This window comes from Capnocytophaga sp. oral taxon 878, assembly GCF_002999135.1.
Taxonomy (GTDB): domain Bacteria; phylum Bacteroidota; class Bacteroidia; order Flavobacteriales; family Flavobacteriaceae; genus Capnocytophaga.
In genome coordinates this window covers 1,605,244-1,662,914 of the sequence record NZ_CP027229.1, presented here as the reverse complement: position 1 = coordinate 1,662,914, position 57,671 = coordinate 1,605,244, and the positions used below count along the sequence as shown (strand labels likewise).

The following is a 57,671-nucleotide window of genomic DNA, read 5'->3' as shown; positions in this document are numbered from 1 at the left end:
CAAAAGGCTCTACTTTAGTAAAGAAGATTTTTCCATATTGTTCATCAATAGTAATACCAGGTAGATAATCAAAAAAACCATCACCTCCTGGTTGTGGGTCGTTATATTTATTAAGGCGGTCAAAATTAAAGAGGTTGAGCAGAATGCGATCTTCCAACCCTGAAGGCCATCCTGTATTATCTACCTTTTCAATGTAATTAATAGGAGAGGGGTTAGAATAGTAGATATTCATACGGAAATCATCTGCTGAAAGGCGTGCAGAGCCTACTGAATAAACGTTTTTCATCATTAAGTCCCAAATAGGATCATTTACATTCAGACGGTTACTTTTAAGCATTTTCAACACCAAAAGGTTGTTAGTTATAGCATTGTTACCTCCATAAAAACTATTATTGTAGGTAGTAGCCGAGATACCATCATTAGCAAACTCTCCTACTTGATAGACTTGGCTACCATAGGTATATTGATAAGCTACAGCTAATACTTCATCAGCACTTAGGGCCGTATTTAGTGAGATAAAACCGAGCTTGGTGTCTACTTTATAATCAACACCTTCTTCTAATTTTCGAGCATTCTCAATAACAGCATAGTCATACCCCTGACTCACGTATGAACTATTAGTACCAAAACCTTGTTGTACAGTGGCTACATCACGAATTGCCGAAGTAAGTACTGTGTTAGTAGTACCAGATGAGGTGGTTCCTACCCCTGTAGGATCGTATTTATTAGCTCGGTTAGAAGGCATATTATTGGTAGTGCCATTGAAAAATCCTGCCCCGGCTTTATCACTCAAGCGAGTGTTTTCCATTCGAGGCTCCCCTAAATCTTGTAAAGCTAAAATATTACGAATGTTCCCCATACGGCTATTACGATTGGTAACCCAAACCTCTAAGCGGGTAATTTGTACTTTACTATTGATAAATGGGTAATTTTCTAAAGCGCGATCATAGTTGTCTCGGAAGAATTGAGCTAAAAAGAAGTTGCGGTTTTCGTCGTAATCAAGGGCTGAAAATTCAAATTCAGTAATAGTACCACCTCCTTGAGCACTTACAGTTTTCCGCTCCGATTTTTGTTCAGAAAATACTCCTGTGATAGTAGTACGTCCAAACTTAAGTTCTGTTTTTACACCAAAAAGGCTTTGTGAGCCTGTAATAAGTGAATTAGAAATAGGCATTGAGATGTTTCCTAATTCTATTTTTTGTACTATATCATCTTCATCAGGAGCATATTCTAACTTGAATACATTTTGAAAATCAAAGGAAGCTTGAGTGTCATACTGAGCATTAAGGTTTACTCGAGTACCTATCTTACCGGTAAGTCCTAAGCTAATTCGTTGTTCAAAATCTAACCCCAATGAACTACGGTAACGAGGACTTACAACAGGGTTATCATTACGGCTGTAACGCAATCCCAAATCAACTCCTACACTTCCAGTGGGAGTAAACTCTATATTGCGTCCTCCAAAAATACTCTCGAAGAAATCAGAATTTACATATAGGTCAGGTAGTAGATCCCGACGTGCCTTTTTCTTTTCAGTAGTATCACTTTGAGTGTCACCAAGAGCATCAAGTTTATCTTTATAGTAAGCTTTTGAACGATCACGCAACACTAGTTTCTCATATTCTTCAACAGTCAGAAATAGAGGTGTAGCAAGATCGTATTTACCTAATTTCTCGGTATATACGTACCTGTCTAAGGTAGGGTTATAAGTGTACTTATGAACTATTGATTCAGGTTGTGCCAACCCTATCTGTCCAATACCATTACGTACAATAGTTTCTGTTTGAGTACTTTGAATGGTAGGAGTTACTTGAGCTTGAGTAGTTAAAATACTAGAAAAGAGTAGTATAAGAAGGGGTAAGTATTGCCTCATATTAATAAGTATGATACATTATAGGTAATGTAATAATTTGGTGCAAAGTTACAAATATTTTTTAAATTACAGTAAACATACAAAATTACTTACAAAAAGAGAGTAATTGAAGAATGTATAGTTAAAATTTTTTGTTAATGATATAAAAACAAAAAAAATTAGGTGTTTTTTTAGATACTATGCCTTACATACTTAAGTTGAGTCAGCTTGAATACTTTCTTACTTAGCGTCCAATATCTTCCTCCAAGATAAGTATAATAAAAATTTTAGATATATTTGACCTGAGTATTTCAATTCATAAATTTTTTTTAAGTCATCATTTTAAGGGCTTGTTTGATGAGTTCTTCTACAGGAAACTCTGTAGAAGTAGTTTTAATAATTTTGTCAATTATTTTTTCAGCTTGCTTCCGAACAAAGCCAAGTACTTCTAAGGCGGCAAGAGCTTCCTCTTTATGACTACTCATTATACTGATAGGTTCATCAACAAAGTCTTGTAGTTTCATCATCTTGTCTTTCAGGTCAAGCACAATTCTTTGAGATGTTTTAGTTCCAATACCCTTTACAGCCTGGATGATAGCTACTTCACTATTTATAATAGCACTACGTATTTGAGTTGCGGTAAGTGCTGAGAGCATAGTACGTGCTGTATTTGCTCCCACACCTGAAACAGAAAGTAATAAGACAAATACCTCACGTTCAGCTTTACTAATAAAGCCATATAATGTATGAGCATCTTCTTTAATTTGCAAATAAGTATAGAGTTTGATAGTTTCTTCCTCCGGCAAAGCAGAATAGGTATTCAGACTAATATTAACAAAATACCCTACACCTTGGCAGTCAATCACTACATAAGTAGGTTTTTTCTCTACTAGTTTTCCTTGTAAATGAGTAATCATAATAATTCTTTTATTTTACATATAAAAATCCTTTTTTTACTTGCAGTTGTCCGTTACTATAGTAAGTAACTATATAAAAATACGTTCCCACCAATCGTTTGTTATGATTTATGAAGCCTTTTACATTTGCAAACCCTCTAAAATAGTCGTTTTTATCACCATAAAGGTTGTTTTCATATACTTTAAGTCCCATTTCGTCAAATACAAGTAAGCTAATAGGTTTGCCTTCATCAGTATTTTCTACCTTGAAATAGTTGTCAGAGCCATTTTCAGTAGAAATAGCATTGTAAATTATTACTTCTTTTTTTGTAGGATTAGTAGGAGGTGCTATTGTTTTTGGTGTAATGATAATGGTTTGGGTATGAACCCTTTCATTTCCACATATATCACGAGCTACCCAAAAGTAGGTAATTTTAGATAACTTACCTTCAATAGTATATTCTTTTTTATCAGATCGAGTAACTTTAGGTTGTCCCTCACAAGTGTCTTCCACAGTAATACTTATTTGCAAAGGAATAGCTTTTCCCTCTTCAATTGTAATATCTTGTGGTAAGCTACCTACAAAAGTAGGAGGTGTTTTATCTTCCACTTTAATATTTTGTGAATGAGTCAAAGTTGTACATCCGTCAGAAGCAATGAAAGTACGTTCCAAAGTAAAGTTATTAAGGCATACTTCATTTACTTTCTTTTCATTATAAGTTATCACAATAGTAGCGCATCCACCTTGAGTGCTAGGACTTACCACTGCAGGTATATCCTTAGTACAATCTATAGTTATATTAGTAGGTAAAGTTGACCAAGAAAGAGGAGAAAAAATAGGTTTAGGGTGAATGTTAATAGTTTGTGTATATATAGAGCTATTTCCACAATTATCTGTAGCTACCCATTTATAAATTAGCTTACTTACCTTACCATTGTTTTTTACCTCCTGAGTTGAAGAGCTAACACTTGCTATCCCACAGTTATCAGTAGCAGTAAGTACCAGTAGGGTAGGTGTAGGAGTACCTTCTTCAATTGTAATATCTTGTGGTAAGCTACCTACAAAAGTAGGAGGCATTTTATCTTCCACTTTAATGTTTTGTGTATGAGTCAAAGTAGTACATCCGTCAGAAGCAATAAAAGTACGCTCTAAAGTAAAGTTATTAAGGCATACTTCATTTACTTTCTTTTCATTATAAGTAATCATAACTGTAGCACAGCCACCTTGTGTAGAAGGGTTTACTACTGTAGGTATATCCTTAGCACAATCTATAGTTATATTACTAGGCAAAGTTGCCCAAGAAAGAGGGGGCAAAATAGGTTTAGGGTGGATGTTAATAGTTTGTATATGTATAGAGTTATTTCCACAACTATCAGTAGCTACCCATTTATAAATTAGCTTACTTACCTTACCATTGTTTTTTACCTCCTGAGTTGAAGAGCTAACACTTATCACCCCGCAGTTATCAGCAGCTGTAAGAACCGATAGGGTAGGAGTAGGTGTACCTTCCTCAATTGTAATATCTTGCGGTAAGTTACCTACAAAAGTAGGAGGAGTTTTATCTTCTACCTTAATAATTTGAGTATGAGTAAGAGTAGTACATCCGTCAGAAGCAATAAAAGTACGCTCCAAAGTAAAGTTATTAAGGCATACCTCATTCACTTTCTTCTCATCATAAGTAATCATAACAGTAGCGCACCCTCCTTTAGTTGTAGGACTTACTATTGCTGGTATAGCCTTAGCACACTCCACAGTAAGGTTTTGAGGAAGAGTTACCCATACTAATGGTTCAGATGGCAAAGAGTTATCTTTTTCGATAGTAAAACCTCCATTTTTAGGGTGATAATTAGTAAGAGCAAACGCTACCCCTTCTATTACCTCTACTTTTAGCACTGCCTTTGAAGTATTGATATTAGGCAAAGTAATCTCTTCAGCACCATCATTAGCCGTTTCTGCTAAAACAATATGCTTAAACGTTTTCCCTAAATCATCTGACAGCAACACACGCACCTTTGTACCTGCAAAAATAGCAGCATCAACATTCCATTGCAGCGAGATTTTCTCACCACCTTTGTATTTGTTTTTAGGGGTAGTGGTAATTTCAAAAGGAGTCCCCTCTTTTACAGTAACCTTTGTTTCTACCAAATCATATTGCACTATATAATCGGCAGCTTGCTGAGGTTGTGCATCACTTACCCCCAACCAAAAGGTAAAAGTACCTATAGTCTGATGAGCTAAACCGCTATTAGCTACTGTATTTCCAGAATTTTCGTGATACTCTGTTTTAATAGTAACAGGGTTGGCAATAGCAGGCTTATAAATAGCATATTGTGTTATAGGAGTCTCTGCCCCCAGTCGTACATCGTGCTGATTTACAGTATATAGTAAGACGTTGCTATCTGGGTCAGTAGCAGGGATATAAAACTGAAAAAAAGTACCTTTCGGAATCGTATAATGACTTTTCAGCTTGCTCCGGTCTATACGTGGAGCTTGAGTAGCAAAAGTCTTATCTTGGGTTTTTGCGGGTACTTGTGTCAATCGTTTGCGTATGCGCTCTATGCTCGATAACGAGAAAAAATCACGAGGATTACCATAGCTCATCACCGAAGTACCGCTACCAAGTTCTGTTTTTTCACTATCATAGGCAGTCGAGCCTTTATGACTACCAAAAGTGTGCCTACCTCCGAATAAGTGTCCTATCTCGTGGGCTATCACCTGCTTAGTAAGTACAGCTACTGCATCTCCTTTGGTATTAGATTGGTAAACCCCTTCAAGATAAGCCAATCCCCTGATGCCACTTTTTTGAGAAGAAGTAAATACGAGAGAGATACCCACATCATAGCTGTTCTCTCCTATAAGTTTATTAATAACGATAGTAGAATTATCTTTTACATAACTAGCATTACGAGTGCTTGCAAAGGTTTCTTGGTTTTCATCTTTAATAATAAGACGTTCATCATTCACTACCTCAAAACGCACTCCCAAATCGCGCAAATACATTTCGTTAAGGAAGACTTCAGTATCCGCCCAAAAGGTTCTTACTTTTTCTATCTTATTACCAAAATGCTCTTTACTAAATGTGCTGTAAGGAATATGCATAGCCAATCTGTACACCCTTAGTAGTTGGGTATTAGCAATTTCTGGTTGGATTTCTTCAGCAGCTAAAACCGGTCTTGCGTGATTGCTATGCTTATGAGGTTCTTTATCTTGATTGCCACATACACCTTCTTCATTTTTAATAAAAACTAATTCACCTTTATTATCTGTAACTTCATAAGAGACATCTTGGTAATTAAAATGTCCTGAAACAGTTTTTCCTACGGAAAGGGAAGCTACAAACTTCCCTTTGTAATAACCTACAAAACTCTTAACACCCTCTTTTGTCAACGAAGTAGGGCGCTCTTGCCATTCAATAGTAATCCCTTGTTGTTCCGATACTGCTTTTAGCCATTTGTCTGCTTCGTTCTGTGCTTTCCCAAACAAAAAACAGCCTATTAACAATCCTATTGTAATGATATTCTTCATAAACTTAATTTTCCTTTTCATCCACTATATTTATTTTATTAGTGGGTTATAATAACGTACTACATAACAAAAATTCTCTATATTATTTACTCTATATAGCACTCTTTTCTTCTTCTGAATATATTGTTATTTTTTTTTCTCGAAAAAAACTCTTTTTTTATTGTTGTAGGTTTTATCAGTCTGCCTGATATCTCTTATTTTTCTAATTCACTATTCATCATTTCATTGTTATACAATATTTCAAGAGTTTCTACTTTGCTCCCAGTAGCAATAAGAGCATCATGATGATTGATACCAATAAGCCATTCATACTTTTTTGAGATAAAGTAAAATTCATCATAATGATATAACTCCCCTATCAAAGGAAGTACAGGGGTTATTTTCCCTTCATAAAACCAAAACTTACAATTTTCAGACTCTGCAAAAATGAAAAATATTTCTTCTTGGTTATCTATTAATTTGTCGAGATAGTATTCTGGATTATGATGAGGCATCCTATAGGCAACAGCTTCTTCTGAAAAATCCTCCCAAAGCCAATAACGCCTATATTTTTGATTTTTGCAGAAGGTTTTATAGATATGTGTCTCTACTGCTTTCCATTCTTCTAACCCCAGCGGACGAAAATCTTCTTTAGAAATTTGTAATTGCACCATCAATTGTGCTATTTCTTTTCTAAGACTTGTCCAAGTATTCTCCTTTTTAATCATTTACCATTCATCTCTATAATAAAACTTGTCTTCCCTCCTATTTCCAAAGTATCTCCTAAAACAATCTCTTTCCCCGATACTACATCTTTACCCCTCAAAAATCCCGCCAAACTCTCAGCAAAGCGGTTCAGCTGAAGCGTTTGCGGCTTTTCACTGTTGTTAAGCACAACCATTACTGTCTCAGTATCGTTGTAGCGAAAATAAACATACATTTCGTTTTCTGGTAGATATTGCTTAGTCTTACCATAGTGAATCACAGCCTTATCCTTACGCCAGTTAAAAAGCTTAGATGTGAAATCGTAATAATCTTTTTGTACACTGGTACGCCCAGTAGCAGTGAAAGCGTTTCGCGTATCACCTTGCCACCCACCAGGGAAATCCTGCCGTATATCACCATCACCTTTACTCTTGTCGCCTGCCATTGCTATCTCGCTCCCGTAGTATAGCTGCGGAATACCCCGCGCTGTAGCTAAAAGAGTAATAATAAGCTTATAATCTTCCATCTTAGGATATATGTGATTAAGGCGCGATGTATCGTGATTCTCAGCAAAAATAAGTAAGTTATTAATGTCTTTATACAGAAAATCATTAGCAAAACTATCATATAGCTGCATCATTCCCTTATCCCATGAAGGAGTTATCCTAAAAGCTTCTCCTATCGCATTAAAAAGAGGAAAATCCATCACAGTAGGCAGATAAGTATTATAGCTCTGTATCGCACTTATAGGGCTGTCCTTTTGCCAGTATGATACCTGTGCACTCTGGTTCATCCATACCTCTCCCATAATGTTAAAGTGCGGATACTCATCCGTAATCGCTTTCGTCCATTTAGCGATGCCTTCTTTATCGTTATATGAATACGTATCTACACGTAGCCCATCAAGGTCTGCGTACTCTATCCACCAGATAGCATTTTGGGTAAGATAATTCAGTACCAATGGGTTTGCCTGATTAAGGTCAGGCATCGAGCGCGCAAACCACCCTTTCTCACAATACTTCTTATCCCATTCCGAAGCATTGCTATCCATCTGGGTGCTCATCCTAAAAGTACTTTGCCCATACCCAGGGAACTGATGCAACCAGTCATAACAAGGCAAGTCTTTTACTATCCAATGTTGGCTGCCCCAGTGGTTAGTCACATAGTCTTTGATGAGCTTCATACCCCGCTTATGCAAAGCCTTGGACAGCTGCACATATTCCTCATTGGTACCATAACGAGGGTCTATCTTGTACACGTCGGTTTGGGCATATGTATGATACGAATGCTGCGGTTCATTATCCTCACATAAAGGCGTACTCCATATAGCCGTAGCCCCTAATGATTGTATATAGTCCAAATGGTTAATAATCCCTTGTATATCCCCACCGTGTCTACCGTCCGCGGCCTCTCTGTTCAACTTGTCAGTAAGAGTACTAAAAGCATCATTGTCTTTCTTGCCATTAGCAAAGCGGTCAGGCATAATCAGGTATACCACATCACTACTATCAAAACTTTTACGGTAGGCCGAGCCTTCTCTTCGTGTTTTCAATTCATAACGTATATTCCCCACCTTTTTACTTTTGTCCAACAGAGAAATATGGTAATTCCCCGCTTTTTTGTCCTTTGTTTCAATAGTCACAAACAAATAATTAGGGTTTTCTGTTTTCAGTACATTAGTTATAGGCAAGTCGCTTTCTACCTTATACTTGCTGATATTCTTCCCATATAGCAACACCTGTATTTGTGAGTGTTGCATACCTTCCCACCAAAAAGGCGGCTCTACACGCTCTATTTGTGCGTGTACATTTAAAAAGCTAAATAATCCCATAAGGGTAATGATATATTTCATAATATTAATCTGTCAATTACTTAATTTTTATCCTGATATACATTTGTTCGCGGCTAAGTCCATCTTTTTTCCAAATAGGCTTCTCCTCTCTATTGCAGCCCTTTAAAAAGCTCACAACAAGTAAATAATAAAGCCCCCAAAAAGTATTACAAAAAGCCTTACTTCATTTTTATATTCTGCAAAGTTAAGAATTTATTTGCTAACGAACAAATCTAAATTCTCTTCCTGCTCACCCCTAATTCCTCCCACTCTCCCAATATCTCCCCCAAAACTACCCTCCAATTATCTTCCACCCTGAACGAACGAATAACGAAGGATAAACGAAGGATAAACGAAGGATAGTTGCCACTTCTTAAAAAACACCTTTCACCATCTTCTAGCTCCATCTAACGCCCAGTATCTCACAAAGCATACCCCTTGCCAATTACAAATAGTTTTGTACCTTTGCCCCATTAATTATTTCACACTATGAAAATCATCCTATCCCCTGCCAAAACCATTAATGAAACCAGCCCTATCCCCACCACCACCCACACCCTACCTATTTTTTCTGCCGAAATAGAAAAGGTAGCCACAGTCCTTCAGCAGCTCAACCCCACCCAGCTCTCCTCCCTTATGAGCATATCCCCCAAGCTCGCCAATCTCAACTGGCAGCGCCACCAGCAGCTGCACACTCCCCTTACCCCAGCACAGGCACGCCCAGCACTCTTCGCCTATAATGGCGATGTATATGAAGGACTCGATGCCTACACCCTTACCATACCACAAATCAATAAGTTACAACAGTCCCTACGCATCCTCTCAGGGCTGTACGGACTCCTAAAACCCTTAGATCTTATCCTCCCTTACCGCCTCGAAATGAGCATCAAGCTCCCCGTAGGCAGCGCCACCAATCTCTATACTTTTTGGCAAAACAAAATAACCCAAGCCCTTAATGATGAGCTTCAAGAAGGCGAACTCTTTATCAACCTCGCAAGTGATGAGTATTTCAAGGCTATCAATACCACCCAACTCAAAGTGCCCATCATTACTCCCGTATTCAAAGATTACAAAGGCGATACCCTCAAAGTCATTAGTTTCTACGCCAAAAAAGCACGCGGACGTATGGTGCGTTACATCGCCCAAAATAACATTCAATCCATCAATGATCTCAAAGGCTTCAATGCCGATGGCTATTCTTTTTCAGAACAACACTCCAGCGCCAATACCCTCGTCTTCATAAGGTAAAAACAAAACAATAAAAAAAACTTTGTCAAAGTCTCCCAACTCTGGCAAAGTTTTTCTTTTCCTAATAGCCAACTATCAATTCTTAATACCTAATGGCTAATTGTTAATTGAATAACAAGTCCCTCATTACCCCTCACATTGAATACAGTATTATCTTCAAACAGAAGATATTGCCCCTTAATACCCATCAGCCTACCTTTGTATGAAGGCGTTTGCAATAGCTGTAAGCTCCGCACCTGCGTAGGATACCTTTCTACCGGAAAATGAATACACAAAGGCTTAAAATCCTCCGTAACATAAGGCTGCACCTCTTCAGGTATAAAGTCCCGTACCTCCAATTTCACACGTAACAAATCCACCGCAGTAATCTGGTTAGTAAGCATCTTGCGCCAGTTAGTTTTATCAGCCAAATGCGCCTTCAAAGCCACTTCAGCCACCCCCGCCAAATAACGGTTAGGCACTTCAGCCACTATCAGCGCTTCGTGAGCCCCTTGGTCAATCCATCTGGTAGGCGCCTGTGATTTACGAGTAACCCCCACCTTCACATCGCTCGAGTTAGCCAAATACACATAATGAGGCTGCAACTGCACCTGCTGCTCATATCCCAAATCACGCTCCTCAATGTTAAGATGCGCCTTGCTCAGCTCCGGATGCATTACCCAATCAGCCGTTTGTGGCACCTCAAAAAAACACTCCTTGCAATACCCCTGCCTAAAAATAGGCTTGTTCTGCCCACAGTTCATACAGCAGTAACCCACAAAATCCAACCCTATATTTCTGCCTATAAGGCTGTTCATCAGCACAAAATCACCCTCCATAGGTAAGTAATACCGTATAGGGTCAGCCCATTCAGTGTACATTTTTTGTAAAACACCCTGAAACATATCCTCAATTTTTTTAAATAAATAGGGCACAAAAGTACAAAAAAAAGTTCACCATTCATTGCCAATTAAGAAAACTTTTGTACCTTTGCGCATTATGAAGATAAAATTATTTCAATTACAAAAAAACAAACGGTTCAACTATACCCCCCGCTATTATGAAGGGAAAGAAGAAGGTAACACCTTCGAGATGGGCTCACGCATACGCCGTGATCGCGAAACCGTTAGTAACCACTTTACCGAGCAGTGGCGCGCCATACGTACCGATAGCCGAAACAAAAAAAACGCAGGCACTAACCGAACCTTTTGGATAGTACTCGCCATACTAGCCCTAATAAGCCTGTATTTCCTTGATTTCGACTTTTCTATATTTAAAAAGAAATGAAAAAACCTATCGTAATAGTCCTCTCAGCACTGCTCCTACTCAGTAGCATAACTTATTACATCATAACACAACACCAAAAACAACAAGCCCAAGAGGTTTATAAATTAGTACACCAAAACCTCCTTATGCTTTCAAAAGAATACAACAAAGGCGTACAGAAAATGTACTACCTCAAAAAGTTTGATGAAGCTAAAAACAAAATAGTAAAGAAACCAAATTAACATCCATTATGAAGATAAAATTATTACTTTTGCCAGCCCTGCTGGTCTCAATGTCTCTGTTTGGGCAAAACTCCTTTGAGAAACTTGAAGCTAATAAAGAAATAGCCAGTACCATAGTATCCCAAAAGATGTTTCAAATGCTCTCCAAAATCGATAGCAAAGACGCCGAAGCCAAAGAGTTTATGGAAATAGCCAACAAACTCAAAGGAATGAAAGTCTTTACTACCGAAAACCCAGCTGCTGCGTCTCTAATAAAAGCAGAAGCCCTGCAGTATGTTAAAACAGCCGCCCTTACCGAGCTGATGCGTGTCAAAGATAATGCTCAAAATGTCAAATTCTACACCAAAGGCGGCTCCAATAACTCCGATAATGTACAAGAACTCCTGATGATTGCCGAACCATCCGAGAGCTCAAAACAAACAGTACTACTATCTCTCACCGGCGACATTAGCCTCAGCAAATTAGGCATTTTAACTAAAAATATGAACCTCCCTCAAGAAGTGAAGGATATAAAGTAAAAAGAAATGGCAAGATACGAATTAAAATTGCCCGCTATGGGCGAAAGTGTAGCCGAAGCTACCATTACCAACTGGCTCAAAAATATTGGCGACCATATCGAAGCCGAAGAAACTATCGTTGAAGTAGCTACCGATAAAGTCGATTCCGAAGTGCCTTGCGAAGTATCAGGCACAGTAGCCGAAATATTATTTAAAGTAGATGACGTCGTGAAAATAGGACAAGTAATGGCTATCATCGAAACCGAACAAACAGCCTCTGTACCTACCGAAACAACAAAATCAGTACAACAATCGGCCGAGATCCTAACACAAAATATAACTCAAATTAAAGAAACCACCCTTAGTACCCCCAAAACCGACTTTACAGGCTCCGATAGGTTCTACTCACCACTTGTTAAAAATATCGCCCAAAAAGAAGGTATTAGCCTAAATGAACTTAATAATATCAAAGGCACAGGGCTTAATGATAGAGTAACTAAAGACGATATACTTAGCTATCTTAGCCAGCGCAGCCAGCAGCCTACCCAGGCAGCACCTACAGTTACTACCCCAGTAGCAACTCCTACAGCTGCTCCACAACGCACTTATACAAAACACGCCGATCAGCGTATCGAAATGAGCCGTATGGGCAAAATAATAGCCGAACACATGTCTCATAGTAAGCATACATCACCTCACGTACAAAGCTTTAGCGAAGTCGATGTAACACGTATATGGCAATGGCGTAATAAAGTTAAAAAAGAGTTTGAAGCACGTGAAGGTGAGAAGTTTACCTTTACTCCTATCTTTATGGAAGCAGTAGCCAAAGCTCTTATCGATTTCCCAATGATGAACATTTCAGTAGAGGGAACTACTATTATTAAAAAGAAGAATATTAATATTGGTATGGCAACAGCCCTCCCCGATGGCAATCTCATCGTGCCAGTTATCAAAAACGCCGATGAACTTAGCCTACGCGGTATGTCCAAAATAGTAAATGATTTAGCTCGCCGTGCCCGTGCCAACGCCCTCAAACCCGACGAGGTAAAAGATGGCACTTATACAGTTACCAATATAGGTTCCTTTGGTAATGTTTTTGGTACACCTATTATCAATCAGCCTCAAGTAGGTATATTAGCCATAGGCGCTATCCGCAAAGTACCAGCAGTCATCGAAACCCCCGAAGGCGATGTAATAGGCATTCGTTACAAAATGATGCTCTCACACAGTTATGACCATCGTGTAGTGAACGGAGCCCTAGGAGGTATGTTTGTACAGCGTGTCGCCGATTATCTTGAAAAATGGGATATGAACCGAACACTTTAAAGCTTATTACACCTAAAATGAATACAAAAAAATCGGGAGGAAAGCATAACGCTTTCCTCCCGATTTTTTTATTAGTATGAAAGAGATTTCTTAGTCTACATTCTCGTGTAAGAACGAGTTATTACGTCTTATTTGTATCTCCCCCGATGAGTCTTTCCCTATTGAGGTACGTGATTGGTTAGCTCCAAACTTGTAGTTATAATCCTTCAAGCTGTTAGAACGTTTGTTCATCACATCCGATATTTTAGCATCTATAGGGTTAAGCTTTACTTCTACAGCCTCTTCATCCTCAAACATACGCATCTGTACAGGAGCAGTATTAGGCATAGCTGGTTGCTTAACAGATTCTTCCTTTCTGTAGAATACAAATTCATTATTCTTATTAGCCACTTTATCTTCTACAAAAGTAGTAGGTTTAGCATCCCGAAAAGTTCTTTCTAGCTCAGTATAATCTTCTAAAGTATAACGAATTTCTCCTTCTTCATTTATAGTAGGAGGTGTTTTGTAATGAGAAGTAACTCCTCTATTAGGCACATACTCTTCTTCCTCTCTCAACTGATGAATAATAGGAGCATTTTCTTTAGCGTATACAGGCTGAGCTACTTCTATTACCTCTTGCTTAGTTTGTACTTGTGGTTCCCATTTAGGAATAGTTTTGTCCACAATTACAAAAGTATCATCAGCGGTTACTACTTCGCAGTCTGTCCATATATTGAACAAATCAGCCAATGAAGGTTCTTTTTTAATTGCAGAAACAGTAGGTACAGGGTACTCTTCTTTACTACTTGTTGTTGTAGTATTTACTACAGCACCTCTTTTTTCAGTTAAATCACGAGTAACAGTCTGATTTTCTTCTAATACATGAATTACACGGCGTGGTTCAGCATTTACAATCTCTTTTTGCTGTTCTACATCAAAACCAGTAGCAATTACTACTACCGAAATACCTTCCCCTAAAGTCTCATCTGCACCAATACCATAGATAAGGTCTGCCATATTATCACCAGCCTGTTCTTGTATATAGGTGTTAATCTCAGTTACTTCACGTTGGGTGGCTTCTTTAGTACCATAAGTAATTAGCAAAAGAGCGTTTTTAGCACCTGTAATTTTGTTGTCGTTTAAGAGTGGTGAGTTCAAAGCCCCTGATACTGCTTCAAGAGCACGGTTTTCACCCTCTGCTATTGCCGATCCCATTATAGAAGTACCCCCATTTTCAAGTACTGTACGTGCATCACGTAAGTCTATATTTACAAGGTAGTGCTTACTAATCACCTCTGCCATACCTTTAGCTGCCTTTAGTAAGATTTCATTAGCCTTACCAAAACTTTCACTAATTGTTAGTTCACCGTATATTTCACTAATTTTGTTATTGTTAATAACAATAAGCGAATCTACACATTCACGCAGTTTCTTTATACCAGCTTGTGCTTGCCTACTGCGTTTCAGTCCCTCATAATTAAAAGGAGTTGTTACAATAGCTACGGTAAGTATACCCATATCCTTAGCTTGTTTAGCAATAACAGGTACAGCACCTGTACCAGTACCACCTCCCATTCCCGCAGTAATGAAAGCCATTTGGGTATTACCCTCAAGTACACGCTGAATATCATCAATATTTTCAAGAGCAGCTTTTTCTCCCACATCTGGGTTGTTGCCTGCTCCTAGTCCTTCAGTAAGAGTAACTCCTAATTGAATTTTAATTGGTATTGGACTTTTTTCAAGGGCTTGGGCATCGGTGTTACACACCACATAATCCACTCCTTTGATACCTTCATCATACATAAAGTTAACAGCGTTACAGCCTCCGCCTCCTACACCAATAACTTTAATGTAGTTACTGTTATTCTTTGGAAAATTGAATTGGACATCTTGTTGCTCCATATCTAAATCATAATTATTTGTTCTATGCTTCTTCTGTATCAGAATTTAAAAAATCTCCTATTCTCACTCTCCACTTATCCCAAAAGTTTTTACTATTTTTAGGTTTGTCATAGTCCTCTTCATCCTCATCCTCATCATCTTCTACTTTTTTCTGGGTAGGCAGAGAGGTCTCATCAATAATAGTGATAGGTTGTTTTATAGTCTCAACAGGTACTTGCTCGGTTATTTCTATTACTTTGTTTTCCTGCTCTTTAATCTCTTCCAAGCGTTTTTTAAACTGCTCTTCAGCCTCATTCTCTATGGCACTCATTACAAGTCCAATGGCAGTAGAATAAATAGGTGAAGTGAGTTTAGGATCTGAATTTCCTGCCAAATGCTCATCTGGCAAGCCTATACGAGTACTCATTCCTGTAATATACTCTACTAACTGACTTATATGTTGCAGTTGGCTTCCTCCTCCAGTAAGTACTATACCTGCAAAAAGTTTTTTCTTAGGTTCTTCGTGTCCATAACTTTTAATTACATTGAACACTAAGTTAATAATCTCACTTACTCTAGCGTGGATAATTTTTGAAAGATTCTTAAGTGTGATTTCTTTAGGCTCTTTCCCTTTAATGCCTGGTATTGATACTATTTCATTATCGCGATTCTCACCAGGCCATGCCGATCCATATTGTACTTTCAGCATCTCTGCCTGCCTTGCCAATATACCACAACCTTCCTTAATATCATCAGTTATTACATTGCCTCCTAAAGGTACAACTGCAGTATGGCGTATAATACCATCTTTAAAGATAGCAACATCAGTAGTACCACCTCCTATGTCTACAAGTACTACTCCAGCATCTTTTTCTTCTTCCGATAATACAGCATCTGCCGATGCAATAGGCTCAAGAGTTAGTCCTATAGGCTTTAAATTAGCCATTTCTATACAGCGTGAAATCCCCTTTATAGCATTTATCTGTCCTATAACCAAGTGGAAAGTAGCATCTAAGCGGGTACCCATCATTCCTATGGGTTCTTTAATATCACCTGCATTATCTACTTTATAGTCTTGTGGTAGTGCATGTATAATCTTCTGTCCTGGTGCTAGTGCTATTGAAAATACTTGTTCCTTTAGTCGCTCTAAATCTTCAAAATCTATCAGCTTTTCAGGGTCATTACGAGTAATGTAATCACTATGTGAGCGGCTCATAATATTTTGCCCTGCAATACCTGCTACTACGTTCTCTATATCAAGTCCTGTTTTCTCTTTGGCATCCTGAATGGCATCCATAATCGATTGGGTGGCTTGTGCTATGTTATTCACAACCCCCTTATTGATGCCTTCACTCTTGGCCTGCCCATACCCTAAAATTTGTATCTTACCGTATTCGTTTTTCGTCCCTACCATAGCTACAATCTTGGTAGTACCGATATCTAACCCTACGTAATATTTTTTATATTTCATTTTTTCACACTTAAGAATTATATCAACTCTTTAGTTAATATTTTTAGTTCACATTTTTTCTATTCTTCTATAGAATTAGTCCCTTGTATTTGTTATGCACGTTTTACCACGTTACTTTACGTATGCAAAGATATGAAAAAAAGAAATTCTACAGCATATTTTTATCAAGAAGTTATCAACAAATTTATAAACTGTTGATAATCAATCTTAAATAAAATGTTAAAACCTTATCATTTACTCTAAGTTTAGATTAAAACACCTCTAAAGCTTGTCGCTTGCGTGCTTCTTTTAAGTCTTCTGGTGTGTCAATTCCAATTGTGGATATATTTGTCACAGATAAGCGTATTTTTAATCCATTCTCTAAGTATCTAAGTTGTTCTAGCTTTTCTGTCTCTTCCAAAACTGATGCTGGTAACAAAGTGAATTCTTCTAAAGCTCGTTTCCTATAAGCGTAAATACCTATATGTTTATAATAAGGAGCTTCTACAGCAGCACGTTCAAAAGGTATTACTGATCGTGAAAAGTATAGTGCTTCATTATTTTTGTTCACCACAACCTTCACATTATTAGGGTTAGCAATAACTTCAGTATCGGTAATAATTTCCATTAGTGAAGCAACATCTACCTTTTCTTCCTTATCTTCTTCAAAAATGCGAATAAGTTCCTCCAAGTTCTCCTTAGCTGTAAAAGGCTCATCCCCTTGTACATTTACTATCACATCAGCTACTAAGTCTTTAGCAGCTTCGGCTAGTCTATCGCTACCACTATGATGTTCTTTTAGGCTTCTAATTACCTTACCTCCAGCTTCTTGTATAACCTTTTCAATACGGTCATCATCAGTAACTACATACACTTCGCTAAAAAGTCCTGTACGCACTACTGCCTCATAAGTCCGTACTATCACAGGCTTACCGCAAAGGTCTTGCATTAGTTTTGCAGGAAAGCGTGTCGCAGCATATCGTGCCGGAATCATCGCTATATATTTCATATCTCTACTTTTTTGCTGCAAAGGTAATAAACATTTACATATAATAGTATTTTTTAACACTAAAAAAGAGCTGAATAATTTCTTATCCAGCTCTAATGTATTAATTAATAAGTATTTAAGATTTCTATTCTTGCGGCTTTATTTGAAAGTCTTCCATAAATTTAGTAGTATAATTACCCGCTAAGTAGTCAGGATTATCCATTAGCTGCAAGTGGAATGGTATTGTCGTCTTCACTCCTTCTACTACAAACTCATCAAGAGCCCTACGCATCTTTGCTATGGCCTCCTCACGTGTTTGTGCTGTAGTGATAAGTTTAGCTATCATCGAGTCGTAGTTAGGCGGAATCACATAACCACTATACACATGGGTATCCAAGCGTACTCCATGCCCTCCAGGAGCATGCAAAGTAGTTATTTTACCTGGTGAAGGACGAAAATCATTATAAGGGTCTTCAGCATTAATACGGCACTCTATAGCGTGCAGTTTAGGAGTATAGTTCTTGCCCGAAATAGGCACTCCTGCAGCTACCAATATCTGTTCCCTAATAAGATCATAATCAATAACTTGCTCAGTAATAGGATGCTCTACCTGTATACGGGTATTCATCTCCATAAAGTAGAAATTCCGATCTTTATCTACCAAAAATTCTACTGTACCAGCACCTTCGTATTTTATAAATTCTGCTGCTTTCACAGCTGCCTCTCCCATACGCTTACGCAAATCCTCTGTCATAAAAGGCGAAGGTGTTTCTTCCGTAAGTTTTTGGTGTCGGCGTTGTATTGAGCAGTCCCTTTCCGATAAGTGACATGCCTTACCGTATTGGTCTCCTACTACCTGTATTTCAATATGCCTAGGGTCTACAATAAGCTTCTCCATATACATAGCGTCATTACCAAAAGCTGCTCCAGCTTCCTGCATGGCACTATTTAGCGCTTTCTCAAGATCTTCTTCTTTCCATACATCGCGCATCCCACGTCCCCCACCTCCGGCAGTAGCCTTCAGCATCACAGGGTAACCAATCTCTTTGGCTATCTTCTTAGCGTGTTCAAGCGATTCAACAAGACCATCCGAACCCGGTACTGTAGGCACTCCTGCCGCCTTCATAGTAGCCTTAGCCGAAGCCTTATCACCCATCCTTTCAATCATCTCTGGTGATGCCCCTATGAACTTAATACCATGCTCAGCACAAATCTTAGAAAATTTCGCATTTTCTGATAAAAAACCATACCCAGGGTGTATCGCATCAGCATTAGTAATCTCTGCCGCTGCTATAATGTTAGGTATTTTTAAGTACGAATCTTTGCTTGGTGGAGGTCCTATACACACAGCCTCGTCAGCAAAACGAACATGCAAACTATCAGCATCAGCAGTCGAGTATACCGCTACCGATTTGATACCCATTTCCCTGCACGTACGTATCACCCGCAAAGCTATCTCTCCACGGTTAGCTATCAATATTTTTTTAAACATAGCTCCTTAATTTATGAAGGGTCAACTAAATATAAAGGTTGGTCAAACTCTACTGGTGATGAGTCATCTACCAATATCTTAACTATCTTTCCTGATACTTCCGATTCTATCTCATTGAAAAGCTTCATCGCCTCTATAATGCAAATCACACTTCCTTTTGAGATGGTAGAGCCTACTTCTACAAACAATGGTTTGTCCGGACCAGGTCTCCTGTAAAAAGTACCAATCATAGGCGATTTGATAGTAATATATTTACCCTCATCCTCCGATGGCTTATTCTCTTTACTAGGCTCTGGCGTAGGCACTGGCAAGCTTTGTGCAGGTAGCTGCTGCATAGGCAACTGCGGTAGTTGCTGTGCTACAGGTAATTGCTGTACATACACCTGCTGCTCTCTGCCGCTCTCATCAGGATTAGTCTTAATGGTGATTTTTACATCCTCCATCTCCAACTTTACTTCGCTTGCACCCGACTTGGCAACAAACTTAATTAAATTCTGAATCTCTCTTAAATCCATAGTCTATATGTTTTTCTTAATCTAATCTTTTATTCTGCTCACAAATTGCGTGATTCTTTAAGCACCATTATAAGCCCATTTCAGGTAAATAGCCCCCCACGTGAAACCTCCTCCAAAAGATGTCAATATAATATTATCACCCTTCTTCAGCTGTGCCTCATAATCGTTTAAAGCCAATATAATAGTCCCCGATGTAGTGTTACCATATTTGTGAATATTTAGCATCACCTTCTCATCTGGTAATCCCATACGCTGTGCCGTAGCATCAATAATACGCTTGTTTGCCTGATGCGGCGTAAGCCATTGCACATCTTCATTGGTAAGTCCATTGCGCCTCAAAATCTCCTCAGCCACATCAGCCATACCCGTTACAGCATATTTAAATACAGTTTTACCATCCTGAAATACAAAATGATCCTTGTTCTTCGCCGTTTCTACAGTAGTAGGACATAAGGAACCTCCTGCCTTAATATACAAGAAATTCCTGCCAATACCATCACTCTTCAGTAGCTCATCTTGCACTCCCAAGCCTTCAGTATTAGGCTCAAATAAAGCAGCCCCTGCACCATCTCCAAAAATAATGCAAGTAGCCCTATCAGTGTAATCAATGATAGACGACATCTTGTCCGCCCCCACAAGTAGTACCTTCTTGTAACGCCCCGATTCAATATATTTCGCAGCTACCGATACTCCAAACAAAAAACTGCTACATGCAGCCTGCAAATCAAAAGAAAAAGCATTTACAGCCCCTATTTCCGATGCCACATAAGGCCCCGTAAGCGCTACTGGCATATCTGGCGTAGCCGATGCCAATATCAGCAAATCTATCTCTTTAGGGTCAATACCACTTTTCTTTATAAGGTCTTTAGCAGCTTCTATCGCAAGGAACGAAGTGCCTTTATTAGGGTCTTTTAGTATACGTCTCTCTTTGATGCCTGTACGAGTGTATATCCACTCGTCATTGGTATCTACCATCTGTTCTAACATAGCGTTAGTAAGCACATCTTCAGGAACATAGCCCCCGATAGCTGTAATGGCAGCCGTTATCTTTTCCATTGTATTTATCTTAATTATTAAAGCAATGCTATTACCAAATTTGGGGCAAAAGTACAAAATAATTTTAAATCTACAATTATTAATAACTAATTTTTTAGGACGAAATAACAAAATCCTCAGCACACACCCCTCATCAAGCTATCTCTCCTACCGCTCGCTCCTCCCCAAAGCCTATATCTTATCTCTCATCTCCTGCCCAAAAATGAAAAATTCTCAATCTTTTCTCATTTTCATTGCCAATAATTTAAAAATATCCTTTCTCTACACTACCTCCTCCTTCTAACTCCTATTTCCTGATAATCAACCCTTTCCTCCTTCATCATTACCCCAGTCATCTTATAACTATCCCTTAGGTTGAACGAACCTATAACGAAGGATAAACGAACTATAAACGAAGGATAAACATTACTTCCCTGATAATCAGGTTGCCTGTACCTAAACTTTCTCTTTGCCAAATTCACAACAAAATCCCCAAAATATTACATTATTCTCATTTTCTCCCTTTCCTCTTCTCTCTTCTTTCTTATCTTTAAACTAACAAATCCTCAAAATGCTCCATAAGCTCATTAATAAAGCGTTTTTCGCCAACAATATCTTCAAAAAGCTCCGTCTTTGCCGCCTGTAATCTAATAATCTTCTCCTCAATAGTATCCTTACTCACAAAGCGCACTACATTCACCTTGTGTTCCTGCCCCAGCCTATGCGCACGCCCTATAGCTTGCCGTTCCGAAAACGGATTCCACCAAGGGTCTAATAATAACACGTACGAAGCCTCCGTAAGGTTCAATCCCACCTCTCCTGCCTTTAACGAAATAAAAAAGAAACTCACATCCTTCCCTTGCCTAAACTTCTCCACCTCTGTTTTCCGGTGTTCAGTAGGCGTGCTTCCCGTCAGTTTAGCATACTTCACCCCCCTGTCTCGGCACCACGCCTCATACAAAGCCAAATGCGATACAAAACTACTGAAAACAAGCCCCTTATGCCCCGATTGCACCAGTTCTTCCATATAATTCACCACCTCCTCATATTTCCCCGATGCTATCTCACTATCCTTATCCACCAATTTCGGGTGATTGCTTATTTGCCTTAGCTTCGTAAGCATATTCAGCGCATTGAACTCCGTTAGCCTACCGTCAATATGTAGCAGCTGGTTTCTCACCATCGATTTTTCTCGCTCATACCACCGCGCCTGCTCTTCACTCATCTCACAATAAGCTATTTGCGCTTCCATTTCTGGCAAATCATCAAGCACCTGCTCCTTGGTACGTCGTAACAAAAACGGACTAATAATCGTCTTTAATTCCTCCAAAGCCACCATATTCTTCTTCTTGCTTATTTCCACCTCATAGTTCTTGTGAAAAGAAGCATAACTTTTCAGTATATTAGGGTTGATAAACTGCATTTGCGACCACAAATCTCCCAATGAGTTCTCAATAGGCGTACCACTAAGGGCTATCCTATGTGGCGTATTTAGGCCGTTAATAGCCTTAAAGGTTTTTGAGTTCTTATTCTTTATACGCTGACTCTCATCCAATATAATATACCTAAAATCAAGTTGTTGTAGCTCCTTGCTATCCCGCTCCACTATCGGGTAACTCGTCAGTACAAGGTCGTAATTAGTCAGCCGTCTCACCTTGCGCTTGCGTTCCTCTCCAGTCCCCACATATTGGGTACATTTCAGTTGGGGGGCGAAGCGTTTAACCTCATCATACCAGTTAAATATCAACGATGAAGGTAGAATAACCAGCACTTTAAGCGCTTCTTTCTGCCGTTCCATTGCCGAGAATAAGTCCTTATACGGCAAAGATTTTTCAGGCAAACTATCGTGTATATGCACCAGCAGCGCAAGGATTTGTAGGGTTTTCCCTAGCCCCATATCATCAGCAAGGCAAGCCCCCACACCATTGTAATAGTGTTGCAGCAGCCATTCCACCCCCTCCACTTGGTAAGGTCTCAAAGTAGCTTTTAGGTGTTCCGAAGGGGTATAATTTACCTTTTCCACCAAGGTAGCAGGTTTTATTTCAGGCACAGCCTCTAGCAGGGCATAGTGTGTTTTTGCCAACTGTAATTTCTCTCCTTGCACTTTTGCATATTTTGCAATACTTTGAAATCTACTAAACCATTCTTGCGGAATAACAAACACTTCTCCTTCTCCCAGTTCATAAATAGGATTATTTTCTCTAATATTTCTGATTAATTCTTTAAAATGGAACGAAGTATTCCCTTGTTTTACCCTAATCGATAAGTCAAACCAGTCATTTACAGTTTCGGTATTGTCCAAAATGAGTTCAGCAGCACACATATTCACCTTTTTCCCATCTATACTGAAGTTTTTTAACCCCAAACCAGCTGCTTCTATCGCTTCTTTATGTCTTAGCAACGCAAAATAAGAGGCAAAGGGGTCATCACTTTTTATAAAAAGACAACCACCATCATTACTAAATCCCACCGAAGTTAAAACAGCAATTTTTTTACTTTCAGCCTCCTCATTTCGTTTATAGTTATAAATAACAATATGATTATCTTCTCCAATTTTTAGTTCTGCTCTGTTTTTCTTCCCTTGCATACTGCTAAAAACGCATCCATCATAGTCAAAAAGCACACATACCTTGTAATGATTGCTAAAAAAGTCGTGTATAATCTCTATTTCTGCCGAAATAGGAGTGTTTTTCTCTATAATATCAAACCCAATAGCCCTTACATTAGCATTTCGAAGCACCTTTTTCAGGAATTTATCAAAGTATTCCCCAAAACTTCTTTCAGGTATGAAAGTAGTTTCTTTGTTCAGAAAGGGTTTTAAGTGCGTAGCTTTAATATGAGCTACACGCACCAGTTCTCCTTTCAGTACCACCCACGTATGGGTGTTGTTTAGTAGTTCAATATGCCCCTCACAAGGTATATGCGTAATATCTCCCTCTTCCAGCAGAAGCCTATAAGTAATACCATCTTCAGTCTTCTCAAATTCCAATAGTGGTTCCAATACTTTAGTAGTAGTTTGCACCCGTTTTTTTACTAAGTCATCTTTATGAGTGTAGTTTGTAGTGATAAAAATGTTATTTTTCGCAATAATACTTAGTAATTCAGCTGTTTTATCTTCTATTTGTTCTACTATATGCTTTTTCTGAGCAGTATTTTGGTACGCCTTCTCAAAAGTCTCTCCTTTCTTTAAAAACTTCTGATATAACGCATTAGGCTGCAAACTATTAACAATAGTTAGCGCCTCTTTTTCAGCTGCTGTAAGTTGCCATTCAGGCAGGCTTTGTAACACTTCATCTGTAGCTTTCTTGAAGAATACAGCATATCCATTGCGCACCTCTCCTATGTAGGCATTAGGCAGCATCAACTCAATAGTAGGGTGAAAAGTAAAGTCTATAAAAAGAAACATTCTTAGGTATTAGTTTTTAGGCACTAAAAAAAGAGGCTCTCCAATCGGGAGCCTCTTTTTTCTTGAAATATTAATTCAAAATCTTTAATACTTATGAAAACAAACGTTCAAAGAAATTCTTACGTTTTTCATTCATCGAGTTATCTACTTGGTAGATATTGTCAGAAACAGTAACGTTATTGCTGTTATCAATACTATTCACAGTTTCTGCACTAAATGTAGTTTGTGATTCCGACATTACACTAATCACAAAGTCAATATAGTCTTTACCTTGTTTTGCTAAGTAGTTTTTAAAGAAGCGGCTACTAAGTTCTACTCCACCTATCTTTTCCATTTTCAATAATGAATCATAGAAAGGTGCTAAGTAATTGCTAATAGCATCATCAGGTACAGCTTTACGTCTACCAATGTAGTGAGTAATATTACCCATAGCATCACGACGCATTTCAAAGTCAGTTACTACCCAATAGTATTCACCTGTTTTAGCCAAGTTCTTAATTACACCCACAAAGTTGTTACCTACTTTAAGGTTGTCCCAAAGTAACTTAAATACTAATTTAGGCATATCAGGGTGACGAATAAGGTTGTGAGGTTGCCCAATAAGTTCGCCAGCCGAGTAGTGAGAAACAGCACAGAACACATCGTTCACATTGGTAATAGTACCAGCTACATCAGTCTCACTGATAAGTACTTTACTCTTATCCCATTGTACTTCACGTTCAATAGGGGTAGGACGTTGGATACTGGGTACAGGATTTATAAAATCTGCCATATAATTTACTTTTTAGTGTTTACAATATTTTGTTGTTTGATTATGAAAATAACCTACCAAAGAAGCTCTTGCGCTTTTCGTTCATAGCATCATTTACAGTAATAATATCATCCGATACTACTTTATTTGTATCAATGTTAGCCATTGGTATATCTTGGAAGGCTACATTCTCACGGTTTTCATTCATTACATCAATAATGAAGTCGATATAGTCTTTACCTTGTTTTTCCAAGTAGTTTTTGAAGAAACGAGCGCTAAGTTCCATACCTCCTACTTTTTCAAGTTTTACAAGAGTTTGGTATAGCGGAGTCACATAGTTATCTATCACTCCTTTAGGCACCGATTTACGGCGAGCAATATAGTGAGTGATATTACCCATAGCATCACGGCGCATTTCAAAGTCGGTAATTACCCAATAGTATTCCCCCGATTTTGCCAAGTTTTTTACTACTCCTGCAAAGTTATTACCTAATTTAAGGTTATCCCAAAGCAGTTTAAAAGTAATCTTAGGCATATCAGGGTGACGGATAATGCTGTGGGGTTGTCCAATCATTTCAGCTGCAGTATAGCCACATACAGTGCAGAATACATCATTTACAGCTGTAATACGACCATAGATATCAGTCTCGCTAATAATCACTTTGCTTTTGTCCCACACTACCTCTTTATCAATAGGGGTAGGGCGTTGAATTGTTAGTTCAATGTCTCTATAATCTCTAATCATCGTAAAAATTTATTTTAAATAACAACGCACAAAAGTACGATATTTATGTGAAATAACATACATTTTCAGCAAAAAACTTTTTATATTTATTCATTTATTCTGTTAAAATACTGATTATCAGTATGAAAAATTCATATCTAATCTTACTGAGGTTTTTTATAGGTTTAATCAAACACCAGTTTGTTCTGCATTCTCTCCATTCTTAGTCTCACTTTCTTCATTCTTAGTGAACTTGTAATAAAGGAATGAAGCCACTAATATCAGTAATCCTAATATCACAAACACTATTGTTATGCGCAAGGCATCTAAATGGATAATATCGTACACAAATAGCTTTAAAATACTAAAAGAGATAAGCGTCATACCTGCTGCACGTAAGTATTTTTTCTTTTGTAGTAGCCCCAATATGATCAGCAATATAGCATAGGCTCCCCATAAAATAGTAAGCCCTAATTTGTAGTTAGAAGTCGATTCGTACAGCTGTGTCCAGTGCAGTAGCTCGCTACTAGCAACCCATAATATTGCCAAGTGTAATAGTAGCTCTGTGCTTTTCCTGTTTTGTGCTGAAATATGTAAGCTTTGTTGTAGCTTGTAAATAGTATAACACAGTAATCCAAAAGCCCCAATACCCAAGTAACGTATATTTAAAAACCAAAGTGATAACGTATCACCATCATTAGCTGCCTCTATATAACGCCCGCGTAACTCGCTAAAGTAATACAACCCTAATAAAAGAAACATCCCAGAGAGTATAAATCCTAAGGATAATTGTATTTCAGTAAGAACTTTGTTCTTTAAGAATTTCATATTCAGTATGCTATAGCCTACCAAAAACGCCATGCTATAAATAATATATGCCGAATATTTGAATAATGATAAGTCTTGTATCAGTGCATAATTATCAAAAAAATCAGGTTGTTTCAAGGCATTCATATCCAGCATAACACCTATTTCTCTGAAAAAAGTATAGTATACTCCTCCTACAAAACATACATTTAAGAAGAAGGTTACAGTATTGCTATAGCTATCTTTCGCTTTGTATTTCTGATTTACAAATACCATCAATCCCATAGCAGAACAGTACAGTAATGCATTAACAAACAAGGTATTAGCAAAAGGAGCGATATAAAAAGAATTATCCTCAATCACATAAAGGCTATAAGCCCATTGCCCCCAATCTATAATCATACTACCAGTAGCCAAAGCCGTTACCGCATACCCAATACGCTCAAACACCGCCAAGCCTTTTACACGTCCTAAACTAAACAATAATGCTGCTTCTGCACTCCAAAACAAGGTAATCCATGATCCTTTAAACTGTATGGGTATCACTAAGGTCGCGAATGATAGTGCCAATACCAGCACCAAGTATTTCAGTGTGTTGTAATCTTCTTTACGCGTGTGGAAGTAATAAGCTACCCCAAAATGGAACAGAGCATTAGCAAGGGTAAAGCCAGCCAAAATCGTGTTATTAGCATATACCGAATGTATCAAACTGGAAATAATACCATAAAAAAGCAAACTATTCATCAGGAATACAGCTACATCTACAGTCGTAAGCGTTCGTACTTGCTGCACTTTTTGTGCGATAAATGAACTGTAAAAGGTTAAGAAGGTAACCACACCAAAACTCATAAAAGTCCAGAAAAGCTCCTTCTCGCGTTCAGGGTCTGTATCCATATACAGTGCCACCAGTAGTATCCACGTGAAAAAGAAAGCCGATACAAATAGCTGCATCCACTGCTTGTAAAACGACAGCACCAGCACCCCTATGTTAATAATAGCTGTATAGGTAAATAATATATCTATCCTCCCCGAGTTATTGCTCAGTAAGAACGGAATAGCATAACTACCCACCAATCCTATCAGCGCAATAGTTACTTGGTTATAACTCAACGATGCCAATACCGTGAAAGCAGTAAACACAAACATCAGTACAAAGGCAAGTGCTTGAGGGAAAAACTCAAATACCGAGTAAGCTACAAAAGTAACAAAATAAAAGGTAGCCATCGCCCCACTTACCAGTATTGCACTAAAATTTTCGTACTTCTTCTTCAGCATAGCACCTGTAACAAACAAGCCCGCACCTACCGCATATCCCAAAACCAAGCGCATCTCACGGCTTATAAGGTCACGGTCAATAGAGTATTTTACCCCAATGAACACCCCAATAAGCAAAATCGCAATACCTATCTTGCTCAATAAATTCTGACCAATAAAACGTTCCCAATCCCAACTTTTATGAGTATTAGTACTAAAAGCTGCTTCTCTAGCCTTATTATTCTCTCTTTCAGTCTTCAATCTTTCAGCAGCAATAGTAGTAGTTTCCTCCACTGTTGCAGCAGCTTCTTCTTTGGCAGAAGCCGGTTCAGCTACCAATGCAGCCATTTCTGTTGTAGGAGCCATTACCTCTTCCACTGGTGTAGCCGTTTCTACTACTTCCATAGCAACCGTTTCTGTTGTAGTAGCCATTACCTCTTCCACTGGTGTAGCCGCTTCTACTACTTCCATAGCAGCCGTTTCGGTTGTAGCAGCCACTACCTCTTCCACAGCCTCAGCCGTTTCTATCGCAGTAGGAGCCACAGTCTCCACTGGCGGAGCAGCTTCTGTTACAACAGCTTTTATTTCTTCACTAATACGATGCTCTTCCACAACCCCAAGCGGAGTATTAGTATGAGCCCTCATTTGCCATATCGTCTGCTTAATGTCCTTCATTTCTTTGATGAAGTCGTATTGTTTATCTACCACCTCATCTACTTTGTTCATTAAGTTTTCTAAGTCTTTATCTGTAACCATAGTATTAATTTGTCAAGAAGCAAATTCATTGTACAAAGGTACAAAATAAATTTTAATAAACAATATTCTCCAAATATTTTTTTACCCCCAATACTCCCAAAAAACATCCATTCCCCCCACTCACCCCCAGCTTCCCCCATCTACCTTCCACCTCAATTTAATAATAGCCCAATAGTAACTCTAATCCGAACGAACGAATAACGAAGGATAAACGAACTCTAAACGAAGGATAGTTGTTCAACTATTCCAGCTCACTACCTAATGTAAAATCAACATAACACACCCACCCCCCTCACCCCAAAACCTAAAAAAATACACCCAACTATTGAACATTTAAAAAATATTCGTACTTTTGCAGTGTCATATCAACCCTTAAAAAGAAAAACACTATGAAAGTAACTTATTTAGGCCACGCCTGCGTCAATATTAATATCGACGGAACTCATTTCCTTGTCGATCCCTTTATATCCGCCAACCCTCTCGCTCAGCATATCGATATCAATACCATTCCGGCCGATTATATCCTAATCACCCACGCCCATGCCGATCATATCTTAGATGTCGAAACCATAGCCAAACGAACAGGAGCACAGCTCATTACCAACCCCGAAATATTAGCGCATTATGAGGCTCTCGGGCTTACCGGTCACGCTATGAACCTCGGCGGCTCACACCGCTTTCTCGATGGCAAAGTCAAAATAAAAATGATTAAAGCCGAACACTCATCATCCTTCCCCGATGGCTCCTATGGCGGTAACCCAGCAGGCTTCCTTATCGATTGTAATGAAGAAACCATATATATATCTGGCGATACAGCCCTCCATTACGATATGAAAATCATACCCCACCAATACCGCGTCAATTTAGCCATATTCCCCATAGGCAATAACTATACTATGGGCATCCGCGATGCCCTCACCGCCGCACGCTTTGTCGAGGTAAATAACATACTCGGGGTACATTATGATACCTTCCCCGTAATCACTATCGATAAAGAAGCCGCCAAACACAAATTTAAAGACGACCACCGCCGCCTACACCTATTACCCATCGGCGAGTCTATCGAACTAAAAGACCTTAATATCAGTACCCTTTAAAAAATTATTATCACTAACTGAATGAAAAAAATCCTAACACTAATCACTTATATATTACCTTTTATCACTATAGCGCAGTCCTTTGCACCTGCCAACCCTCTCAATACACCTCCTCTGTTAGCCGGTAACTTTGCCGAGCTTCGCCCCAATCACTTTCACGGAGGTATCGATTTAAAAACCTTAGGCAAAGAAGGCCTACAAGTCCTAGCCGCCGCCGATGGCTATGTATCACGCATCAAAGTCAGCCCCTTCGGCTATGGCAAAATGCTATACATCACCCACGCCAACGGCTATGTAACCACGTATGCACACTTGCAAAAATACGCCCCACAAATCGAGGCTTATGTCAAGAAAAAACAATACGAAAAACAAACCTATGACATCGATATACTCCCCTCCGAAACCGACTTTGTAGTAAAACAAGGCGATTGGGTAGGAGTAAGCGGTAATACCGGTAGCAGCCAAGGACCTCACCTACACTTCGAAGTCCGCGATACCAGTAATAACGGCTATAACCCACTGCTTTTCGGCTTCAATGATGTCGATGATACCACCTCACCCGAGGTACAACAAGTCATCGCCTACCCATTAACCGACGAGTCCCAAGTCGATGACACTCAGCTATCACGCCAAATAGCCAAAAAAATACAACCCGATGGCTCCTTCCTTACCGATACACTTAACGTCTTCGGTACAATAGGCTTCGGCATCCAGTCCTTCGATAGGCAAGACGGCACTATGAACAAAAACGGCACTTATAAAGTAACCCTATTGCTCGATAAAGAACCACAACTACAAACCGTCTTTGATAAGGTTAATATGGACGAAAGCCGCTACCTCAATGCCCTTATCGATTATGAGCGCTATACCCAGAAAAAAGGCTTTATACAGCTGCTCTATAAGCTGCCTAATAACCTGCTGGAAAGCGTATATCCTGTCCTAAAAAGCAACAAAGGATACCTTACTTTTCAAGAAGGTAAAGACTATATGGTAACCATCATAGCCGAAGATTTTAAAGGAAATGCAACTACCATTCATATCCCCGTAAGAGGTAAAAAACTCGAACTGAAAACACCACGCTCTCAAGCCCTACAAGGCAAGCAACTCATAGCCTCTCGTGATAACTATTATCAGTTACAAAACGGAACCGTCTATTTCCCCGAAAATACTTTCTATAATGATGTACGCTTAGATATTGAAGACGAAGGTAAAAGCCTCATCATCGGCAATAGCAGCGTACCAGTACATAAGTACTTCACTGTAACAATGAAAAACAAAGAGTTTACCGAAGATGAAATACCACAAGTATTCATTGCCGCTTCTGGCGGATGGACAGCCCCTACCATATATAAGGACGGCGAGTTCACTACACGCGCCCGTAGCTTAGGTAGGTTCAGCCTCCGCAAAGATACTACCCCTCCTACACTAAAAACACTCAATTTTAAAGATAAAGGAGTTGTCAAAACAGAAGTGCTTAAGCTCACCGTAAGTGATAATCTTAGCGGTTTTGCTTCCTGTTCAGCTACCCTTAATGGCCAATGGATTCTTTTCGAGTACGAACCCAAAAACCACACCCTTACCTTCCGCTTTAGCGATATAGATACCTCTATAACTAATAGCTATGAGCTCGAAGTAAAAGCCTTTGATAAAGTCGGCAATGTAGGTACCCTAAAAGCTACCTTCACCCGCCCTAATACCTAAAAATAATCACCTAAACAGTAACTAAAAACTGATTATATGAAACAAGTAGTATTCACTGAAAATGCGCCTGCGCCTATTGGTCCCTACACCCAAGCTATCATTGCAGGCAACACACTTTACGTATCAGGTCAAATACCTGTAAACCCAGCTACTGGCGAAGTAGTAACCGGCATTCAAGCCGCTACCCAGCAAGTAATGGAAAACCTCAAAGCTATCTTGCACAAAGCTGGCGCTGATTTTAGTAACGTGGTTAAAACCACTATCTTCCTAGCCGATATGGGGCAGTTCGTACCTATGAATGAGGTATATGCTCGCTATTTCGATGAAAAAACAGCTCCTGCTCGCGAAACAGTACAAGTAGCCAAACTCCCCAAAGGGGTAGAGGTCGAAATCTCTTGTATAGCTGTACTTAAGTAGTATTAAAAAAGAGGGTATCCTGAAAAAACAGATACCCTCTTTCTTACCCTTTAACTCTTACTTCTCACTTAGAAAGATGCAAATATTTAAATTTGGAGGTGCCTCAGTCAAAGATGCTGCAGGCGTGCGCAATGTCGCTAAAATATTAGAAACGGTAGGATATGCCAATACCCTTATCGTAATTTCTGCTATGGGCAAAACTACCAACGCCTTAGAGGTGGTAGTCAATAGCTATTTTAAAGAAAAAGATAAACTTACAGAAAGTATTACCGAAGTAAGAAACTTCCATTATAACATCATCAAAGAGCTTTTTACTGATGAAAACCACCCTGTCTATTGGAAGGTAGATGGGCTATTTGCCGAACTTACTTCATTTTTAGAACGAAACAAATCACCCAAGCACAGCTTTGTATATGACCAAATTATAGGCTATGGCGAGCTTATCTCTACTACCATAATAAGTCAGTACCTTAATGATAACGGCATTAAAAACAACTGGATTGATGTACGTAACTTAGTTAAAACCGATAGTAACTACCGCGATGCCGCTATTAATTGGGAAGAAACACAAAGTAATATCAGCAGCCACGTCAATAAAAGTTTATTGAATATCACACAAGGCTTTTTAGGCAGCGATGCCAATTTCTTCACCACTACCTTAGGTCGTGAAGGTTCCGATTATACTGCAGCTATTTTTGCCTATTGCCTAGATGCCGAAAGCGTAACAATATGGAAAGATGTACCTGGCGTACTCAATGCCGATCCTCGTTACTTTCAGCACACCCAGCTCTTGCACAAAATACCATATAAAGAAGCCATTGAGTTAGCTTTTTATGGGGCATCAGTAATTCACCCCAAAACATTACAGCCTTTACAACAAAAAGAAATCCCTCTTTATGTACGTTCCTTTGTGAATCCTACAGCAGCGGGCAGTGCAGTATGTAACACTCCCGAGCTTACTCCTAAGGTACCTTGCTTTATATTGAAAAAGGATCAAATTCTGCTTTCTTTCTCTTCTCGTGATTTTTCTTTCATTATGGAAGAAGGTATTAGTTATATATTCAATAGCCTGCACAAATATCAAATGAAGGTTAGCGTAATACAAAATTCAGCTATTAGCTTTTCAGTATGCGTCGATAACAAGTTCGATACCCTACCGCAGTTATTAGAGAAGTTAGAAGAGCGCTTTAAAGTATCAGTAACCCAAAAAGTAACCTTGTACACCATTCGCCACGCTACCCCCGAAGCCATTCAGGAGATAGAAACCGGCAAAGAGGTGCTACTAAAACAAGTAGCTCAAGATACCGTACAGATAGTTGTAAAATAAAACGTATAAACACAAAAAAAATAGGCCGCTTGAGTATATCAAGTGGCCTATTTTTATTTTTATGATTGAAGTTTATCCCTTTTTCTTTTATTCAAATATCGAGGCTTTTACTTCATTTATATGGTATTCTTCCTGTGAGCCAGTAAGCATATTTTTTAGTACAAAAGTACCATTAGCAAGCTCACTTTCTCCTATAATTATCACAAAAGGAATACTACGTTTATTAGCGTAATCCATCTGTTTCTTTATTTTTGCAGCATCAGGGTATAGTTCAGCTTTTATGCCTAATGAGCGTAGCTGTTGTAACAGCTTCATACTTTGTAAGGCTTCAGCATCTCCAAAGTTAATACAAAGCACCTGTACTGTACCGCTAATATTTTCAGGGAATAAGTTTAGCTCTTCCATTACCAGCCCAATACGGTCTAACCCAAAAGAGATACCTATACCACTCATTCCTTTAAGTCCAAAAATACTAGTCAAATCGTCGTAGCGTCCACCACCACCTATCGAGCCCATTTGTACACCTTCAGGGGCAGCAATTTCAAATATAGCTCCAGTGTAGTAATTCAGTCCACGGGCAAGCGTAACATCAAGGCTCAAGAAAGCTGTTTGTAATCCTATTTGTGCTATTTGCTGTTCAATAAAGGTCAATTCTTCAATACCTTTCAACCCCACCTCCGATGTTTTTAGAATCTCTTTTAAGGCAATAAGTTTCTCTGCAAAGCTCCCTTTAAGGGCAAAAATAGGTTGCAGTTTAGTAATAGCTTCCTCACTTATGCCTCTTTCTTTCATTTCTTTTATAACCCCTTCTTCTCCTATTTTATCCAGTTTGTCAAGGGCAACAGTAAAGTCAGTTAGCTTATCACTTTCGCCTATCATTTCGGCAAAACCACTCAATATCTTTCTGTTGTTTATCTTAATAGTTACCCCTTTAAGGTTCAAAGCGGTAAATACCGTATCATAAAGTTTTACAAACTCTACCTCTTGCCATAGGCTTGTACTTCCTACCACATCCGCATCACATTGGTAAAACTCTCTAAAACGTCCTTTCTGCGGACGGTCGGCACGCCATACTGGTTGTATCTGGTAACGTTTAAAAGGGAAGGTAAGTTCATTTTGGTGCTGCACTACATAGCGTGCAAAGGGTACAGTAAGGTCATAGCGCAATGCCTTCTCCGATATTTGAGGCGTTAGCTTTTGAGGGTTTTTAGTCTCCCAATCCTCTTGTTTTACACCTTGTGTAAAGTCTCCAGAATTAAGTATCTTAAATATCAATCGGTCTCCTTCTTCACCATATTTACCCATTAGGGTATCATAGTTCTCAAAGCTTGGTGTTTCAATTGGTTGAAAGCCAAAGGTAGTAAAAGCGTTTTTCAGTGTATTGATAAGGTAATTGCGTTTAGCTACTTCAATAGGTGAAAAATCACGAGTACCTTTGGGTATGCTTGGTTTTTGTATTGCCATTGTTTTGTCTTTCTTGTTTTTATTGTTCTTTAGCTTCTTGCCAGTACGATTCCATCTCTTGCAAGCTCATATCTTTAAGTGATTTTCCTTGTGCAGTAGCTTGTCGCTCCAAGTACTGAAAACGATTTATAAACTTCCGGTTAGTGCGTTCCAAAGCATCTTCAGGATTTACTTTTAAGAATCGTGCGTAGTTTATAAGGCTGAAAAGTACATCACCAAATTCTCCCTCTATATCTGCTTGTTTTTGGGCTTTTACCTCAGCGTGTAGTTCGTCAATCTCTTCTTTTATTTTAGCAAATACATCGTCTATATGCGCCCAATCAAATCCCACACCAGCTACTTTATCTTGTATCCTAGTTGCTTTTACCAAGGCAGGCAAACTTTTAGGCACCCCTCCAAGTACGCTTTTATTCCCTTCTTTAAGTTTTATCTTTTCCCAATTGCGCTTCACATCCTCCTCATCATTCACCTTCACATCACCATAAATGTGCGGATGTCTTTCTATCAGCTTATCACATACAGTATTAGCTACATCAGCTATATCAAAATCATTAGTTTCACTACCTATTTTAGCGTAGAATACAATATGTAACAGCAGGTCGCCCAGCTCTTTCTTTACCTCTTGAAGGTCTCCCGATAAGATAGCATCACCAAGCTCATAAGTCTCCTCAATAGTCAGGTGCCGTAATGACTGCATTGTTTGTTTCTTATCCCACGGGCATTGCGCACGCAGGTCGTTCATTATATTCAAAAGCCGTTGGAAGGCTTCAAGTTCTTTCTTCATTTTAAATCAATCCAATGAATTTGCTACGAGCAAGAAGGCTTGCTCCCCATAAGCCTGCCTTATCTCCTAATTTTGATAGTTTTATGCTAGAATCCTTATTCACCAAATTCAGTGAGTGCTTCTTAATTGCACTGCGCAAAGGCAGCATCAAGTAATCACCAGCATTAGCAAGAGTACCTCCTAATACCACGAGTTCAGGGTTGAAAAGGTTAATAAGCCCTGCAATATGCTTCCCTAAGGTATTTCCTGTCTCTTCAATCAGTTCAATAGCAAGCATATCTTCCTGTAGTGCTGCATTAATAATGTCATTTAGCGTGAAGTTTCCATCCACTCCATTCTTTTTCTGTAATAATGATGAATGCCCATTTCTAAGATTTTCAAGTATCTTCCTATGAAGTGCCAAGCCCGAAACTTCCGTCTCCAAACAACCCTTTTTACCACAATGACAGAGAATCTCATTATTAAAAGATGTTATATGACCAAACTCTCCCGAAAAGCCCGACTTTCCATAGTACAAGTTCCCATCAATAATAATACCTAAGCCCAAGCCCCAGCTCAAATTCACGTAAAGCACATCTTTCTCACTCTTCACACAACCCTTAATCAATTCTCCATAAGCCATAGCTCGTGAGTCATTGTCTATCGAAACGTTAATGCCCAATCGTTGCTCAAAAGCCTCCGTAAGGGGCTGTTCATCAAAGTAGAAGTTTGTGTAACTATGCCCTATCTGCGTATTCACACGTCCCGAAATATTAATACCAATACTCAGTATTTTCTCTTTAGGAACTACAGTATTAGCTATAAACTCTTCTATAATCTCACACAACTGTTCAAAACGCTGTTGCGGAAGCTGATCTTCACTAAAATGAATATTCATCTTTTCATCAATGAGGTCTCCTTTAAAGTTAATCAGCCCTATATGCACATTAAAGTGCGATATATCCACCCCTATGAAGTACCCCGAACTCTCATTAAGCCCATACACATTAGGCCTACGTCCGCCAGGGGTTTCTATCTTGCCCAAATCAATAACAATACCATCCTCACTAAGTTCGCCTACCATCTTAGTAACTGTCGGAATACTAAGGTCAAGCTCCCTCCCCAAGTCCGCAAGGGTCGTATCGCCATTATTTATATAATGACAAATAATATCTTTCTTCATCGAGGCACTACGAATGCCAGCCTTTATTTCTTCTAAAAATTTTAGTGCCATATCAGAGTTTTTTTATTCGTTTAAATTAACGTGGCAAAATTAATAAAAAAAATTGAAATGAAAAACTTTTCAGTAAAAAACTTTTTTGTCCAAAATATCCCTCTTTGCATCCCATAAATTCACCCAATCCTACCCCCATATAACCTTGAAAAACAACAATATATTCTATATTTTAATTACATAATCTCCCCAACCTTTAATAAACAATCCCACTCGTCACCACCCTCTTTTTACTTCTCACCTTTTATCTCTTTGCCAAATTGCGAATTCTTCAAAAATACCAAGCTCCTACCTCCGTTCTCTCTCAAAACCACAATCTGCTCATAATCAAGCATGTTCTCACCCATCCTTCCCCCAAGCACTCCCCAGCTATCCCTTAGGTTGAGCGAACTCTAAACGAAGGATAAACGAACTGTAAACGAAGTATAAGCATTACTTCCCTCATTATCAGCCTTTCCATTCCTCAATCTTCCCTTTGCCAAATCCGCAACAAAATCCCCCAAACCTCACGTTTTTCTCAATCTTTTCCCCTTTTTCCTCTATTTTTATTACTCCCCCTCTCTGCCTAAATCCCAACTTAAAACTCAAAACTACCTACCTCTATCACCTCTTGTATATCGCTTAGCCTCACGGTAGTTTCTTGTTGTTTTTGCTTAGGGGTGCCGTAGTGGGTATAGAAAGTAATACGCAAGTTCACAGGCATCAGTTGCTTTTGTGAAGTAATATTATAGTAATTCACTTCCACTTTGTACTTACCTTTTATAGCCTTTTTAAGCATAAACTCTTCAGGGCCATACCCTTCTATAATATCTTCCGATATTTTACCCCCTAAATTAGTAAGCTCATGTTCAAAATTACATATATCTCCTTTAGGGTCAGTTACCCATAAGTCCATATCGCAGTTGTCACTATCCCAGCTCAATACCACCCGCACATCCACAGGCTCTTTTTTCACCAAGCGCTTATCTATATAGCTCACATCAATATCTTTATAACGTGCAATAAGGTTGTTAATTTCGTTCATCGCTATAAGTCGTATGTCTTTAAAACGTTCATCCCATACACTTGTTACTACTTTATAAAGGGTTTTCACCGCCTCATTGTATTGTGCATCACCGGCTAAGGCTAAGCCCAAATCTCGGAACGATTGCGGTTCTTCTTCTCTCAGTTTCACCACTTTTCTAAATGCTTGTACCGCTTCTTTCTTAGCTCCATAGCTGCTAAGTTTATAACCTAATACGCGTAATAGCTCAGGGGCTTCCAAGCCCAGTTCAGCCAAGTTAGAAATTACCAAAATAGCTTGTTCTTTATTACCTTTTTTGGCAAAAAAATCAGCCACATCTACATAAAAAGAAGGCGTATTCTCATACTCTTTTTTCAGTCTGTAATAGGTTTCTATCTCTTTACCTTTATCAGCGTATTCCATTACCTTTAGGTAAGGCGTATCAGGGTTAAAATCGTTCAAAACAATATCACCAGTAACTTCTATAACCTCTATAGCCTGTACCGATGCCTTCAAATGTTTGATTTCACCCTGCAAAGCTTTTTCATTTGCACTTGTATCATAGCTTTCTTCTAGCTGAATGTTTTTTGCCTCATTATTTATTCTTTCTTCTACTACCTCTTCACTCACGTTTTCCTCTGTTACAACTCCATCATTAATATTAGCAGCACCTCTAATAACAACAGGGCTTTTTGTTTTTTTCTTTAGCGGATATTCAGTTTTCCACCATTCAGTCTGCCTCTCCGATAGTTCAACTACCTCTTCCAAGATTTCTTCTACCGTTATCTCTTTCTCTTCACTCTCTTCACTCTCTTCCTCATTATATGCCTCTAATAATTCTTTAGGCGGAGTAATATGGCAGCGCAAATAGTCTTCTAAAGTCTCCAATACTATAAGTGAATTGCCTTCCGTTACAATGCCATACTCCCGTCCTACGGCATCTATCTGTTTTTGTTCAGCTCCCAAGCGCTGTAACTGCTCTATTTGTTTTTCCGCCCACACACGGCGCAAAAGCTCAAAAGTACTTTCAGTAGCATCTCTATTAGCCAATAAACTTATTTCTTTCTGTACTAAGGGTTGCTTGTGATAACCAAAGGTAAGCACCAAAGTAGCTTTCTCACTCTCTAATTCTCCTGCAAGGGTGAAATTGCTTTTCTTTATACTCACTCCTTTCTCAGGGAATACATTAGCTACTTTACCGCTTTTTACTTCTACATTCAGTAGCTGGAAAGGCACAGTACGCGCTGTTTTTAGGGCTTGTTCAGTCGTAAGAGTTGTCAAATCCACAAAGCAACCACCAGTACTATTGCCTATATATTGCATTTTAGTAGTATTAGCCACAGCAGTGGCATTTACCGCTATTACAGGTGTTTTAGCTTGTTTTACCACCTCTTCTATCAAAAAATCTTTACTGCCGAAATTAAAAATACCATCAGTAAAAAGCAACAGCTCATCAGCTTTTAAGTCAAAGTTAATGGCATTACCATCAGTACCCCCATCGTATGCTAAGTCTGTTTCTAATGCATTGCGTAAGGCTCTCCACTGTCCATTTTTTACTTCAAAAGTAACAGGTTTAGCTGTCTTAATGTTAAAGCAACTAAGGGTTACTTTCGCATCTTTCACCGCAGCAAAATACGCATCCAAAAAAGCAAACTCTTTGGCTCTGTCTCTATTAGCACCCGATTGTGATATATCCCACAATAGCCCTATTTCCTTAGGCTGAGGTCTGCTTTGTGAAGTTATTTCACCCAAAGCAATAGTACCGTAAAAATAAGTTTGTTTATCTTTTGTAGCCACTATGCTTTGGGGTTTCTCCAATTTAGGAAAGGTAAGGGCAATATTTTGGTTCAGAGTGTAATTTTCTTTGCTTACCTCGCTTATATAGCTATGCCTTGCTTGTTTAAAGTCCAATGCCAAGCTGTTTTGTATATCAGCCTTTACCAATCGTGATACTACTTCAGTACGCAGTTTAAAGTGTCGTAGTTGTATATCAGTAGCTATAGGCAAAAAATAAAAATCCTCACCATTGCGCTCATTTAGTTCCTGCTCAAAAGCAATAAGCACCCGCCTTGTACCTTTTGCAGGCATAGGGTATATGCGGGCTTTGAAATTATTGCCTTCAGTCTTTTCCAATAATCCTGGGTCTACATTCTTGCGCACAATAGTCTCAAAAGTTTTACGTCCCAAAGCCTTATCCACTACCACCCCTTCACGCATCTTGCCATTAATATCAAGGGCAAAGCGTGATACCTGTTGCCCATCAGCAAGCGGAAACTCAAATTCACCTTCCATAACTATACTTTTAGGGTTATAGAATATCATTTCCATAGTAGTAACAGCAGTTTGTCCTACTACTAAAATATCTACCGAAAGCTCTTGTAACACCATAGGGTTAGCATTCAGTTCTCTTACTACTTTTACTGTAGGCATCACTGTTTTTTGTGCCATAACAGCAAAAGGAAGTAATAAAAACATTGTAATTAAAAATTTTTTCATAGTAATAATCTATTTTATAAATACAAATCAACAATTAGTATGCCAAAAATCTGTTTTATTTAACCTTTATAATCCTAAAAATGAACAAATTACTCCCATTATACCTTCTTTTTCATTCGTCATAAGCATCACCATAAGAGCTGAATTCCCTGCCTGTCCAATACCATTCCATTCCTTTGGAGTGGTATAACCGTTCCAATAGTTCAGTAAAGCTCTTCGCAATAATCCCCTGCGATCCCACTATGCCATATACGTCCCAAAAACTATCATAACAATACCCCAATCTGTCTTTATCAGTATCAATGGTAATGTATTGGCTATTGTCATCATCAGCAATAATAAACCAATGGTAACTCCTATCATAAGCAGCCTCTTCGCCTATAATAACAGGGTTAGCTCTTCTAAATTCACTAATGCCTACTATCTTTATAGCGTATAGTTCTTCTCTAAAAAGCTCAATACCAGCATAATGTTGCAAGTAATAAGTAAGGTCTTCAGGTAGGGCAAAATCAAAAGGCAAGCTAATAGGTTGGGGGTATTTATGCACCACACACTCCCCCGATTGCTCTATAATCGATAATATTTCTAAAAGTCTTTTCATTTTCAATATTTTAACCTCGCAAAAGTATACATTCATATATCTATATACAAATTTTTAAAGCATTATTTTTCAGTACACTACTATCATACCTCCCTGCCAATTCTATTTTGAGGCTAGTATAAGCAGCTTTCTATCTCAATAGGGTATGTGGTATCATCACATAGCTATAAGGCTAAAATCACTTCTGTAGCTTATAAAAAAAGAGTATTACTCATTCCCATTTTTTAGGACTTGAGTAATACTCTTTTTCAGTAATAATTCTTTCAAAATTCTCAAAACATATCAGCTCTTTATCTATATAATCTTTCTACTCCGCAGATACCGAAAGGTCTGTGTTTCCATTTCTATATACATCAAAAGTGCCTTCTTCTTTCGCTCTAAGTGTTCTTTTGCTTACTTCACAGAGGTAACATTCCCCTTTTGGGGTAAGTTGTAAGCTAATGGCATCTACAAAAATCAGATACTCCTCTTCTTTTAAGTCCGATAGATAGGTTTTTAGCTTGCCTTGGTATATTATTTCAGGATATTTTCTAATAAGGCACCTATCTATACTGGGGACAGAAACTTCTCCCCCCTTATTGAGTTCCTTTACCAGCTGTAATAGGTATATTTTCTCCTCTAACAACTTACTATAATGATTAAAGTACAATTATATTTCAATATGCTTCTTCCCTCTACCTATTTCTAGCAATCGCTCAAGAGTAGTTTGCAGTACCTTATTTAGTTTCAGCTGCCATTGGTATTGATAATCTACAACAGGGTCATTTTCATCATCTAAATTTCTCCCTACTGTTTGTATATAGATAATACCATTTTCCACGTGATAATCTCCCATTGCATAACACTTCGTTGGTTCAGGAAAACGTTCTGTAAATTCATTCCCGTATTCATTATAGTCTATCAATATCCTTCTATTGAAATCACCAATACTAAAACTAAAATCTCTTTCTTCCAAAATAATTTCAAAATTCTCATCAATAGAATTTTCTATTATTTTGGTTTCATTCTTTAGCTTTTGCACCAGCAGAGCCAAATCTATAGCTCCTTCCATAGTGGAGCAGTCCATTTTATATAAGGTTTTCCCTACCTGATAGGAGAAGATATCACCTTCTATGGTTGGATTTTCAATAGGCGCTAAAGTTTCATCACTATAAGGGGTTTTGTCGAGCATTACCTCCCCTTTTAGCAAACGAAAAATCTCTCCACCAAAATTGATATCTAACCAACCCGCTGATGGAGTATATTTTAATTGTATATTAGTTGCTTTTTTCTTTACGGTTCTCATTGTAGTTTTAATTTAAATATGGGAATAATAATGTCTAAAAATAGTATCGATATGGTAAAAATCTTCTAAATTACTTTCATTATAACCTTGTTGCTTTAAATCAACCTGTATTTTTCTCAGTAATTCCAACCAATAAGCAATAAAAACCTCTCTTTTGATATGAACAGTATCATTAGGAGTGTTCAGCTCAGGCAAAAGATGCTTTTTGTGTTTTAAAGCAGTCCAATAAGCACTAATGCAAAGCATATCATTGTAAGGTTTTATTATCCATTCTGCCATAAATACATTACTACCCCAATGCACTTTTGTTTCGGATAAAGGTTGTTCATACATATCGTATAGCATTTTGACAATATCCCAATAAATATCGGCAACCTCATCGTGCATTTCTAAATCCAAAGCCACCCCATTCCATATCATACATAAGTTCGACGATTTATTTTTAGGATAGATAGTTTGCAAAGCCTCACTTACAGTACTATCCTCAACATCTCGTTTGTTTAACCCTTCAGCAGGAAAAGACTTTATTGAAAATAATTCTTTCATAAATTGTAAAAATATATTAGTTGTTCTTTTGTATGATTGCTTTAAGTTTGTCCAATAGATTCATAGCATATCCTCCTTGGGGCAAAACTTCTCTTATTTTAGAATGGCATAAAGCCCTTCTAAACTCCCAATTGAAAATAATAAGAGGGTGTGAAAATAGGAGTATAGAGAATTTTATATATTGCTGAAAATTATGCGCTTTTAAAAAGCCCAAAAAAGCTATGAACTCATCAGGAGTTTTGGCATACTTAAAAAGATAACTATCTATCAAGCATTCACTTTTATATTTAGTTTTAGCACTCCTGCAAACTTTGTTTTCTATAGTAGGAATTTCTTCTCCCATATAATCTCTCATATAATAATGAGAGGCACTATTATCTTCATTATCAAAGCTAACTAACTTGTATAAATCAATAGCTTTTGAAAGAGATAAGTATAGCTTCTCTCTATCCTCGTCTATCTCAAAAAACGTTTTTACAGCCTGCGAAAGTGTAAGCGTTTGCGCTCCAAAAATAGTATATACAATTTCTCTTAACAGATAATACAAGCACTCTATATCCTTTTTGGCTACTCGGTGATAACATTCTTTCTTGTTTTTTAACTCAAAGACAGCAGAAAACAGCTTTTCAAAAACCTCTTTTATATCGATAGCTATGTTATCCATAAAATACCCCTGCTTTGTGAGTTGGTTACTATCTATAAAAGTTTCTCCACAAGGGTTAAAGAACAATAAATACTTAAAGGCGTATTCAGTATTCTCTTTTTTAAGTAACTGAATCAACGAAAAGAACTGTAACCTATCATTGATATAATGATTGTCGTAGTAATAAAAGGCTCTTAAACAGACTTCTAAAAGAGAAAAAATGTCCTCAAAACAAGAACGAGAAATCTCTGTTTGTAGTTTATTATATAAGGCATCGTTTTTCAGTGCATATAGCAGTTCATCGAGTTCTCTCTTTTTAGGCAGTGTAGCCAACAGAAAATCACCTTCCTCATTTTGGTAGTTTGTAATTTTCAAAAGTTCCTCTTTTTCTTCCTGCTGCTCCCCGCAAAACCTCAACAGGGTGAAATGCAATATTTTGTTTAAGTCCATAGAATTAGTGAATTTGGCAACTAACAGATTGATGATTCATAGTAATTATACATTTACTGTTAGTTTAGCCCAGCCTGTATTTCTGGCTTTCTCCTTGTCGAGAGGGCTAAAGCCTTTCTTTGTCTTTTTGATAGGTATTAAAGATAAAATGGTTACTTCATCATCTGTGTCTTCTTCAGGTTCTTCTTCCTCTTGGGTTTTATTCCAAGTTACATCACTTACGTAAAATCCTGCCAAGCCTTCAGGCGCTGTAAGGGTATTGAAAGGAGGAGTGTCTAAGAGCAGATAGTCCCCTTCTTTGATAGATGCTCCGCTTTGTATCAATGCAATGGCTTCTTTTAAGAAATGTATAGGGAAAAGGTTAGTGCCTCTGGTGTCATAAAAGTTCCAGTATTCAGGTAATACAAGGCATAACTCAATCATTGGTTTCTGTAAGGCATACAAGCCAAAAGTGAAGAGTACCCTTCTCTTTATCTTGCTTCCTTGTACCATTTTTATGGCGACATTCCCTCTATTTTCTATATCTAAAGGAAAGATTTTGCCTAACTGCAAAGTGATATAAGTGAGTATACCAACTCCCTCAATGGGGTTATCTACCCAATAAGGAAGCTGAGAAAGCGCCTTCGCTCTTTTGTCTATAAGTAGATCTTGTATTTCCTTAAACCCTCTTGATTTGGCATAATCCAAAGGCAATAAGCCACTTCTTAAATGCATTCTATTTAAATTAGCTTTATGTTCTATAAGAAGTTTTACGATTTGAGTATGACCTCCTATAACCGCTTCTAATAATGGAGAAAGTATATCCAAACATTCTCCCTCTATCTTTGCATTATGAGCCAAAAACCATTGAACATTCTCTATATTTCCATAGTAACAAGCCGCACTAAGAGCAGTTCCTTTTCCTTTAGAGTAATCAATGTTAAATCTTACCTTAGCATAAAGCCACTCCAACATTTCTTGAGTTCCATAAGCAGCTATATAATGAACCGCAGATAAGAAATCTCCTTTGTAATCTTCAAAGAATAAACTAGGAAAATCAGTATAGATAATTTCTAATTGAGATATATTATTTTCTTGAACAGCTTTGCTTATATCAGTATATTTATAATTCATATTATAATCAGAAAAAAATTCCTTTATTCATATTTTCTGCTAACTCTTTAAGAGTAGCCTCTATATCATCGCTTTGACTTAATTTCTTGTATACATGCTTAGCAGCTTCTTTTGTATGTGCTCCATTGCCATTAGCTACCCTTCTCATAAGAAAGGAGTTTCTCCTAGTCCCACAATTCAAAATTCATAATTCCTTTTACACTATCTAAAGCCATTATAGGCTTTAAAAACGCTTATCTCTATGATGGGTAAAAGGAAATAGTAGGGCAGTTCTTTTGTATTGTGTTGATTTTTAAAGTGATAAAATTTTTAACAACACATCTGATACATTACCTATTATACATTCAGCGTTAGTTTAGCCCAGCCTGCATTTCTTGCTTTCTCTTTGTCGAGAGGGCTAAAGCCTTTCTTCGTCTTTTTGATAGGTATTAAAGATAAAATGGTTACTTCATCATCTATATCTTCTTCATCCTCTTGGGTTTTATTCCAAGTTACATCACTTACATAAAATCCTGCTAAACCTTCAGGCGCTGTAAGGGTATTGAAAGGAGGAGTGTCTAAGAGCAGGTAATCCCCTTCTTTGATAGACTTTCCGCTTTGTATCAACGCAATAGCTTCTTTCAAAAAATGTACGGGGAAAAGGTTAGTGCCTCTGGTGTCATAAAAGTTCCAGTATTCAGGCAATACAAGGCATAACTCAATCATTGGTTTCTGTAAGGCATACAAGCCAAAAGTGAAGAGTACTCTTCTCTTTATCTTGCTTCCTTGTACCATTTTTATAGCGACATTCCCTCTATTTTCTATATCTAAAGGGAAGATTTTGCCTAATTGCACAGTGATATAAGTGAGTATGCCAACTCCTTCAATGGGGTTATCTACCCAATCAGGAAGCTGAGAAAGCGCCTTTGCGCCTTTACTTTTCAGTAATCGCGCTATTTCTGTGAAAGATTTTGCATAGTCTAAGGGTAATATTCCCAACTTTCGGTGCATTCTATTCACATTGGCATTGTGCTCTATAAGAAGTTTTACAATATCTGTATATCCTTTCATTACAGCACACATTAAGGGAGAAAGCAAGTCGGTATCTTTTCCATCTACTTTTGCATTATGAGATAAAAGCCAGCGGACTGTAGCTATGTTTCCATAACCAGTAGCTTCTCCCAATGGCGATAGATATCCCTTATCAGATAAGTCTATGTCAAACTTTACTTTTGAGTAAAGCCAGTCTAACATTTCAGGATTACCAAAAGCAGCCATAGAATGCAAAGCAGACTCAAAAACTTCCTTATAATTTTCAAAGAATAAAGAGGGCTGTGCTTCATAAATCTTTTCTAATTGAAGCAGATCATTTTGTTCTATAGATTTTCTTATATCGTAATAATTATACATAGGTATTTTATTTTTTTCTTTTTTTCTAAAGAGTTAATTCTTTTTTCAATTTCTATATCACCACAGATATTTAGGCATTTTATTGTGTGTTTTATGTCAATATTGAGAGCCGACAATTTAGCCAGTTTACAAGGCAAAAGAAGATATAAGCTAAAAAAACACCACAGAGACTATTTTCATTTTATTGGATAGTACATCATCACAACTTTATCACCCAACAAATAGAAAATAGTATCATTCTTTTTCTCTACTATATAATCTCTGTATTTTTTATCAGTATATACAGTGTCAACACCCAAGCTATTGAATAAGGCTACATCCTCTTTAAGTTCTGATAGAGTGTATTCTACAAAGCCATTCGCCCTATTCCAAAAAACTTTTTTTAGTTTTCCTTCCTTATCATAATGTGAAATCGTTTTGATAATCAACTTTCCGTAATTGTTTTTTATAAAGCCATCAGGGTTATATTCATAAGTGTTACTCACCTTCTCGGTCTGGAGTACCTCAAATTCCCTTTTTGAGTCATCACAACTTATGACTAAAAGACTGATAAATACAGATAAAATTGTTGTATTTCTTTTCATTAGTTATTGTATGAAATTTACAGATTATAATTTAAATGTCTCTAAAGGAGTACCTTGTAGCAAGTTTTCCAAAGCTTCAAACGGATCACTTCCATAAAAGAGAAGTTCAAACCCTTCTGCATAGACACTATTATCTTCATTGATAAGTAATGTGTAATAATTATCATATACATTTGCAAAAGGGATTAAGTTTTTTAAGTCAAAACAACTCTCTATATAAGAATAATGACCTTTATTATTGTTTGTCAATACTTTTTCTAAGGTAAAATCTATATGATTACCTCTTGCTGAGAAACTTTTATTTAGGAAAAATCCCAAAAAGAGTATCAGTGAGTCATTGATTTGCTCATATCCCTTTGATTGGTACAAGTTGATTATAAAGTCTTTCTTAGTATTAAACTCTGTGGGGCTAATTTTATAATCAATAACCATATTGTTCTCAAGAAGTAGTTTCTTTAATCTATTTGTTATCATTTTTAATTAACAACTTAAAATACAATATTTTACTATATCAGCTCTATTATAAAAGATTCAAAGTCCTTTGCTAAAAGTTCTTCTTCATTAGTATCGTGGTAGAATATTATTACTTCATTTGCTGAATTTATAAAGATAATATCCCCATTCCCTTCTATTGATATAACATATCCCCTTTGAATACTATGGCAAACATTTATTTCTTTATAATAGTCTCTTATAGATTTTGTATAATCTAAAATGGTCTCTTGATTTTTATTATTAGGATCCTCAGAACAAGGTAACAAATCTACCCCTATATAAGCCCCTCCATAGGTCAATAGTACATATTTGAGAGCATCATCTATCGTAATACCCAATTCTTTCTCAGTACAATCAATATCTTTAGCTTCATTCTTATACCGAATAAAAAGTCTACCTACTTCTGAAGAAAGGTAGGAATCTACCTTATTTTTAAAATTGTTTGTCATTACTTATATTTATTGAGGTTATTTTTTTCTATAATTCTGCTACTAATTATCAATTTGTTATCTTCCAACTTTCATTTATGTATATTGCCAAAAACCAGCTATAATTTCGCCTGTTTTATTATGTTTGTAAAGATAAACTGCACCATAAGAAAATATAACCATTTTCATAGATGGTACATCATAACCTTCTTCATCTATTGATAAGTAGAAACTGTAATCATCTGCTAATAATTCTTCATAATATACAGGATCATCATCTATAAAGTCAGGTCTTCCTCCTACTTGTACCAAATTAAACTTTTGTTTGTTCCTACTATAATCACTAATTGAGGAAGTTTTTCCTATCTGAGGTAATGAAAGATTATATTTATCTCCTTCATAAGAAAAACTATGTTCAACTACTTTGATAAGAATGTTTGGATAAGATTGATGATGTATCAATTGATTAAAATCATTGGAAATCAAAATAGATAACATCTTATTTTCTTTCTCTGGATGAACAAGTGTTGCATAGAAAGCATATCCTTCAGGGATTTCAGTTTCTATACTTATGGGAGGGTTTCCTCCTATACGTCCCTTAATACTTTTGTTATAGGGGATACATTGTGCATATAAAGGGGTCATTCTATTACTTGTTGTTATGGTTATTTTTCTATAATTCTGAAACTAAGGCGTTACCAAAAAAATCTTTTATGGAATTAGCTACAATAGTTATTTCCTTGATATCTAAATCTCCCAAAGAACATTTGAAAATAGCAAATCCTTTTCCCAAACAAAAGCCATAACAAATTCCCCCTCCATCAGTACCAATCCCTAAGTATCCTTTTGATAAATAAGTTTGAATTTGATATTCTCTATTCAAAACTTCTAAATCTTCTACTTTCCAAAATGAAATATAGTTTTCCCCTATATATCCCTCCCCACCATTGTTCCATTTTAAAAACTCTAAATAATCTTCTGGAAATGCAATATGTAATTGCTTCTGAGCTATACCTATATTATTTAAATTTGCTCCTTTATTACTATTCCAGCCTCCTTTTTCTAAGTCCTTTATAATATTTTTCATTTCTATATAGCATTAATTGAGGCAATAAAGCTAAAATACTTTCACCCCTCTTCCTTTCAGAGTTGAAAGAATCTTTTCATTAGGATATATCTTTCCACAGCTAAAAAGACTCAATTTTTTCAAAGATTTCATTTCTAAAAGAAATTCCCAGCTGGAAATATATTTGCATGTATTAATCCATAATTCTTGAAGACTGTTTTAAAGCTATCTTCATATTCCCAAACTATATAATCTTTCTCCCTTGGGTATTCTTTTCTTATAGTAAAATCATTTACTTTTTCCATTTAGCTTTATTTTTATAGTTATATTAAATCATTGATAGTAATTCCTTTAGGCACATATTTAGCCGCACTATTAAGCATAAAGTTCTCTTTTGTACCATTATACATCATAATTGCATCAGGAAGGGCTACTAAATTGCTTTGAGGTTTCTCATTTATTTCTTTTCCTCCATTAGGGAGAGAATAGTACCAATACACTTTTTCTCCTAGTTTTCTAAGAATATTATAAACCTTATTTTTCCATTTCTTTTCTTCCTCATCTTCTGTGTGATAAGAATCGGCTATTCTACCATGTTGCAAGCAACCTTTCTCATAAATATCCGGATGAGAACGTAAAAATTGCATTTGAGCTCTTCCTAAACAATCAAAATGATAATAATCACCATACATTTTATAGTTTTTCTGTAGTTCTTCTTTATTTATTAAATCAAAGTTAACTATAGAGAAGAACTTACTATCAAGTATAGAAACATCCTCAAAAAGTCTTTTATCTATATCTGCTTCAAAAGAAGGAGTGGTGTCTAAAAAATAAATATTAGGATTAAACTCTCTCAGTGTTTTACAAAATAAATGTTCGTCATTAGGAGTCATAAACAGCTGACAATCTCTTGTCTTTTCCATATTCTCTCAGTTATATTTTAATAAGTTTTTCTACTGCTTGTATGTGAAAAATACTTCTCTTTTTGATTAAGTTATCGGGATAATCACTTTCATCTATTAGGGAAATAAAATTTCTAGTTCTTACCTCGTAATTCGTCTATCGTGATTTACCTAAAAAAAGTCAATGTCCCATTCTCTCTAAAAGCTCCAAAAGGTATTTCAAAACCTTCTATTTTCTTGCCGTTTAGCTGAATGTACTCTACTAAGTTATTAGTGCTGTTGCGTGCTACACTCTTAATTAAAAACTTTTTGCCTTCAGGCAGTTGCAGGCTCACTGTTTTAAATAAAGGGTTACCCAAAATATAAGTATCACTAGCAGGGGTTACAGGGTAAAAACCCAAGGCCGAAAACACATACCATGCCGAGGTTTGCCCATTATCCTCATCACCGCAATAACCATCAGGGGTAGGGGAGTACAGTTTTTCCATTACCTCCCGCAGTTTAGCTTGAGCCTTATGTGGTTTGCCAGCATAGTTATATAGGTAAATAAGATGTTGGATAGGCTGATTGCCGTGAGCGTAGTTACCCATATCCATAATTTGCATCTCACGTATTTCGTGTATGGTAAATCCGTAGTACGAATCGTCAAACAAAGGCGGCATTTCAAATACTTCATCTATCTTTTTCTCAAAAGCCTCTTTGCCACCCATCAGTTGTATGAGTCCTTCAAAATCCTGAAATACCGACCAAGTGTAGTGCAAACTATTTCCTTCCGTAAATGCATCTCCCCATTTCAGCGGATTAAATGGTGACTGGAACTTGCCGTCCTTATTCTTGCCTCGCATCCACTTAGTTTCGGGGTCAAATACATTTTTATAGCGTTTGGACTGTTCATAGTATTGTTTAGCTATATCAGTCTTGCCCATCTTCTCTGCCATACGTGCAATGCAATAATCGGCATAAGCATACTCAAGGGTACGTGCTACATTCTCATTAATTTTCACATCATAAGGCACATAGCCCAGTGTATTATAGTAATCTACTCCTTCACGCCCTACCGATTTTACGGGTCGCCCATCGTTTTGGGTAGCGTTCTTCAGCATTGCCTCTAAAAGTATTTCGGCATCAGCATCATCTATATTACCTTTTAGGTAAGCATCAGCAATAATAGAAGCCGAGTTTGAACCTATCATACAATCCCTATGCCCCGGACTTGCCCACTCGGGTAACCAGCCCGATTCTTTATAAGCATTCACCAATCCCTTCATCATCTGTTGGTTCATTTCGGGGTACAATAGGTTAAATAGTGGAAATACAGCGCGGAAAGTATCCCAAAAGCCATTGTCGGTGAACATATAACCCTTTTCTATTTTCCCGTTATATGGGCTGTAATGCACTATTTCTCCTTCCTTGTTGTATTCATAGAAAGTACGAGGGAAGAGCAATATGCGGTACAAACAAGAGTAGAAAGTGCGTAAGTGGTCTATGTTCTCATCTTCCACTTGTATTTTGCCCAGTTCACTCTCCCAAAGAGCAACAGCTTTTTCTTTAGTCTGTTCAAAAGTATCGTTGCCTATCTCTGTTTGTAAGTTTAATAAGGCTTGTTCTGCCGAAATAAATGATGATGCTACCTTTACTGTTACCTGTTCACCGCGTTTCGTACTGAAACCTATTACAGCCCCAGTATGTTCACCCTTGCTCTCAGTATTTTTAGATAGTTTAAAGCCATCACCCCAGGTTTGTACAGTCTCAAAGTCCTTGTCAAAGGTAAGAACAAAGTAATTATGAAAGTTCTCGGGCACCCCTCCGCTGTTATTGCGTGCATAACCTATAATCTTCCGCTCTTTAGGCAATACCTGCACCATCGACCCCTTAAAATAAGCATCTAATAATAAATAAGCCTTATCCGTTTCAGGGAAAGTAATACGAAACTGCGCCGCCCTATTAGTAGGAGTAATCTCTACCGATGTATCATAATCAGCCAAATATACCTTATAATAATGAGGCTGAGCCGTTTCTGCCTTGTGCGAAAACCACGAAGCCCTTTCCTCTTCTTTAATTTTTAAGTCGCCTACTACCGGCATTAGTGCAAAAGCCCCATAGTCATTAATCCACGGACTCGGTTGGTGTGTTTGTTTAAAGCCCACAATCTTATCAGCGTGGTACTGATACGCCCAGCCATCACCCATCTTATTAGTTTGAGGAGTGTAGAAATGCATACCCCAAGGCACAGCTATCGCCGGATACGTATTACCGTTAGAAAGGCTAAATTTAGAATCCGTCCCCATCAGCGTATTTACATACTCCAAATACGTTGTTTCAGCTACTACAGCAGTATTTTGTGTTTCAATAGCAGTCTCTTTTTCTTCAGTAGCAGGTGTATTACAACCCACCAAACTACCCCAAATAGTTAAAAGTAATAGTCGCTTCATAAAGTAATAATTATTTTCTGCAAAGATACAAAACAAATAACAATTAACAAAAAAGGCTGTACAGCACCTCGCTGTACAGCCTTTATATTACTTATTAATTTGTTCAATTGCCTATTTATTAATTCATAGGATATGCCAAGTGTCCAAATCTTACCCCAACAAAGAAATTCAAATCCTTGCCCGATTTAGTTATGAAATTACTAATAGCCGAACTCGAACCCAAAGTAAGCGGGCCTAATCTCAACCCAACACCCACATTAGTCTTAGTCATACTATCGTATGATATAGGCAAGTAAGCCCCAAAACCACTCGTATCAAAACGCGGTGTTACTGAAAAAGTATTAGAGTAATGAGGGTTGTATAAATCATTCTTGCTCTTGCTTACCAAGTTAAAAAGCCCCGAAGCATTCACATAAAAACCATCCCAAATACGATAATCAGCACTTAAGTTCATAGTCGTAGGCAATGATGATTTCACCTTTTTACCTACTACGTAATGCTGTTGGAAAATATTCTTCAAAGTATCCTCACTAAGGTCTTCAAGAGGCAAATTAGCAGTACCCCCTTGCATAGTGTAACGTGATGAACCACTGTTAGTATTGTAACTAAGTCTACCAATATCCATTAATGAAAAGCCTATCCTCAAATCGTGAGGCTTGTTATGACAACTTTGGCAGCCATCAAAACGATACTCATAAATCAAACCAAGGTCTAGTCCCACACCCGCAGCTTCTTTACCAGTAAGGCTGCTTGCTTGGAAGTTATTAAACTTCAAAAAGTCCGAACCACCGTTAATCACCTCCAGTGTACCCGAGGTAGAGTTAATATTCAAAGTAGCCTTCTTGCTAACCTGGTCATAAGTAATACTCGCAGTACCACTAAAATCACGAAAACCAGCATAAATATTACCAGCCCCCATCAAATATTTTATAGTAGCCCCAGCTTTCAAAGCATTATGCCCATCAAAATAAAGCTCACCAGCCCATGAAAAACCAACTTCCGAAAAACCATGACCCACAACCTCTTGATCATTAATATTCAAATTATAAGGAGTAGTCAAATTTAAGTTATTCGCATCATCAATGTATGACTGAAGCATCTTCGCATCAAACTTATTGATGTTTACCATAGCACGAACCCTAGTCAATACCCCAACCGAATGCTTGTCATTAATCTTCAAAAACACCGATGGCCCCAAAACATCCACATTCAAACGCGCATTAATGTCATTATTTTGCAACAAACCATTGGTTCTGTCCAGTTTAGTGTAATTGTTAAAATCCTTAGTAATGTCCGAAGTAAGGTTCATCGCACTATTACCAAAACCAACATTCGCTACAAATAAACTCGCATCCCACGAACGCTTACTACTAATCATATAAGCCGGATTCGTAGTAGCTTGTAGCACACCAGCATACGGACTCTCACGAAAACCAGCAAATGATTGTTGCGCCTCCATAGCCATCGAGCCCAACAAAAGAACTGATAAAATTACTTTTCTCATCGTATAAAAAACATTTTAAATTAGGGCACAAAGATAGAAATAAAATACCAATATCCAAATAATAATTAACAAAATTAACACCACACACCACACCCCAACCACATACCACCCCCATAACCCCTAAGATGAACGAACGAATAACGAACTATAAACGAACTATAAACGAAGGATAGCAGCAAAACCATCCCAACCACATACCACACCCCCCAAAAACCTCCCCATACCCATTTCTTTCCACACACTTGCCAATTTAAAAAATATTCATACCTTTGCCCCGAATAATCAATTCAGATAACAAAAAAAATGGATTTAACAGCCTATCACTTTGTATCAATCTTCCGCCATAATGTGCAGAAGTACTCACAAAAAGACGCCCTGATGAAACGAACACAATCATCTCAGTGGCAGGCTATTACTTGGGCAGAAGTAGGAACCACAACCACCCTCCTCTCCAAAGCCCTCATATCATTAGGCATACAACCACAAGACACCATCGGCATACTATCACAAAACACACCACAATGGTCACTTACCGATCTGGCCTGCCTCCAAATACGCGCCATCACAGTACCCATATACACCACCAACACCCCACCACAAGCCCTCTACGTAATGAACCACGCCGAGGTAAAAGTACTATTCGTAGGCGACCAAAAACAATACCACAAAGCACTCCAAATAGCACCACAATGCCCCTCACTACAAATGATCGTAGTGATGGAGAATAACATCCCACTTACCGAACAACAATACTCCATCCATTGGGACAACTTCCTCTCACTCGGAAGCACACCCCAGTACGACGCCGAACTACAAAAACGCATCAACGACCAAAATCTAGACGACCTCTTTACAATCATCTACACCTCAGGCACCACCGGCGACCCCAAAGGAGTAATGCTATCCTATGAAAACCTCGCATTCCAAATGGTAGGCCATAACGAGCGCCTCTCCACAGTCGATGATACCGATATCTCACTCGCATTCCTACCACTGTCCCACGTCTTTGAACGCGCCTGGACATACTTCTGCCTAAACAGAGGCGTAACAATATACTACCTCGACGATACCAACCTCGTAAAAGAAACCCTAACACAAGTACGCCCCACACTAATGTGCGCCGTACCACGATTCTACGAAAAAATATTCGCCACCGTACACGACAAAGCCGATGCAGCCACCTTCCTAAAACGAAAACTATTCCGCCTAGCAATAGCCACCGGAAAGCGCGTACTCAACCTACGCGAACAAGGCAAAAAACCATCACTAATACTCCAAAAAGCCTATAACCTATTCGATAAAATCGTCTATAAAAAACTAAAAGAAGCACTCGGAGGCCGCATCAAATTTATGCCCTGCGGAGGCGCCAACCTCGAACCCAGCATAGGCCGATTCTTCCAATCAATAGGAATCAACCTCAAATTAGGATACGGAATGACCGAAACCGTAGCCACAATCTCCTGCTGGGACGACGACCGCATCAACCCACAATCCGTAGGAAACGTAATGCCCAACGTACAAGTACGCATAGGCGAAGAAAATGAAATACTCGTAAAAGGAGGAATGGTGATGAAAGGATACTTCAAAAATCCAGAAGAAACCGCCAAAGTATTCACCCCCGATGGCTACCTACGCACCGGCGATGCAGGTAAACTCGACGGTAATAATAACCTATTTATTACCGAACGAATCAAAGAATTAATGAAAACCTCCAACGGAAAATACATAGCCCCACAAATGATAGAAGGAAAAGTGGGTAAATACAACCTCATCGAGCAGATAGCAGTTATCGCCGATGGAAAAAAATTCGTGTCAGCACTCATAGTACCCAACTATGAAATGCTAGCACAAGCCCTAAAAGACCTGAACATCAAATACAAAAACACCACCGATATGATAAAACATAGTCAGGTAATAGAGTACATAGGTAAGCAACTACAAAAGTTCCAAAAAGACCTCCCCGACTATGAACAAATCAAGAAGTTCACACTCTTGCCTACCGCTTTCACTATCGAGCGAAATGAAATAACACCCTCATTAAAGCTAAGGCGAAAAGTAATCTACGCCAATTACAGCCGCGAAATAGAAGCAATGTACAAATAAAATCAATTAGGTAAGCCCCATTCAGGCGTAACACTAATATGAATCTCCTCCTTCTTCACAGGATGTACAAAATCCAAGCTATAAGCGTGCAAGCAAATACCCCCATCAGGGTTAGAGCGTTTAGCCCCATATTTAAGGTCGCCTTTAATATGTAGCCCAATAGCAGCCAGCTGCGCCCTAATCTGGTGATGTCGCCCTGTAATAAGGTCTATTTCCAGCAGATAATATCTATCAAAAGCCTTTAATAACTTATAGTGCAGTACAGCCTTCTTGCTGTGCTGCACTTCTTTATTATATCCCACCGATTTGTTTTGCTTTTCATTGCGCACCAGCCAATGGGTAAGCGTACCCTCTTCAGCAGGAGGCATAGCATCTACCAAAGCCCAGTAGGTTTTTCGCACCTCTTCTTTATTGGCAAACATAGCATTGAGCCGTGATAAAGCTTTTGAAGTTTTAGCAAAAAGCACAACACCAGTAGTAGGGCGGTCCAACCTATGTACCACGCCCAAGAACACCTCACCAGGCTTGTTGTATTTCTCTTTTAGATACTGCTTAATAATATCACTTAAAGGCGTATCACCCGTCTTGTCGCCCTGCACGATGTCGCCCGCTCGCTTGCTTACGCCTATAACGTGATTGTCTTCGTAAAGCACGTCTACGTTTCCTGCGTTTGTTATAAGTCTCATAATGACGTTTATTAGTAAAATAGAAGAACCTCAATCCATCGTAAAAAAGTCCCAACAGAAGAATCCCTACCGAAATGAGTAACGTATAGATAGAAAGCCCCTGTGCGATATAAAAATACCCAGCACTAAAGCCTCCTAAAAAGAAAAAGGTAATGATAAAAAGTCTCAGCTTAATAGTATTCTTAATATGAGTAAGCTGGTTTTCATAGTGGTTGCGGTTCAGGTAAAGTAGTTGAGCCAGTTCAATTCCTAAGTCGGTGAACAAACCCGTAAGGTGTGTAGTACGCACTACAGAGTTTGATATCTTTGTAACAAAAGCATTCTGTAACCCCATAGCAAATAGTAGTATGCAAGCCGTTACATCTGCCGGAATAGCTTCTTGGAAGAAAAAACAAAGCCCCACCACCATTAGTAGTGCAAAGCACTCTAATAGGGTAGGGGCGAGGTATTTGTTATGATTACGCTTATAATTAGCGTTTTCAATTAAAAGTCCCGAAGTGAATGAGCCTATCAAAAAGGCAAAAATATACAGAAAATAGATGAGCCCTTTCCAAAACTCGGCTACTGATACATCATAGATGAAATAAGCGAAGTGGCCAGTAACATTGGTGGTAAGCTTACCCACAAACAAAAAGCCGGTAACGTTCACCATTCCTGCTACGAATGAGAGCACTACGGCTATTTGTAAATTATGTTTGGCAGTACGGCTTTTCCCCTGATGTCGGAACATTAATATTGCTCTTTTTCGTTAGGGAAATCAACGCTTTTCACATCTTCGATGTAATGTGATACTGCGGCAGTAACTACTTCTTGCAAATTGGCGTATTTGCGCAAGAAACGTGGCTGGAACTCATTGCTCATTCCTAACATATCTTGCATTACAAGTACTTGCCCATCAACGGCGCTACCTGCACCAATACCAATGATAGGGATGCGTACGCTTTTAGCTACTTCTTCGGCTAATTTGGCAGGTATTTTTTCTAACACTATTGCAAAGCAGCCTAATTGTTCTAATAGTTTTGCATCTTCTTTTAGTTTTTGAGCTTCAGCTTCTTCTTTAGCACGTAATGCAAATGAGCCGAATTGGTGTATTGATTGGGGTGTAAGTCCTAAGTGTCCCATTACAGGGATGCCTGCATTTACTATTCGCTTAATGCTTTCGGCTTCTTCTTTACCACCTTCCAATTTAATGGCGTGTGCGCCACTTTCTTTCATTATTTTGATGGCTGAACGCAGTGCCTTTTTAGGATCGGATTGGTAGGTACCAAAAGGCAAATCGACCACTATAAGAGCACGGTTTGCGCCACGTACTACTGATGAAGCGTGGTAAATCATTTGGTCTAACGTAATGGGCAATGTGGTTTCGTGACCAGCCATTACATTGCTAGCCGAGTCACCTACCAAAATAACATCAATCCCTGCGCTATCCAATAATTTTGCAAAAGTATAATCGTAGGCTGTAAGCATCGAAATCTTCTCTCCATTAGCTTTCATCTCTACTACCGACTTGGTAGTTACTCTTTTGTAATCTTTTCTAACTGCTGACATTTTTTTATT

General features: G+C 38.0%; 50 protein-coding genes (1 of these 50 running past the window's edge). 10 read left to right on the top strand and 40 right to left on the bottom strand.

The window, feature by feature from the left end; genetic code table 11:
* From sprA to C4H12_RS07515, 5 genes are all read right to left on the bottom strand, one after another.
* Positions 1-1,873: the beginning of a cell surface protein SprA gene (gene sprA, locus C4H12_RS07535; protein ID WP_371514455.1), read on the bottom strand. 5,216 nt of this gene lie to the left of the window's left edge; only the first 1,873 of its 7,089 coding nucleotides appear in the window; it begins with the start codon at positions 1,871-1,873; the stop codon falls past the left edge of the window.
* A gap of 308 nt (positions 1,874-2,181) precedes the next feature.
* Positions 2,182-2,769 (bottom strand): Holliday junction branch migration protein RuvA, encoded by a 588-nt coding sequence (gene ruvA / locus C4H12_RS07530; protein ID WP_106098372.1) that lies wholly within the window; start codon positions 2,767-2,769, stop codon positions 2,182-2,184.
* Positions 2,770-2,779: 10 nt separating this feature from the next.
* Positions 2,780-6,295 (bottom strand): reprolysin-like metallopeptidase, encoded by a 3,516-nt coding sequence (locus C4H12_RS07525; protein WP_254424730.1) that lies wholly within the window; start codon positions 6,293-6,295, stop codon positions 2,780-2,782.
* Between the two features lie 173 nt (positions 6,296-6,468).
* Positions 6,469-6,981: a DUF6756 family protein gene (locus tag C4H12_RS07520; protein WP_106098371.1), complete on the bottom strand. Its 513-nt coding sequence runs from the start codon at positions 6,979-6,981 to the stop codon at positions 6,469-6,471.
* A complete protein-coding gene (locus C4H12_RS07515) occupies positions 6,978-8,810 on the bottom strand; it encodes a glycoside hydrolase family 13 protein (RefSeq protein ID WP_106098370.1) in 1,833 nt (610 codons plus the stop codon). The genes C4H12_RS07520 and C4H12_RS07515 overlap by 4 nt, the downstream gene beginning before the upstream one ends.
* A gap of 468 nt (positions 8,811-9,278) precedes the next feature.
* Here C4H12_RS07515 and yaaA point away from each other — a divergent pair, with 468 nt between their 5' ends.
* Entirely contained in the window at positions 9,279-10,037 is a 759-nt protein-coding gene (yaaA, locus tag C4H12_RS07510) for a peroxide stress protein YaaA (protein WP_106098369.1), read from the top strand.
* 89 nt (positions 10,038-10,126) lie between these two features.
* On the opposite strand, the gene C4H12_RS07505 is transcribed toward yaaA, so the two are convergent.
* A complete protein-coding gene (locus tag C4H12_RS07505) occupies positions 10,127-10,921 on the bottom strand; it encodes a DUF2797 domain-containing protein (protein WP_106098368.1) in 795 nt (264 codons plus the stop codon).
* Between the two features lie 94 nt (positions 10,922-11,015).
* On the opposite strand from C4H12_RS07505, the gene C4H12_RS07500 reads away from it, so the two are divergent.
* Genes C4H12_RS07500 through C4H12_RS07485 form a run of 4 tightly spaced genes read left to right on the top strand, consistent with a single transcriptional unit; the run spans position 11,016 to position 13,347 of the window.
* Entirely contained in the window at positions 11,016-11,303 is a 288-nt protein-coding gene (locus C4H12_RS07500) for a hypothetical protein (RefSeq protein ID WP_106098367.1), read from the top strand.
* Positions 11,300-11,524, top strand: a complete 225-nt coding sequence (locus C4H12_RS07495; RefSeq protein ID WP_106098366.1) for a hypothetical protein — start codon at positions 11,300-11,302, stop codon at positions 11,522-11,524. Before C4H12_RS07500 ends, C4H12_RS07495 begins: the two co-directional genes overlap by 4 nt.
* A gap of 8 nt (positions 11,525-11,532) precedes the next feature.
* Positions 11,533-12,042 (top strand): DUF4252 domain-containing protein, encoded by a 510-nt coding sequence (locus C4H12_RS07490; RefSeq protein WP_106098365.1) that lies wholly within the window; start codon positions 11,533-11,535, stop codon positions 12,040-12,042.
* A 6-nt stretch (positions 12,043-12,048) separates the two neighbouring features.
* Positions 12,049-13,347 carry a dihydrolipoamide acetyltransferase family protein gene (locus C4H12_RS07485; protein ID WP_106098364.1) on the top strand — a complete coding sequence of 433 codons (1,299 nt, stop codon included), beginning with the start codon at positions 12,049-12,051 and terminating at the stop codon, positions 13,345-13,347.
* 90 nt (positions 13,348-13,437) lie between these two features.
* On the opposite strand, the gene ftsZ is transcribed toward C4H12_RS07485, so the two are convergent.
* The 10 genes from ftsZ to C4H12_RS07435 all read right to left on the bottom strand — a co-directional run bounded on the left by ftsZ (position 13,438) and on the right by C4H12_RS07435 (position 28,385).
* Positions 13,438-15,228, bottom strand: a complete 1,791-nt coding sequence (gene ftsZ, locus C4H12_RS07480; protein ID WP_106098363.1) for a cell division protein FtsZ — start codon at positions 15,226-15,228, stop codon at positions 13,438-13,440.
* Between the two features lie 22 nt (positions 15,229-15,250).
* Positions 15,251-16,678 (bottom strand): cell division protein FtsA, encoded by a 1,428-nt coding sequence (gene ftsA, locus C4H12_RS07475; RefSeq protein WP_106098362.1) that lies wholly within the window; start codon positions 16,676-16,678, stop codon positions 15,251-15,253.
* Between the two features lie 250 nt (positions 16,679-16,928).
* Complete coding sequence (gene kdsB, locus C4H12_RS07470) at positions 16,929-17,666, bottom strand: 3-deoxy-manno-octulosonate cytidylyltransferase (RefSeq protein WP_106098361.1); 738 nt, start codon at positions 17,664-17,666, stop codon at positions 16,929-16,931.
* Between the two features lie 124 nt (positions 17,667-17,790).
* The gene (accC, locus tag C4H12_RS07465) at positions 17,791-19,137 is read right to left on the bottom strand and encodes an acetyl-CoA carboxylase biotin carboxylase subunit (protein ID WP_106098360.1); all 1,347 of its coding nucleotides are present in this window, start codon (positions 19,135-19,137) and stop codon (positions 17,791-17,793) included.
* An 11-nt stretch (positions 19,138-19,148) separates the two neighbouring features.
* A complete protein-coding gene (gene accB, locus C4H12_RS07460) occupies positions 19,149-19,652 on the bottom strand; it encodes an acetyl-CoA carboxylase biotin carboxyl carrier protein (RefSeq protein ID WP_106098359.1) in 504 nt (167 codons plus the stop codon).
* 57 nt (positions 19,653-19,709) lie between these two features.
* A complete protein-coding gene (locus C4H12_RS07455) occupies positions 19,710-20,708 on the bottom strand; it encodes a beta-ketoacyl-ACP synthase III (protein ID WP_106098358.1) in 999 nt (332 codons plus the stop codon).
* 529 nt (positions 20,709-21,237) lie between these two features.
* Positions 21,238-24,093, bottom strand: coding sequence for a DEAD/DEAH box helicase (locus C4H12_RS07450; protein WP_106098357.1), 2,856 nt, complete (start codon positions 24,091-24,093; stop codon positions 21,238-21,240).
* Positions 24,094-24,184: 91 nt separating this feature from the next.
* On the bottom strand, positions 24,185-24,865 hold the full coding sequence (locus tag C4H12_RS07445; protein WP_106098356.1) for a PAS domain-containing protein: 681 nt from the start codon (positions 24,863-24,865) through the stop codon (positions 24,185-24,187).
* A 40-nt stretch (positions 24,866-24,905) separates the two neighbouring features.
* Entirely contained in the window at positions 24,906-25,589 is a 684-nt protein-coding gene (locus C4H12_RS07440) for a PAS domain-containing protein (protein ID WP_106098355.1), read from the bottom strand.
* Between the two features lie 168 nt (positions 25,590-25,757).
* Positions 25,758-28,385, bottom strand: coding sequence for a DUF2339 domain-containing protein (locus tag C4H12_RS07435; protein ID WP_106098354.1), 2,628 nt, complete (start codon positions 28,383-28,385; stop codon positions 25,758-25,760).
* 389 nt (positions 28,386-28,774) lie between these two features.
* Here C4H12_RS07435 and C4H12_RS07430 point away from each other — a divergent pair, with 389 nt between their 5' ends.
* From C4H12_RS07430 to C4H12_RS07415, 4 genes are all read left to right on the top strand, one after another.
* The gene (locus C4H12_RS07430; protein ID WP_106098353.1) at positions 28,775-29,482 is read left to right on the top strand and encodes a metal-dependent hydrolase; all 708 of its coding nucleotides are present in this window, start codon (positions 28,775-28,777) and stop codon (positions 29,480-29,482) included.
* Between the two features lie 21 nt (positions 29,483-29,503).
* Entirely contained in the window at positions 29,504-31,183 is a 1,680-nt protein-coding gene (locus C4H12_RS07425; protein WP_106098352.1) for a M23 family metallopeptidase, read from the top strand.
* A gap of 36 nt (positions 31,184-31,219) precedes the next feature.
* Entirely contained in the window at positions 31,220-31,600 is a 381-nt protein-coding gene (locus C4H12_RS07420) for a RidA family protein (protein ID WP_106098351.1), read from the top strand.
* Positions 31,601-31,676: 76 nt separating this feature from the next.
* Complete coding sequence (locus tag C4H12_RS07415) at positions 31,677-32,927, top strand: aspartate kinase (protein WP_106098350.1); 1,251 nt, start codon at positions 31,677-31,679, stop codon at positions 32,925-32,927.
* 87 nt (positions 32,928-33,014) lie between these two features.
* Here C4H12_RS07415 and hisS read toward each other — a convergent pair whose 3' ends face one another.
* The 21 genes from hisS to C4H12_RS07320 all read right to left on the bottom strand — a co-directional run bounded on the left by hisS (position 33,015) and on the right by C4H12_RS07320 (position 53,325).
* On the bottom strand, positions 33,015-34,391 hold the full coding sequence (gene hisS, locus C4H12_RS07410; RefSeq protein WP_106098349.1) for a histidine--tRNA ligase: 1,377 nt from the start codon (positions 34,389-34,391) through the stop codon (positions 33,015-33,017).
* Positions 34,392-34,410: 19 nt separating this feature from the next.
* A complete protein-coding gene (mazG, locus tag C4H12_RS07405) occupies positions 34,411-35,175 on the bottom strand; it encodes a nucleoside triphosphate pyrophosphohydrolase (protein ID WP_106098348.1) in 765 nt (254 codons plus the stop codon).
* 1 nt (position 35,176) lies between these two features.
* Positions 35,177-36,388 carry an ROK family transcriptional regulator gene (locus C4H12_RS07400; protein ID WP_106098347.1) on the bottom strand — a complete coding sequence of 404 codons (1,212 nt, stop codon included), beginning with the start codon at positions 36,386-36,388 and terminating at the stop codon, positions 35,177-35,179.
* A gap of 577 nt (positions 36,389-36,965) precedes the next feature.
* A complete protein-coding gene (locus tag C4H12_RS07395; RefSeq protein ID WP_371514497.1) occupies positions 36,966-39,893 on the bottom strand; it encodes a VIT domain-containing protein in 2,928 nt (975 codons plus the stop codon).
* 106 nt (positions 39,894-39,999) lie between these two features.
* Positions 40,000-40,488 carry an SMI1/KNR4 family protein gene (locus C4H12_RS07390; RefSeq protein WP_106098345.1) on the bottom strand — a complete coding sequence of 163 codons (489 nt, stop codon included), beginning with the start codon at positions 40,486-40,488 and terminating at the stop codon, positions 40,000-40,002.
* A gap of 307 nt (positions 40,489-40,795) precedes the next feature.
* Positions 40,796-41,137 (bottom strand): hypothetical protein, encoded by a 342-nt coding sequence (locus C4H12_RS07385; protein WP_129588218.1) that lies wholly within the window; start codon positions 41,135-41,137, stop codon positions 40,796-40,798.
* The gene (locus C4H12_RS07380) at positions 41,138-41,773 is read right to left on the bottom strand and encodes a hypothetical protein (protein WP_106098343.1); all 636 of its coding nucleotides are present in this window, start codon (positions 41,771-41,773) and stop codon (positions 41,138-41,140) included.
* Positions 41,774-41,785: 12 nt separating this feature from the next.
* Positions 41,786-42,319: a hypothetical protein gene (locus C4H12_RS07375; RefSeq protein ID WP_106098342.1), complete on the bottom strand. Its 534-nt coding sequence runs from the start codon at positions 42,317-42,319 to the stop codon at positions 41,786-41,788.
* A gap of 16 nt (positions 42,320-42,335) precedes the next feature.
* A complete protein-coding gene (locus C4H12_RS07370; protein WP_106098341.1) occupies positions 42,336-43,412 on the bottom strand; it encodes a hypothetical protein in 1,077 nt (358 codons plus the stop codon).
* A gap of 45 nt (positions 43,413-43,457) precedes the next feature.
* The gene (locus C4H12_RS07365; RefSeq protein ID WP_106098340.1) at positions 43,458-44,525 is read right to left on the bottom strand and encodes an ankyrin repeat domain-containing protein; all 1,068 of its coding nucleotides are present in this window, start codon (positions 44,523-44,525) and stop codon (positions 43,458-43,460) included.
* 7 nt (positions 44,526-44,532) lie between these two features.
* The gene (locus tag C4H12_RS13705; protein ID WP_164997596.1) at positions 44,533-44,673 is read right to left on the bottom strand and encodes a DUF3024 domain-containing protein; all 141 of its coding nucleotides are present in this window, start codon (positions 44,671-44,673) and stop codon (positions 44,533-44,535) included.
* A gap of 188 nt (positions 44,674-44,861) precedes the next feature.
* Positions 44,862-45,914 (bottom strand): ankyrin repeat domain-containing protein, encoded by a 1,053-nt coding sequence (locus tag C4H12_RS07360; protein WP_106098339.1) that lies wholly within the window; start codon positions 45,912-45,914, stop codon positions 44,862-44,864.
* A gap of 176 nt (positions 45,915-46,090) precedes the next feature.
* Positions 46,091-46,498 (bottom strand): hypothetical protein, encoded by a 408-nt coding sequence (locus tag C4H12_RS07355; protein WP_106098338.1) that lies wholly within the window; start codon positions 46,496-46,498, stop codon positions 46,091-46,093.
* 24 nt (positions 46,499-46,522) lie between these two features.
* Positions 46,523-46,972, bottom strand: a complete 450-nt coding sequence (locus C4H12_RS07350) for an SUKH-3 domain-containing protein (RefSeq protein WP_129588217.1) — start codon at positions 46,970-46,972, stop codon at positions 46,523-46,525.
* 32 nt (positions 46,973-47,004) lie between these two features.
* On the bottom strand, positions 47,005-47,442 hold the full coding sequence (locus C4H12_RS07345) for an SMI1/KNR4 family protein (RefSeq protein ID WP_106098336.1): 438 nt from the start codon (positions 47,440-47,442) through the stop codon (positions 47,005-47,007).
* Positions 47,443-47,517: 75 nt separating this feature from the next.
* Entirely contained in the window at positions 47,518-48,066 is a 549-nt protein-coding gene (locus C4H12_RS07340) for a hypothetical protein (RefSeq protein ID WP_106098335.1), read from the bottom strand.
* Positions 48,067-48,094: 28 nt separating this feature from the next.
* Entirely contained in the window at positions 48,095-48,508 is a 414-nt protein-coding gene (locus tag C4H12_RS07335) for an SMI1/KNR4 family protein (protein ID WP_106098334.1), read from the bottom strand.
* A 134-nt stretch (positions 48,509-48,642) separates the two neighbouring features.
* Complete coding sequence (locus tag C4H12_RS13700) at positions 48,643-48,792, bottom strand: hypothetical protein (protein WP_164997595.1); 150 nt, start codon at positions 48,790-48,792, stop codon at positions 48,643-48,645.
* An 18-nt stretch (positions 48,793-48,810) separates the two neighbouring features.
* Positions 48,811-49,410 (bottom strand): hypothetical protein, encoded by a 600-nt coding sequence (locus tag C4H12_RS07330; RefSeq protein WP_106098333.1) that lies wholly within the window; start codon positions 49,408-49,410, stop codon positions 48,811-48,813.
* Between the two features lie 146 nt (positions 49,411-49,556).
* A complete protein-coding gene (locus C4H12_RS07325; protein WP_106098332.1) occupies positions 49,557-51,821 on the bottom strand; it encodes a GH92 family glycosyl hydrolase in 2,265 nt (754 codons plus the stop codon).
* A gap of 118 nt (positions 51,822-51,939) precedes the next feature.
* A complete protein-coding gene (locus C4H12_RS07320) occupies positions 51,940-53,325 on the bottom strand; it encodes a DUF5723 family protein (protein ID WP_106098331.1) in 1,386 nt (461 codons plus the stop codon).
* Positions 53,326-53,628: 303 nt separating this feature from the next.
* On the opposite strand from C4H12_RS07320, the gene C4H12_RS07315 reads away from it, so the two are divergent.
* Positions 53,629-55,428: a long-chain fatty acid--CoA ligase gene (locus C4H12_RS07315; protein ID WP_106098330.1), complete on the top strand. Its 1,800-nt coding sequence runs from the start codon at positions 53,629-53,631 to the stop codon at positions 55,426-55,428.
* 2 nt (positions 55,429-55,430) lie between these two features.
* Here the strand turns inward: C4H12_RS07315 and C4H12_RS07310 are convergent, their stop codons facing one another.
* Genes C4H12_RS07310 through panB form a run of 3 tightly spaced genes read right to left on the bottom strand, consistent with a single transcriptional unit; the run spans position 55,431 to position 57,662 of the window.
* Entirely contained in the window at positions 55,431-56,114 is a 684-nt protein-coding gene (locus C4H12_RS07310) for an RluA family pseudouridine synthase (RefSeq protein WP_106098329.1), read from the bottom strand.
* Entirely contained in the window at positions 56,005-56,844 is an 840-nt protein-coding gene (locus C4H12_RS07305) for a YoaK family protein (protein ID WP_106098328.1), read from the bottom strand. Before C4H12_RS07305 ends, C4H12_RS07310 begins: the two co-directional genes overlap by 110 nt.
* The gene (panB, locus tag C4H12_RS07300; RefSeq protein WP_106098327.1) at positions 56,844-57,662 is read right to left on the bottom strand and encodes a 3-methyl-2-oxobutanoate hydroxymethyltransferase; all 819 of its coding nucleotides are present in this window, start codon (positions 57,660-57,662) and stop codon (positions 56,844-56,846) included. Before panB ends, C4H12_RS07305 begins: the two co-directional genes overlap by 1 nt.
* Positions 57,663-57,671 lie beyond the last annotated feature (9 nt).

What these genes read in the sequence shown, in the direction of transcription:
- C4H12_RS07325 (WP_106098332.1), bottom strand. Translation starts at nt 51,821, where the DNA reads ATGAAGCGACTATTACTTTTAACTATTTGGGGTAGTTTGGTGGGTTGT.
- C4H12_RS07500 (WP_106098367.1), top strand. Translation starts at nt 11,016, where the DNA reads ATGAAGATAAAATTATTTCAATTACAAAAAAACAAACGGTTCAACTAT.
- ftsZ (WP_106098363.1), bottom strand. Translation starts at nt 15,228, where the DNA reads ATGGAGCAACAAGATGTCCAATTCAATTTTCCAAAGAATAACAGTAAC.
- mazG (WP_106098348.1), bottom strand. Translation starts at nt 35,175, where the DNA reads ATGAAGAAAGAACTTGAAGCCTTCCAACGGCTTTTGAATATAATGAAC.
- C4H12_RS07340 (WP_106098335.1), bottom strand. Translation starts at nt 48,066, where the DNA reads ATGACCCCTTTATATGCACAATGTATCCCCTATAACAAAAGTATTAAG.
- C4H12_RS07365 (WP_106098340.1), bottom strand. Translation starts at nt 44,525, where the DNA reads ATGAATTATAAATATACTGATATAAGCAAAGCTGTTCAAGAAAATAAT.
- C4H12_RS07400 (WP_106098347.1), bottom strand. Translation starts at nt 36,388, where the DNA reads ATGGCACTAAAATTTTTAGAAGAAATAAAGGCTGGCATTCGTAGTGCC.
- C4H12_RS07370 (WP_106098341.1), bottom strand. Translation starts at nt 43,412, where the DNA reads ATGGACTTAAACAAAATATTGCATTTCACCCTGTTGAGGTTTTGCGGG.
- C4H12_RS13705 (WP_164997596.1), bottom strand. Translation starts at nt 44,673, where the DNA reads ATGAGAAGGGTAGCTAATGGCAATGGAGCACATACAAAAGAAGCTGCT.
- C4H12_RS07515 (WP_106098370.1), bottom strand. Translation starts at nt 8,810, where the DNA reads ATGAAATATATCATTACCCTTATGGGATTATTTAGCTTTTTAAATGTA.
- ftsA (WP_106098362.1), bottom strand. Translation starts at nt 16,678, where the DNA reads ATGAAATATAAAAAATATTACGTAGGGTTAGATATCGGTACTACCAAG.
- C4H12_RS07345 (WP_106098336.1), bottom strand. Translation starts at nt 47,442, where the DNA reads ATGACAAACAATTTTAAAAATAAGGTAGATTCCTACCTTTCTTCAGAA.
- C4H12_RS07505 (WP_106098368.1), bottom strand. Translation starts at nt 10,921, where the DNA reads ATGTTTCAGGGTGTTTTACAAAAAATGTACACTGAATGGGCTGACCCT.
- kdsB (WP_106098361.1), bottom strand. Translation starts at nt 17,666, where the DNA reads ATGAAATATATAGCGATGATTCCGGCACGATATGCTGCGACACGCTTT.
- C4H12_RS07525 (WP_254424730.1), bottom strand. Translation starts at nt 6,295, where the DNA reads ATGAAAAGGAAAATTAAGTTTATGAAGAATATCATTACAATAGGATTG.
- C4H12_RS07420 (WP_106098351.1), top strand. Translation starts at nt 31,220, where the DNA reads ATGAAACAAGTAGTATTCACTGAAAATGCGCCTGCGCCTATTGGTCCC.
- C4H12_RS07445 (WP_106098356.1), bottom strand. Translation starts at nt 24,865, where the DNA reads ATGGCAGATTTTATAAATCCTGTACCCAGTATCCAACGTCCTACCCCT.
- C4H12_RS07315 (WP_106098330.1), top strand. Translation starts at nt 53,629, where the DNA reads ATGGATTTAACAGCCTATCACTTTGTATCAATCTTCCGCCATAATGTG.
- accC (WP_106098360.1), bottom strand. Translation starts at nt 19,137, where the DNA reads ATGTTTAAAAAAATATTGATAGCTAACCGTGGAGAGATAGCTTTGCGG.
- C4H12_RS07375 (WP_106098342.1), bottom strand. Translation starts at nt 42,319, where the DNA reads ATGAAAGAATTATTTTCAATAAAGTCTTTTCCTGCTGAAGGGTTAAAC.
- C4H12_RS07455 (WP_106098358.1), bottom strand. Translation starts at nt 20,708, where the DNA reads ATGGAAAAGATAACGGCTGCCATTACAGCTATCGGGGGCTATGTTCCT.
- C4H12_RS07350 (WP_129588217.1), bottom strand. Translation starts at nt 46,972, where the DNA reads ATGATAACAAATAGATTAAAGAAACTACTTCTTGAGAACAATATGGTT.
- C4H12_RS07380 (WP_106098343.1), bottom strand. Translation starts at nt 41,773, where the DNA reads ATGAGAACCGTAAAGAAAAAAGCAACTAATATACAATTAAAATATACT.
- C4H12_RS07490 (WP_106098365.1), top strand. Translation starts at nt 11,533, where the DNA reads ATGAAGATAAAATTATTACTTTTGCCAGCCCTGCTGGTCTCAATGTCT.
- C4H12_RS07430 (WP_106098353.1), top strand. Translation starts at nt 28,775, where the DNA reads ATGAAAGTAACTTATTTAGGCCACGCCTGCGTCAATATTAATATCGAC.
- C4H12_RS13700 (WP_164997595.1), bottom strand. Translation starts at nt 48,792, where the DNA reads ATGGAAAAAGTAAATGATTTTACTATAAGAAAAGAATACCCAAGGGAG.
- C4H12_RS07390 (WP_106098345.1), bottom strand. Translation starts at nt 40,488, where the DNA reads ATGAAAAGACTTTTAGAAATATTATCGATTATAGAGCAATCGGGGGAG.
- C4H12_RS07415 (WP_106098350.1), top strand. Translation starts at nt 31,677, where the DNA reads ATGCAAATATTTAAATTTGGAGGTGCCTCAGTCAAAGATGCTGCAGGC.
- C4H12_RS07320 (WP_106098331.1), bottom strand. Translation starts at nt 53,325, where the DNA reads ATGAGAAAAGTAATTTTATCAGTTCTTTTGTTGGGCTCGATGGCTATG.
- accB (WP_106098359.1), bottom strand. Translation starts at nt 19,652, where the DNA reads ATGGATTTAAGAGAGATTCAGAATTTAATTAAGTTTGTTGCCAAGTCG.
- ruvA (WP_106098372.1), bottom strand. Translation starts at nt 2,769, where the DNA reads ATGATTACTCATTTACAAGGAAAACTAGTAGAGAAAAAACCTACTTAT.
- C4H12_RS07435 (WP_106098354.1), bottom strand. Translation starts at nt 28,385, where the DNA reads ATGGTTACAGATAAAGACTTAGAAAACTTAATGAACAAAGTAGATGAG.
- C4H12_RS07485 (WP_106098364.1), top strand. Translation starts at nt 12,049, where the DNA reads ATGGCAAGATACGAATTAAAATTGCCCGCTATGGGCGAAAGTGTAGCC.
- C4H12_RS07495 (WP_106098366.1), top strand. Translation starts at nt 11,300, where the DNA reads ATGAAAAAACCTATCGTAATAGTCCTCTCAGCACTGCTCCTACTCAGT.
- C4H12_RS07355 (WP_106098338.1), bottom strand. Translation starts at nt 46,498, where the DNA reads ATGAAAAGAAATACAACAATTTTATCTGTATTTATCAGTCTTTTAGTC.
- C4H12_RS07425 (WP_106098352.1), top strand. Translation starts at nt 29,504, where the DNA reads ATGAAAAAAATCCTAACACTAATCACTTATATATTACCTTTTATCACT.
- C4H12_RS07360 (WP_106098339.1), bottom strand. Translation starts at nt 45,914, where the DNA reads ATGTATAATTATTACGATATAAGAAAATCTATAGAACAAAATGATCTG.
- C4H12_RS07305 (WP_106098328.1), bottom strand. Translation starts at nt 56,844, where the DNA reads ATGTTCCGACATCAGGGGAAAAGCCGTACTGCCAAACATAATTTACAA.
- C4H12_RS07440 (WP_106098355.1), bottom strand. Translation starts at nt 25,589, where the DNA reads ATGATTAGAGATTATAGAGACATTGAACTAACAATTCAACGCCCTACC.
- yaaA (WP_106098369.1), top strand. Translation starts at nt 9,279, where the DNA reads ATGAAAATCATCCTATCCCCTGCCAAAACCATTAATGAAACCAGCCCT.
- panB (WP_106098327.1), bottom strand. Translation starts at nt 57,662, where the DNA reads ATGTCAGCAGTTAGAAAAGATTACAAAAGAGTAACTACCAAGTCGGTA.
- C4H12_RS07310 (WP_106098329.1), bottom strand. Translation starts at nt 56,114, where the DNA reads ATGAGACTTATAACAAACGCAGGAAACGTAGACGTGCTTTACGAAGAC.
- C4H12_RS07335 (WP_106098334.1), bottom strand. Translation starts at nt 48,508, where the DNA reads ATGAAAAATATTATAAAGGACTTAGAAAAAGGAGGCTGGAATAGTAAT.
- C4H12_RS07520 (WP_106098371.1), bottom strand. Translation starts at nt 6,981, where the DNA reads ATGATTAAAAAGGAGAATACTTGGACAAGTCTTAGAAAAGAAATAGCA.
- hisS (WP_106098349.1), bottom strand. Translation starts at nt 34,391, where the DNA reads ATGGCAATACAAAAACCAAGCATACCCAAAGGTACTCGTGATTTTTCA.
- C4H12_RS07330 (WP_106098333.1), bottom strand. Translation starts at nt 49,410, where the DNA reads ATGGAAAAGACAAGAGATTGTCAGCTGTTTATGACTCCTAATGACGAA.
- C4H12_RS07450 (WP_106098357.1), bottom strand. Translation starts at nt 24,093, where the DNA reads ATGTTTCTTTTTATAGACTTTACTTTTCACCCTACTATTGAGTTGATG.